Source organism: Nonomuraea sp. NPDC048881 (genome assembly GCF_040649795.1).
GTDB lineage: Bacteria > Actinomycetota > Actinomycetes > Streptosporangiales > Streptosporangiaceae > Nonomuraea.
Window position 1 is genome coordinate 1 of the sequence record NZ_JBEZGC010000025.1, and the last position, 57,671, is coordinate 57,671.

42 protein-coding genes (1 of these 42 running past the window's edge) are annotated in these 57,671 nt (G+C 73.6%); 22 read left to right on the forward strand and 20 right to left on the reverse strand.

Translation table 11 applies throughout. From position 1 onward, the window contains the following. Positions 1 to 228 precede the first annotated feature (228 nt). Together AB0C33_RS45710 and AB0C33_RS45715 are read right to left on the reverse strand one after the other, a co-directional pair. Entirely contained in the window at positions 229 to 693 is a 465-nt protein-coding gene (locus tag AB0C33_RS45710) for a DUF1801 domain-containing protein (RefSeq protein WP_358300273.1), read from the reverse strand. A gap of 62 nt (positions 694 to 755) precedes the next feature. Then, positions 756 to 1,211, reverse strand: a complete 456-nt coding sequence (locus AB0C33_RS45715) for a carboxymuconolactone decarboxylase family protein (RefSeq protein ID WP_358300276.1) — start codon at positions 1,209 to 1,211, stop codon at positions 756 to 758. Between the two features lie 178 nt (positions 1,212 to 1,389). Between AB0C33_RS45715 and AB0C33_RS45720 the strand changes: the two genes are divergently transcribed. Continuing rightward, positions 1,390 to 3,864: a tetratricopeptide repeat protein gene (locus AB0C33_RS45720; protein WP_358300279.1), complete on the forward strand. Its 2,475-nt coding sequence runs from the start codon at positions 1,390 to 1,392 to the stop codon at positions 3,862 to 3,864. Here the strand turns inward: AB0C33_RS45720 and AB0C33_RS45725 are convergent. Next, positions 3,848 to 6,559, reverse strand: a complete 2,712-nt coding sequence (locus AB0C33_RS45725; RefSeq protein WP_358300282.1) for a LuxR C-terminal-related transcriptional regulator — start codon at positions 6,557 to 6,559, stop codon at positions 3,848 to 3,850. The genes AB0C33_RS45720 and AB0C33_RS45725 overlap by 17 nt on opposite strands. A gap of 128 nt (positions 6,560 to 6,687) precedes the next feature. Here AB0C33_RS45725 and AB0C33_RS45730 point away from each other — a divergent pair, with 128 nt between their 5' ends. Continuing rightward, on the forward strand, positions 6,688 to 7,302 hold the full coding sequence (locus tag AB0C33_RS45730; protein WP_358300284.1) for a dihydrofolate reductase family protein: 615 nt from the start codon (positions 6,688 to 6,690) through the stop codon (positions 7,300 to 7,302). 15 nt (positions 7,303 to 7,317) lie between these two features. Here the strand turns inward: AB0C33_RS45730 and AB0C33_RS45735 are convergent, their stop codons facing one another. Next, a complete protein-coding gene (locus AB0C33_RS45735; RefSeq protein ID WP_358300286.1) occupies positions 7,318 to 8,703 on the reverse strand; it encodes an MFS transporter in 1,386 nt (461 codons plus the stop codon). Positions 8,704 to 9,040: 337 nt separating this feature from the next. Between AB0C33_RS45735 and AB0C33_RS45740 the strand changes: the two genes are divergently transcribed. Both AB0C33_RS45740 and AB0C33_RS45745 read left to right on the forward strand, forming a co-directional pair. Continuing rightward, complete coding sequence (locus AB0C33_RS45740; protein WP_352366224.1) at positions 9,041 to 9,454, forward strand: VOC family protein; 414 nt, start codon at positions 9,041 to 9,043, stop codon at positions 9,452 to 9,454. Positions 9,455 to 9,728: 274 nt separating this feature from the next. Continuing rightward, positions 9,729 to 10,553, forward strand: coding sequence for a nitroreductase/quinone reductase family protein (locus AB0C33_RS45745; RefSeq protein ID WP_358300289.1), 825 nt, complete (start codon positions 9,729 to 9,731; stop codon positions 10,551 to 10,553). A 6-nt stretch (positions 10,554 to 10,559) separates the two neighbouring features. Here the strand turns inward: AB0C33_RS45745 and AB0C33_RS45750 are convergent, their stop codons facing one another. Continuing rightward, the gene (locus tag AB0C33_RS45750) at positions 10,560 to 11,756 is read right to left on the reverse strand and encodes an MFS transporter (RefSeq protein ID WP_358300292.1); all 1,197 of its coding nucleotides are present in this window, start codon (positions 11,754 to 11,756) and stop codon (positions 10,560 to 10,562) included. An 83-nt stretch (positions 11,757 to 11,839) separates the two neighbouring features. Between AB0C33_RS45750 and AB0C33_RS45755 the strand changes: the two genes are divergently transcribed. Further along, complete coding sequence (locus AB0C33_RS45755; protein ID WP_358300295.1) at positions 11,840 to 12,298, forward strand: helix-turn-helix domain-containing protein; 459 nt, start codon at positions 11,840 to 11,842, stop codon at positions 12,296 to 12,298. Positions 12,299 to 12,336: 38 nt separating this feature from the next. Here AB0C33_RS45755 and AB0C33_RS45760 read toward each other — a convergent pair whose 3' ends face one another. Continuing rightward, positions 12,337 to 12,771 (reverse strand): nuclear transport factor 2 family protein, encoded by a 435-nt coding sequence (locus AB0C33_RS45760; protein ID WP_358300298.1) that lies wholly within the window; start codon positions 12,769 to 12,771, stop codon positions 12,337 to 12,339. A gap of 83 nt (positions 12,772 to 12,854) precedes the next feature. Between AB0C33_RS45760 and AB0C33_RS45765 the strand changes: the two genes are divergently transcribed. Beyond that, a complete protein-coding gene (locus AB0C33_RS45765) occupies positions 12,855 to 13,235 on the forward strand; it encodes a helix-turn-helix domain-containing protein (protein ID WP_358300303.1) in 381 nt (126 codons plus the stop codon). 69 nt (positions 13,236 to 13,304) lie between these two features. Here AB0C33_RS45765 and AB0C33_RS45770 read toward each other — a convergent pair whose 3' ends face one another. Beyond that, positions 13,305 to 14,102, reverse strand: a complete 798-nt coding sequence (locus tag AB0C33_RS45770; protein ID WP_358300306.1) for an endonuclease/exonuclease/phosphatase family protein — start codon at positions 14,100 to 14,102, stop codon at positions 13,305 to 13,307. Positions 14,103 to 14,178: 76 nt separating this feature from the next. Between AB0C33_RS45770 and AB0C33_RS45775 the strand changes: the two genes are divergently transcribed. The 3 genes from AB0C33_RS45775 (at position 14,179) to AB0C33_RS45785 (ending at position 16,633) form a co-directional block, all read left to right on the forward strand. Then, a complete protein-coding gene (locus AB0C33_RS45775) occupies positions 14,179 to 14,733 on the forward strand; it encodes a helix-turn-helix domain-containing protein (protein WP_358300309.1) in 555 nt (184 codons plus the stop codon). 1 nt (position 14,734) lies between these two features. Next, positions 14,735 to 15,091: a hypothetical protein gene (locus AB0C33_RS45780; RefSeq protein WP_358300312.1), complete on the forward strand. Its 357-nt coding sequence runs from the start codon at positions 14,735 to 14,737 to the stop codon at positions 15,089 to 15,091. 153 nt (positions 15,092 to 15,244) lie between these two features. Continuing rightward, a complete protein-coding gene (locus AB0C33_RS45785; RefSeq protein ID WP_358300323.1) occupies positions 15,245 to 16,633 on the forward strand; it encodes a serine/threonine-protein kinase in 1,389 nt (462 codons plus the stop codon). A 10-nt stretch (positions 16,634 to 16,643) separates the two neighbouring features. Here the strand turns inward: AB0C33_RS45785 and AB0C33_RS45790 are convergent, their stop codons facing one another. After that, on the reverse strand, positions 16,644 to 18,056 hold the full coding sequence (locus AB0C33_RS45790) for a PLP-dependent aminotransferase family protein (protein WP_358300326.1): 1,413 nt from the start codon (positions 18,054 to 18,056) through the stop codon (positions 16,644 to 16,646). A 28-nt stretch (positions 18,057 to 18,084) separates the two neighbouring features. Here AB0C33_RS45790 and AB0C33_RS45795 point away from each other — a divergent pair, with 28 nt between their 5' ends. The 3 genes from AB0C33_RS45795 (at position 18,085) to AB0C33_RS45805 (ending at position 29,006) form a co-directional block, all read left to right on the forward strand. Next, positions 18,085 to 19,287, forward strand: coding sequence for an aminotransferase class V-fold PLP-dependent enzyme (locus tag AB0C33_RS45795; RefSeq protein WP_358300329.1), 1,203 nt, complete (start codon positions 18,085 to 18,087; stop codon positions 19,285 to 19,287). 163 nt (positions 19,288 to 19,450) lie between these two features. Further along, positions 19,451 to 22,738 (forward strand): LamG-like jellyroll fold domain-containing protein, encoded by a 3,288-nt coding sequence (locus AB0C33_RS45800; protein WP_358300332.1) that lies wholly within the window; start codon positions 19,451 to 19,453, stop codon positions 22,736 to 22,738. A gap of 19 nt (positions 22,739 to 22,757) precedes the next feature. Further along, a complete protein-coding gene (locus AB0C33_RS45805) occupies positions 22,758 to 29,006 on the forward strand; it encodes an RHS repeat-associated core domain-containing protein (protein WP_358300335.1) in 6,249 nt (2,082 codons plus the stop codon). Positions 29,007 to 29,267: 261 nt separating this feature from the next. Here AB0C33_RS45805 and AB0C33_RS45810 read toward each other — a convergent pair whose 3' ends face one another. The 4 genes from AB0C33_RS45810 to AB0C33_RS45825 are packed head-to-tail and all read right to left on the reverse strand — an operon-like array spanning position 29,268 to position 31,947. Beyond that, positions 29,268 to 30,065 carry an ABC transporter permease gene (locus AB0C33_RS45810; protein WP_358300338.1) on the reverse strand — a complete coding sequence of 266 codons (798 nt, stop codon included), beginning with the start codon at positions 30,063 to 30,065 and terminating at the stop codon, positions 29,268 to 29,270. Further along, positions 30,062 to 31,030, reverse strand: coding sequence for an ATP-binding cassette domain-containing protein (locus tag AB0C33_RS45815; protein ID WP_358300341.1), 969 nt, complete (start codon positions 31,028 to 31,030; stop codon positions 30,062 to 30,064). Before AB0C33_RS45815 ends, AB0C33_RS45810 begins: the two co-directional genes overlap by 4 nt. Further along, entirely contained in the window at positions 31,027 to 31,401 is a 375-nt protein-coding gene (locus tag AB0C33_RS45820; RefSeq protein ID WP_358300344.1) for a hypothetical protein, read from the reverse strand. The genes AB0C33_RS45815 and AB0C33_RS45820 overlap by 4 nt, the downstream gene beginning before the upstream one ends. Positions 31,402 to 31,404: 3 nt before the next feature. Then, a complete protein-coding gene (locus AB0C33_RS45825) occupies positions 31,405 to 31,947 on the reverse strand; it encodes a helix-turn-helix domain-containing protein (RefSeq protein ID WP_358300347.1) in 543 nt (180 codons plus the stop codon). Between the two features lie 103 nt (positions 31,948 to 32,050). Here AB0C33_RS45825 and AB0C33_RS45830 point away from each other — a divergent pair, with 103 nt between their 5' ends. The 3 genes from AB0C33_RS45830 to AB0C33_RS45840 all read left to right on the forward strand — a co-directional run bounded on the left by AB0C33_RS45830 (position 32,051) and on the right by AB0C33_RS45840 (position 39,163). Then, positions 32,051 to 33,184 carry an ATP-binding protein gene (locus AB0C33_RS45830; protein WP_358300350.1) on the forward strand — a complete coding sequence of 378 codons (1,134 nt, stop codon included), beginning with the start codon at positions 32,051 to 32,053 and terminating at the stop codon, positions 33,182 to 33,184. A 113-nt stretch (positions 33,185 to 33,297) separates the two neighbouring features. Beyond that, positions 33,298 to 34,485: an ROK family protein gene (locus tag AB0C33_RS45835; RefSeq protein WP_358300353.1), complete on the forward strand. Its 1,188-nt coding sequence runs from the start codon at positions 33,298 to 33,300 to the stop codon at positions 34,483 to 34,485. 289 nt (positions 34,486 to 34,774) lie between these two features. Next, positions 34,775 to 39,163, forward strand: a complete 4,389-nt coding sequence (locus AB0C33_RS45840; protein ID WP_358300356.1) for a ThuA domain-containing protein — start codon at positions 34,775 to 34,777, stop codon at positions 39,161 to 39,163. An 89-nt stretch (positions 39,164 to 39,252) separates the two neighbouring features. On the opposite strand, the gene AB0C33_RS45845 is transcribed toward AB0C33_RS45840, so the two are convergent. After that, positions 39,253 to 40,812: a DUF5722 domain-containing protein gene (locus tag AB0C33_RS45845; protein WP_358300359.1), complete on the reverse strand. Its 1,560-nt coding sequence runs from the start codon at positions 40,810 to 40,812 to the stop codon at positions 39,253 to 39,255. Between the two features lie 89 nt (positions 40,813 to 40,901). Further along, the gene (locus AB0C33_RS45850) at positions 40,902 to 41,939 is read right to left on the reverse strand and encodes a LacI family DNA-binding transcriptional regulator (protein ID WP_358300361.1); all 1,038 of its coding nucleotides are present in this window, start codon (positions 41,937 to 41,939) and stop codon (positions 40,902 to 40,904) included. A 168-nt stretch (positions 41,940 to 42,107) separates the two neighbouring features. Here AB0C33_RS45850 and AB0C33_RS45855 point away from each other — a divergent pair, with 168 nt between their 5' ends. Genes AB0C33_RS45855 through AB0C33_RS45875 form a run of 5 tightly spaced genes read left to right on the forward strand, consistent with a single transcriptional unit; the run spans position 42,108 to position 51,658 of the window. Next, complete coding sequence (locus AB0C33_RS45855; RefSeq protein WP_358300364.1) at positions 42,108 to 45,341, forward strand: family 78 glycoside hydrolase catalytic domain; 3,234 nt, start codon at positions 42,108 to 42,110, stop codon at positions 45,339 to 45,341. 5 nt (positions 45,342 to 45,346) lie between these two features. Further along, positions 45,347 to 46,237 (forward strand): sugar ABC transporter permease, encoded by an 891-nt coding sequence (locus AB0C33_RS45860; protein WP_358300366.1) that lies wholly within the window; start codon positions 45,347 to 45,349, stop codon positions 46,235 to 46,237. Further along, on the forward strand, positions 46,234 to 47,058 hold the full coding sequence (locus AB0C33_RS45865) for a carbohydrate ABC transporter permease (protein ID WP_358300369.1): 825 nt from the start codon (positions 46,234 to 46,236) through the stop codon (positions 47,056 to 47,058). The genes AB0C33_RS45860 and AB0C33_RS45865 overlap by 4 nt, the downstream gene beginning before the upstream one ends. Before the next feature lie 50 nt (positions 47,059 to 47,108). Continuing rightward, entirely contained in the window at positions 47,109 to 48,551 is a 1,443-nt protein-coding gene (locus AB0C33_RS45870; RefSeq protein WP_358300372.1) for an extracellular solute-binding protein, read from the forward strand. Positions 48,552 to 48,562: 11 nt separating this feature from the next. Next, complete coding sequence (locus AB0C33_RS45875; protein ID WP_358300375.1) at positions 48,563 to 51,658, forward strand: DUF5722 domain-containing protein; 3,096 nt, start codon at positions 48,563 to 48,565, stop codon at positions 51,656 to 51,658. A 59-nt stretch (positions 51,659 to 51,717) separates the two neighbouring features. Here the strand turns inward: AB0C33_RS45875 and AB0C33_RS45880 are convergent, their stop codons facing one another. Further along, positions 51,718 to 52,320, reverse strand: coding sequence for a histidine phosphatase family protein (locus tag AB0C33_RS45880; RefSeq protein WP_358300378.1), 603 nt, complete (start codon positions 52,318 to 52,320; stop codon positions 51,718 to 51,720). A 52-nt stretch (positions 52,321 to 52,372) separates the two neighbouring features. Beyond that, a complete protein-coding gene (locus AB0C33_RS45885; protein WP_358300381.1) occupies positions 52,373 to 53,593 on the reverse strand; it encodes a PEP/pyruvate-binding domain-containing protein in 1,221 nt (406 codons plus the stop codon). Positions 53,594 to 53,651: 58 nt separating this feature from the next. On the opposite strand from AB0C33_RS45885, the gene AB0C33_RS45890 reads away from it, so the two are divergent. Further along, positions 53,652 to 54,041 (forward strand): DNA-binding protein, encoded by a 390-nt coding sequence (locus AB0C33_RS45890; RefSeq protein WP_358300384.1) that lies wholly within the window; start codon positions 53,652 to 53,654, stop codon positions 54,039 to 54,041. Next, positions 54,038 to 54,673, forward strand: a complete 636-nt coding sequence (locus AB0C33_RS45895; protein WP_358300387.1) for a transcriptional regulator — start codon at positions 54,038 to 54,040, stop codon at positions 54,671 to 54,673. The genes AB0C33_RS45890 and AB0C33_RS45895 overlap by 4 nt, the downstream gene beginning before the upstream one ends. A 100-nt stretch (positions 54,674 to 54,773) precedes the next feature. Here AB0C33_RS45895 and AB0C33_RS45900 read toward each other — a convergent pair whose 3' ends face one another. From AB0C33_RS45900 to AB0C33_RS45915, 4 genes are all read right to left on the reverse strand, one after another. Beyond that, positions 54,774 to 56,165, reverse strand: coding sequence for an MBL fold metallo-hydrolase (locus AB0C33_RS45900; RefSeq protein ID WP_358300390.1), 1,392 nt, complete (start codon positions 56,163 to 56,165; stop codon positions 54,774 to 54,776). 171 nt (positions 56,166 to 56,336) lie between these two features. After that, positions 56,337 to 56,606, reverse strand: a complete 270-nt coding sequence (locus AB0C33_RS45905; protein ID WP_352328991.1) for a metal-sensitive transcriptional regulator — start codon at positions 56,604 to 56,606, stop codon at positions 56,337 to 56,339. An 81-nt stretch (positions 56,607 to 56,687) separates the two neighbouring features. Continuing rightward, the gene (locus AB0C33_RS45910; protein WP_358300393.1) at positions 56,688 to 57,416 is read right to left on the reverse strand and encodes a hypothetical protein; all 729 of its coding nucleotides are present in this window, start codon (positions 57,414 to 57,416) and stop codon (positions 56,688 to 56,690) included. Beyond that, a protein-coding gene (locus AB0C33_RS45915) for a SigE family RNA polymerase sigma factor (RefSeq protein ID WP_358300396.1) crosses the window boundary here: on the reverse strand, positions 57,403 to 57,671 show its 3' portion. The gene runs 244 nt beyond the window's last position; only the last 269 of its 513 coding nucleotides appear in the window; its start codon lies beyond the right edge, outside the window; it ends in the stop codon at positions 57,403 to 57,405. Before AB0C33_RS45915 ends, AB0C33_RS45910 begins: the two co-directional genes overlap by 14 nt.

Sequence of the window (57,671 nt, forward strand, 5' to 3'; positions counted from 1 at the left end):
CTGTGCCTCAACGTCGAGGTGCTGTCCAGCGACGGCATGTCCATCGAGATGCGCGACACCGACGAGGACGTCTTCCGCGCGGCGGAGGAACTCGGCATCGATCTGTCCCGGCGGGAGCCGAGCAGCGTGGACGAGGTCTGACGGTCCCGTGCTCCACTGCGGCGCGCCGGTCCGGAGCAGGGTCCGGCGCGCCGCGGTGGAGCAGGACCGCAGGGGTCCGCCGGAGGCTCAGCCCGCGGCCTGCCGCACGAGGGCGGCGATGCGCGCCTCGGCGTCGGGGGTCAGCTCCTTCAGCGCGAAGGCGCTCGGCCACATGGCGCCGTCCTCAAGGCTCGCCCCGTCGTTGAAGTCGAGGGTGGCGAAGCGGGACTTGAACTTCGCGGCGGGCTTGAAGAAGCACACGACGCTGCCGTTCTTGGCGTAGGCCGGCATGCCGTACCAGGTCTTCGGCGTCAGGTCCGGGGCGGCGGCCCTGATGATGGCGTGCACCGCCTCGGCCAGCACCCGGTCGTCCTCGGCCATCTCGGCGATCTTCTCCAGCACGTCGCGCTCGCCGTCGGCGGCCGACGCCTTCCCGCCGCGCCGCGCGGCCTTCTTCAGCTCGCTGGCGTGCGCCTTCATCGCCGCGCGCTCGTCCTCGGTGAAGCCTTCGAAACCCTTGCCGGACGCGTCGGCGTTCTTCGTGGTGCTCATGGTGAAATCTCCTTGTGTGTGGGGTGAATGCTAGTACTGACCGTTTTGTGGGGTGGTGTCGCTCAGCCCCACGCGCCGGCGATCTGCCGGGTGCTGGCGTTGAGCCGGTTGAACAGGTTCGTCACGCCGATCATCAGCACGATTGCGGCGAGCTGCTTCTCGTCGTAGTAGGTGGCGGCCCGGTCCCAGACCTCGTCGCTGACCGCGTCGGGCCGGTCGGCCAGCCGCGTGGCGGCCTCGGCCAGCTCCAGCGCCGCCCGCTCCTCCTCGGTGAAGTACGGGGCCTCCCGCCAGGCGGCCACCGTGGCCAGCCGGTCCTCGCTCACCCCGGCCTTGCGGCCGCCCTTGACGCCCGCGTCCACGCAGGCGCTGCACCCGTTGATCTGGCTGATCCGCAGGTGCACCAGCTCCAGCGTCCCGGCGTCCACGCCGCCGGCGTGCACCGCCTTGAACAGCTCCTGGATCGACTGCATCGCGCCGGGCAGAACGGCGGCCGGGTTCTTCATCCGGGACTGCATGGTGGTTCTCCCTTTTCCCTGGTCGGCGCCCCGTCCCCCGGGGCGTGACTCCATCTCAGCGCAGCGGGCCCGGCGCGACGATGCCCGTGGGACACCGTGGGACAGCCGGAATGCCGTTGGCCTGCGGTGATTCGTCCCGGTAAGTTTCTTCCGCGACGGGACAGAGAGGCAGGAACGCGTGACTCGACAGCAGACGGCGGACCCCCAGGACGAGCTGGCCACCCGCCTGCGCCTGCTCCAGGAGCTCTCCGGGCACGGCGTACGGGCGCTCGCCCGCGAGACGGGCCTCAGCTCGTCGTCGTTGTCGCGCTACCTCAGCGGCCAGTCGGTGCCGCCGTGGGCCGCGGTGATCGAGCTGTGCCGCCTGGTCAAGCGCGACCCGCGCCCGCTGCGCCCGCTGTGGGACCGGGCGGCCAACCCCCTTCCGGCGCCGCCCAAGGCGAGCCGCCAGGTCCAGCCGCCCTCGGCGCCCGCCGGCGCTCCCCGTCCGCCGCGCAACGACCTGCCGCGCGACGTGCCCGACTTCACCGGGCGCGCGGCCCATCTCGACGCCGTGCTCGCCGCCGTCGCGCAGAGCCGGGTGGTCGCCGTGGACGGCATGGCGGGCGTCGGCAAGACGTGCCTGGCCGTGCACGCCGCGCACCGGCTCGCCGCCGACTACCCCGACGCCCAGCTCTACCTGGACCTGCACGGGTTCACCGACGGGCGGGAACCGCTCGACCCCGACCCCGCGCTGCGGTCGCTGCTCGCCGCGCTCGACGTGCCCTCGGAGAAGATCCCGCAGGAGGGCGGCATCGAGCCGCTGGCCGCCTGCTGGCGGGCCGAGCTGGCCGGACGGCGGGCCGTCGTGGTCCTCGACAACGCCGCCGGCGCCGACCAGGTCCGCATGCTGCTGCCCGGCGCGGGCGAGTCCGTCGCCCTGATCACCAGCCGCAACCGGCTGCTGGGCCTGGAGGAGGTGCCGCCCGTCTCGCTGGACGTGCTCACCCCGCAGGAGAGCGCCGAGCTGCTGGCCCGCGCCAGCGGCGACCCCAGCGGGCCCGACGGGCGGCTGGCCCAGGACCCGGAGGCGGCGGCCGAGGTGCTGCGGCTGTGCGGCCACCTGCCGCTGGCCCTGCGGCTGGCCGGGGCCCGGCTGCGCCACCGGCCAGGCTGGACCGTCGGCATCCTGGTCGAGCGCATGGCCGAGGGGCCGAGCGAGTTCGACACCGCCTTCGCCATGTCCGTACGCCAGCTCGACCGGGCACAGCGCCGCCTGTTCCGGCTGCTGGGCCTGCTGTCCGGGTCCTCCTTCGACGACTACGTGGCCGCCGCCCTGGCCGGGGTGCCGCTGCGCGACGCGCGGGCGATGCTGGAGGACCTGCTCGACGCCCACCTCGTCCAGCAGCCCTCGCCCGGCCGGTACACGCTGCACGACCTCGTCCACCAGCACGCGCGCCGGGCCGCCGAGGAGCAGGACACGCCGGCCGAGCGGGAGCAGGCGCTGGGCCGGGTGCTCGACTACTACGTGCACGCGGCGGCCGCCGCCGACGCCGCGATGCCGTACGAGTCGGGCAGCCGGGCCGCGTCCGCGGGCAGCCCGCCGGCCGCCCTGCCGGCCTTCGGCAGCAAGCACGCGGCGCTGGGCTGGTTCGGCGCGGAGTACACCAACCTCATGGGCGCCTTCGAGGTGGCGGTCGCCACCGGCGCCGACGCGCACGCGTGCGAGCTGCCCCGCTTCATGCGCGCGTTCTTCGCCCGGCGCTGCGGCACCACTCACCTCAACGTGCTCTTCGAACGCTCGCTGGCGGCGGCCGAACGCCTGGGCGACCCGTGGCAGCTCGCCGAGGCGCACAGCGACCTGGGCTTCGCCCGTTACAACGCGGGCCGCATGGCCGAGGCCGGGGCCGCGTACGAGGCGGCGGCCCCCCTGGTGTCCCAGGCCGGCGACGCCCGCTCCGCGGCGGACCTGATGATGCGCCGCGGCTACCTGAGCTGGGACGAGGGTCACGTCGAGGAGCCGCTCGACCTCTTCCGGCAGGCGGCCCGGCTCTACGCCGACGCCGGCTGCCCGACGGGCGCGGCCCACGCCGCCGCCGACGAGGCGTGGGCGATGCTGCAACTGGGACGCCGGGAGGAGGCGGCCCGGCTGGCCCGCGACGTGCTGGCGCGGACGCACGGCGAGCCCGGCTGGCCGGCCACGCTGACCGCCCGGATCACCCTCGGCATGGCGATCGTCCACGAGGAGCCCGGCGAGGCCGCGCAGCACCTGAGCCAGGCCCTGGAGCTGGCCCGCGAGGACGGCCACAAGCACAACGAGGCATGGTGCCTCAACTGCCTGGGCGTCGCGCTGCGCCAGATGGGCCGCCACGAGGAGGCGCTGGAGAGCCACCGGGAGGCGTTCGCCCTCCTGGACGAGCTGTTCGAGGAGCACTGGAAGGTGCACTTCCTCTACGGCTACGCCGAGACCTGCCGCCTGGCCGGCCTGCCGGAGGAGGCGCTGCGCCTGCACCGCCAGGCCCTCGACCTGGCGCCCAAGGTGGGCGCGCGGCACAAGGAGGCCCTGGCCCACGAGGGCATCGCGGCCGTGCTCGACGAGAGCGACCCGGCCGCCGCGGCCGAGCACCGCGCGGCGAGCCAGACGATCCGCCGCGAACTCAACCCGGACGCCTGACCTCGTCCCTCTCGCCGGCGGGACGGGCGGCGGTCGCGCGGGCCAGCTCGGTGCGGTTGGCGACCTGGAGCTTGGCGTAGACGTGCGCCAGGTGGGTCTTGACCGTGCCCCGGCTGACGAACAGCCGGGCGGCGATCTCCGGGTTGGACAGCCCCTCGGCGGCCAGCCCGGCCACCGACCGCTCGGCCGGGGTCAGGCTCTCCCATCCGGAGTCGGGCCGGCGGCGCGGCCCCCGCGCGCGGGTGGCGTGGGCGACCGCCGTGTCCAGGTCCATCGCGCGTCCCCGCTCGACGGCCGCGCGCAGTTCGCGGCCCTCCTCGCCGTCGGCGGCCGGGAGGGGGCGGGGCGCGGCCCCGAGGTCCGCGCGTGCCCGTTCGGCGGCCCCGGCCAGCACCCCGGCCGTCCTGACGGCGCCGCGACGCAGGTCGAGCAGCGCCAGCGACTCCAGGCCGGCCACCAGGCCGAGCACGAGGTCGTGGTCGGCGTGGATGCGCAGGGCCTCGTGGTGCAGCCGCAGCGCGCGTTCCGGGTCGCTGTCGTGGGACAGCAGCGCCAGCTCGTCCAGCACCCCGGCGCGCACGCGCGGCATGGCCGCGGTGACCGGCGACCGCGACAGGGCGTCCAGCAGCCGCGTCGCCGCCGCCTCCTCGTTCGACCGGCGCAGCGCCGCCGCCAGCACGAGCTGGGTGTCGGGCGCCAGCCACGCCGCGTCCGGCTCCTCCTGCCAGCGGCCCTCCCGCCAGCACCACTCCACCGCCTCGCCCGGCCGGTCGTGCCCGAGCGCGAGCATCGCCTGGCAACGCTCCCACCCGGTGATGAACGGCAGCCGCCCGAGCCCGTCGATCAGCCGGTCCACGGGCTCCAGGGCGGCGGCGGCCTCGTCCAGGCGGCCCTGCAGGATGCGGATCTCCGCCAGGACGACCCGGGCCGAGCCGGTCCAGTGCAGGTCACGCAGCGGTTCCGCGGTCTCGACGGCCCGTCCGGCCAGCTCCGCGGCCCGCTCCAGCGCGCCCGACCGGGCGGCGGCCAGCGCCCACCAGCCCAGCGCGAAGGAGGCCACGCCGCGGTCGCCGCGCGCCACCAGCCGCTCCACCGCCCGCTCGAAGCACTCGGTCGCCCGCCGGTAGTCGTCGCCGAGCACGTGCACCAGGCCGGCGATCGCCTCGGCGCTGTCGGCGACGAACCCGTCCCCGGCCCGGACGGCCTCGTCCCGCACCGCGCGGGCCTCGGCCAGCGCCTCGGGGAGGCCCGTCGCCAGCAGGCCGAGCGCGATCAGCGGCCCGGCCGGGCGGGCGGCCTCCGGGGCGCCGGCCGCCTCGGCCAGGTCCCGGGCCGTCCGCGCCACCTCGAACGCCTCGATCCCCGGCTCGGCGGTGTTGAGCACGAGCGCCAGCGCCGTCAGGACCCGGGCCTGGAGCGGGCTGCGCTCGTCCGCGCCGAGCGCCGCGGCCCGGCGCAGCAGCGCGGCCCCCTCGGCGCCGCGTCCCTCCAGGTGCCACAGCCACGCGCAGTCCGCGGCCAGTCGCCGCCCCCGCGCCGGGTCCGGACGCGACAGCCCCCACTCGATCGCGGCCCGCACGTTGGGGTAGGCGGCGCCCAACCGCGCCCGCCAGGCGTCCTTGTCGGTCTCCAGCAGCGGCGCCAGCTCCGCCGGCAACGACGCATGGACGTCGAGATGCAGGTCGCGCGCGGCGGTCTCCTCCCGCGCCGCCGCCAGGCGGTCCAGCGCGTACGCCCGCACCACCCCGAGCATCCGGTACCGGGCCACCGGGCCGGTCGTGTCGGCCACCACCAGCGACTTGTCGATCAGCCCCCGCAACGCCCTGAGCAGACGTCCGGCGCTCGGCCCGCCGAGCTCGGCCAGGCGGGTGACGGCGTCGGCGGTGAAGCCCGGCTCGAACACCCCGGCACGCCGGAACAGCACCCGCTCGTCGTCGTCCAGCAGGTCATGGCTCCAGCTCATCGACGCCTGCAGGGTGCGCTGGCGGAAGGGGGTGGTCCGCGCGCCGCCGTCCAGGAGGGCGTAGGGGGCGCTCAGGGAGTCGGCGATCTGGGCCAGCGACAGCGCGCCCGCCCAGCCGGCCGCCAGCTCCAGCGCGAGGGGCAGCCGGTCGAGCCGGTCGCAGATCCGTCTGGCCTGCGATCCGGCCGCCCCGGCCGCGTCCGGGGCGCCGGCGCGGACGCGTTCGAGGAACAGCTCCAGCGCGTCGGCCAGTCTCATCGGCGGCACCGGCCACACCCGCTCGCCGGGCACGCCGAGCCTGGACCGGCTGGTGGCGACGACCGCCACCCGCGGGCACTCGGCCAGGACGGCGGCGACGACCCCGGCGGCGTCGTCCAGCACGTGCTCGCAGTTGTCGACCACGACGAGGAGCTGGCGCTCGCGCAGCGCGGCGGCCAGCACCGGCAGCGGGTCCCGGTCGGCGGGCAGCGGGACGTCCAGCGCGGCGGCCAGCCGGCGGCCGACCTGGCCGCCGTCGGTCTCCTGCTCCAGGCCGACCCAGAACACGCCGTCCGGCCACGCTCCGGACGCCGCCCGGCACAGGCGCATCGCCAGCCGGGTCTTGCCGCACCCGCCGGGCCCGGTCAGGGTCAGGACCCGCCCGGCCGCCACCGCCTCGCCGGCCGCCGCCAGCTCCTCGGCCCGGCCCACGAACGACGACAACTCTGCCGGAACATGACGGACATCAGACATCGCCCGAAGTATGCCAGCAAACAGGCCAGGGGACCGGCGGCATCTCTGCCAGGTGGCCGATGTTCCCGGCCCGCCAGGACGGCAGGATCGTGCCCATCGCAACGAACACCTCACCAGGAGAGCCGGACATGACGCAGCACGACACCATCCAGGGCCGCAGGGTCGTCGGCAACATCTCGCTGTCCCTCGACGGCCGCGTCAGCGGCCCGGGCGGCGAGTACGACATGAGCTGGATCGTCCCGCACGCCCTCAGCGACGGCGCCCGCGACCACATGATCCGGGTGACCGGCGCGGCCACCACCGTCCTGCTCGGCCGCAGGAACTACGAGGGCTTCGGCTCCTTCTGGCCGGCGGTCGCCAAGGACGAGGACGCCGACTCCCGCGACCGGGCCTTCGCCCAGTGGCTCGACGAGACCGAGAAGATCGTCTTCTCCTCGACCCTGACGGACCCGACGTGGCAGAACTCCCGCCTGGCCGAGACCGGCCCCGCCGCGGAGGTCGAGCGGCTGCGGGGACAGGCCGGCGGGGACGTCGTCGTCCTGGCCAGCGGCAGCGTCATCAGGGCCCTGCTGGAGGCGGACGCGCTGGACCGGCTCAGCATCACGCTCTGCCCCGAGGTGGCCGGCGGCGGCGCCCGGCTGTTCGAGGACGGTCTGCCCGCCGCGCACTGGTCGCTGACCGACCTGACGACCACCGAATCGGGCGCGATCTGCCTGCTCTACGACCGCCTGCGCCAGGGCTGAGCCCACGCCCACCGGTCAGGCGGGGAGCGGGGCAGCGGTGGCGCGGTGGCGGGCGAAGGTGAGGGCGACGACCGTCCCGAGCAGCATGCCCGCGGCCGCGACGAGCACCGCCGTGCGCATCCCCGAGGCGAGCGCGGGCGCGGTGGCCTCGCCCACCCCGCCGGCCGCGACCAGCACCGCGAGCCCGAGCGCCGCGCCGACCTGGAGCGCGGTGGAGGCCATGCCGGAGGCGATCCCCTGCTCGCCCGCCGCCACGCCGGTGGCCGAGGCGATCCACATCCCGGTCCAGGTGAGGCCCTGGCTGACGCCGGACACGACGATGCCGGGCAGCACACCCCAGTACGAGCCGTCGGCGCTGATCTCCATCGCCAGCAGCGCGGTGCCCGCCGCCCCGCCGACGGTGCCGAGGAGCAGCGTCACCCGCATCCCGATCCGCCCGGCCAGCCGCCCGCCGAGCTGGGTGCCCAGTGCGATCAGCAGGGACGGCACCAGGAACGCCAGCCCGGTCGCCACGGCGCCGTACCCGAGCACGGTCTGGAAGTAGACGGTCAGGAAGTACGGCAGCGCGTTGAACGTGGCGCCGAAGACCAGGATGACCGCGACGGCCGAGCTGAGGCTGCGGTTGCCGAACAGCCGCAGCGGCATGAGCGGGTCGGCGCCCGCCTTCTCGACCGCGACGAAGGCGGCCAGCAGCACGGCGGCCAGCACGAACCCGCCGGTGATCAGCGGCGAGCTCCACCCCGACTCGGGGCCCTGGATGAGCGCGTAGGCGAGCAGGCTGACGCCGCCGGTGGCCAGCACCGCGCCCGGGACGTCGAACCGGCGGCCCCGCGCGCGGGCCCCGTCGGCGGGCAGCAGCAGCCAGGCTCCGGCGATCGCGACGACGGCGAGCGGCACGTTGACGTAGAAGACCGCCTCCCAGCCCCAGGCGCCGGTGAGCAGGCCGCCGAGCAGCGACCCGAGCGCCAGCCCGCTGGCTCCGGCGCCGCTCCACACGGCCAGCGCCCCGTTGCGCGCCGTGCCCTCGGCGAAACCGGTGTTGACCAGCGCCAACGTGGCCGGGAACAGCAGCGCGCCGCCCAGTCCCTGCGCGGCCCGCGCGGCCACCAGAGCCCCGGGGCTCTGCGCCAGGCCGCCGGCCAGGGAGGCGAGCGCGAACAGCGCCAGCGCGCCCACGAACATCCGGCGGTGGCCGAGCAGGTCGGCCGCCCGGCCGCCGAGCAGCAGGAACCCGCCGTACGCGACGGCGTAGGCGCTGGCCACCCACTGCAGGGTCTGCGGGGAGAAGTCCAGGTCGGCGCCGATCCGGGGGAGGGCGACGAAGACGATGTTGAAGTCGAGGGAGGTGATGAGCTGGGAGAGGGCCAGCAGGGCGAGGACCAGGCCGGGTCGGCGTCTCATGTCCACCTTCATACGATTGTCCGGAAATTACGTACAGTTCGGGATCCTCGTACAGTTGGGGGACGCTCGTCAAATCACCGTCCGGCGAGGAGGCGGCAACGAGAAAGGGCCCCCGCGAGATCGCGGGGGCCCGTCGTTCGTGTGCGGGGGATTACCGCTGGTCCTGCGTGCCCTTCGAGGGGAGCGCGCGGGCGAGGGCCGCGCCCAGGTCATGGCTGTCGCCGTACGTTTCCCAAGGCCGGTCCAACCGGTCAGGATTCGAGAAGCGCCCGGCCGCGCGTCCTCCGTAGCGTTGCTCTCATCGTCGGAAACGTCTGAAGCACCAAGGAGACACGGCATGAAAGCGCACGTCAGCTCTATCCTCCTCGCCGTCCGTGACATGGAGGCGGCCAAGCGGTTCTACACCGAGGGCCTGGGCTGGAAGATCCAGAACGACTACGGCATCTCGGTGTTCTTCGAGTCCGACGGCGCCTCGCCCGTCGGCTTCTACGGCCGCGAGGGCCTGGCCGGCCAGATCGGGCTGAGCCCGGAGGGCAGCGGGTTCAGCGGGGTCGTGCTCACCTATGTCGTCCGCAGCGAGGCGCGGGTGGACGAGATCATGGAGGAGGCCGAGAAGGCCGGCGCCACCATCCTCAAGCCCGCCGGCGCCCTGCCGTGGGGCGGGTACGGCGGCACCTTCGCCGACCCCGACGGCTACGTCTGGAGCCTGGGCTACAGCGAGCAGGGCGAGGACCAGCCCTACGCCGAGTAGCCGCGGCGGGCGCCTCCAGGGGAGGTGGTGAGGTCCGGCGCCGACGCGCGATCGTGCCGACGCCGGACCACCGCGGACCCGGCCTGGAAGTTTGTCGGCTTTGCGAAAAATATCTTGATGAAGTAACGTCACCCCCGTGACTGCCGGGTCGGCCTTGGGCCACGCACCAGAGAGCAGCCCGGCCCTGGCGTGATCGCCCGGCGGGCGCGCGGCCCGCCGCTTCCTCTTCTCCTCCTCAGCACGTCAGAGCAGAGACCATCACCCATGGAGAAGAGTGGATTTCAACAAGCAGGTCATCGACGAGTTCCGCGCCAACAACGGCCAGGTCGGCGGCTATTTCGAGGGAGCGAGACTGCTCCTGCTCACCACGACCGGCGCCCGTTCGGGCAAGCCCCACACCACCCCGCTCGGCTACCTGCCGGACGGCGGCGAGCGCATGCTGGTCATCGCCTCCGCCGGCGGCGCGCCGAGGAACCCCGCCTGGTACCACAACCTGCGCGCCGACCCCCGTGCCACCGTCGAGAGCGGCGTCTTCGTCTTCGACGTCGAGGCGGAGGTCCTGGAAGGGGCCGAACGGGACGCCGCCTTCGCCCGCGCCGTGGAGAGCGACCCCGGCTGGGCCGATTACCAGGCCAAGACGACCCGGATCATCCCCGTCGTCGCGCTGAAGGTGGTGCCGGGGCCGCCCCGGTCGACCGCGCCCTCCGGCGGGGCGTACCTCAAGCTGGTGCACGACGGCTTCCGCCGCGAGCTCGCGCTGATCCGCAAGGAGCTGGCCGACACCGGACGCCCCGGCCTGGGCGTGCAGCTGCGCGTCAACTGCCTGACCATGTGCCAGGGGCTGCACCACCATCACACCGGCGAGGACACGATGATGTTCCCGGCGCTGGCCGAGCGGCATCCCGCGCTCGCCCCGGTGATCGAGCGGCTGGCCGTGGAGCACGAGCGCGTGAGCGTGCTGGTGGCGGAGCTGAAGGAGGCCCTGTCCGGTGACGACCCGGTGCGGGTGCGCGCGGAGATCGAGCGGCTGACCGACGAGCTCGAAGCGCATCTGGCGTACGAGGAGGAGCAGCTCGTGCCGATCCTCGACCTTCCCTGACCCCGTTCAGGCCGAGGCGGACGCGCGTGCCGCCGGCGCGGCGCCGAGCCGCCGGGTCGAGACGGCGACGACGAGCCCGAGCGCGGCGTAGGCCGCGCCGAGCAGGCAGGCGGCCGGCCATCCCGCGAGGCTGTAGGCCCAGGTGGTGGTGATCGCGCCGAGCGCGGAGCCGAGGGAGTAGCAGGCCATGTACGCGCCGATGACCCCGCTGCTCCGGTCGGGACGCGCGGTGGTGAGCAGGTGCTGGCTGCTGACGTGCACGGCCTGCACGGCGAAGTCGAGCACGACCACGCCGGCGATCAGCAGCCACAACGACCACCCCGCCTGGGCGGTCAGCACCCAGGAGGCGGCCAGCAGCGCCAGCGACCAGCCGGTGACCGAGGACGCCAGGCCCCGGTCGGCCCAGCGGCCGGCCCGGGCCGCGCCCAGCGCGCCGGTGAGCCCGGCGAGCCCGAACAGCCCGATCTCGGTGGTGCCGAGGTGCCACGGCGCGGCGCCGAGCGGCAGCGCCAGCCCGCTCCACAACGTGCCGAAGGAGGCGAACAGGAAGAACGCGATCAGCCCCCGGCTGATCAGGAGCCGGTCCCCGGCCACCAGCCGGCCCAGAGACGACAGCGACCGGCCGTACGAGACCCGGGGACGCCGGACGTCGGCGTCGAGGACCAGGCGGGCGGCGAACGCGAGCAGCACGCACGACGCGGCGATGACCAGGTAGACCGCCCGCCAGTCGGCCAGCTCGCCCAGCAGGCCCGCGACCATCCGGACCCCGAGGATCCCGGCCACCACGCCCGAGGTGACCGTGCCGATGTTGCGGCCGCGCTCGCCGGGCGGTGAGACGGCGGCGACGTAGGCCACCGTGACCTGGACGACCACGGCGAACAGCCCGGCGAGGGCCAGGCCCGCGATCGCCAGGCCGCCGCCGGGCGCCACGGCGGCCACCCCGGCGCCCACCGCCGTCAGCAGCAGGTGGGCCGTGATGAGCCGGCGCCGGTCGAACAGGTCGCCGAGCGGGACGAGCAGCACCAGCCCCGCCAGATAGCCGATCTGGCCGGCGGCGACCAGCCAGCCCAGTGATCCGTCCGCCAGCCCGAGGTCCCGGCCGGCGGCCTGGAGGACGGGCTGGATGCCGTAGACGGGCGACACGGCCACCGCGCACACCAGCGCGAGCACGATCCGTTGCCTTCCGGTCAGTCCTGGCGACATGTCACTCCCCGATTAGTTTCAATATGCAACCGATCGGAGGGTAGGGCATAATGGTTTCGAATCGCAACTGATCGGAGGGTTCGGTGGACGTCACACTCGCTGCGGGAAACGCCTGGACCGACCCGGCCTGTCCGGTCGCGCGCGCCGTCGACCTGGTCGGCGACCGGTGGAGCCTGCTGATCGTCCGTGACGCCATGGACGGCGCCACCACCTTCACCGAGTTCCACCAGCGGCTGGGGATCGCCCGCAACATCCTCACCGACCGACTGCGCAAGCTGGTCGAGCACGGCATCCTCGACAGGAGCGCCGCCGACGGCAGGCGGCACGCCTACCGGCTCACCGAGGCCGGGCGGGACCTCTTCACCGCCGTCGTCGCCCTGCGCCAATGGGGCGAGCGCCACGCCTTCGCGCCGGACGAGCCGCACTCCGTCCTGGTCGACGGCCAGGGGCGGGAGCTGCCCCGGCTGCACCCGCTCGGCCAGGACGGCACGCCGCTCTCCGCCGAGACCTCCCGCGTGCGGAAGACCGCCGCGTCCGGCTAGACCCGTTCACCGCACATGTGGATCTTCGCAGCCTGCCGTCAGGACGTGATCACGGCGGGGTTTCCCTCGCTCCAGACGCTGGTGATCCTGCGGTGGGTGAACCGCCAGCCGTCCGGGGTGCGGCGCAGCCGGTCGTCGTAGCGACCCCCGGCAAGGAACTTCTCGCCATCGGGCAGACCGAGGCGGACATGCTGGGCCTGGTAGTAGCAAGTGTGCTCGGCCTCGTCACCGCGCACTGTGGCGACATGGTTGCCGTTCAGGTGATGGGTGGCGTCGAATCGCGCCACGCTGGTGCTGATCCTGGCCATGATTGCCTCAGGCCCGCGGAGCCGTTCGCCCGAACCGCTGTACTCCCAGCAGGCGTCGTCGGTGAACAGCGCGCCCAGGGTCTCCCAGTCCCTGGTGTCCAGGGCCGTCGCGTACGCGATGACGGTGTCCACGATCGCGGTGCGGTCTGCGAGCTCCTGAAGCATGGGGCCACCTTCCGGCTTGGTGCACGATTTGATACGGAGTACATGATTGGTGACTGTCGAGCCCAGCGGAAGAAGGCACTTTCATGTCCCAGAGTCACATCGATGTGTCAGCCCTGGCCCGCGAGGCGTGCCCGGTCTCGGAGGTCCTCGATCACGTCTCCGGGAAGTGGAGCATCGGCATCCTGGTAGCCGCTGCGCAGGGTCCCGTCCGGTTCACGGAGCTGGAACGCTCGATCAACGGAATCAGCAGGCGCATGCTCACGCTCAAGCTGCGCAAGCTGGAGCGGGACGGCTTGCTCGTACGCACCGTCCATCCGGTCGTCCCGCCCAAGGTCGAGTACACGCTGACGGAGATGGCCCGGGAACTCCACAAGTCGCTGCTGGAACTCACCGACTGGGCCAAGCGACACGGCGCCGCCGTCGCCGCCGCCCAGGCCGCCTACGATCACGAACGCAAGGGTTGACGGCGGCCGCCGCCCAGAAGACTCCGTGCCCTTGAAGGCCGGACGATCGTCCAGGTGCGGAAACCAGGGCTAGAGGTCGAGGATCAGGGCCCGGTGGTCGGACACCTCGGGGGCGGCCGCCACCTCGAACTCCTTGACGGCGGCAGGGTCGGAGACGAGCAGGTAGCTCGCGTGCCGCACGGGCTTGCGATAGCGGGAGGTCCTGGTGTCGGCGTCGCCGACCAGGTCGCGCAGGCCCAGCCCGGCCAGGATCCGGAACGTCTCGCTGCCGGGCAGGAGGTTGAGGTCGCCGCACACCACGGTCAGATCGCCGTCCTCGCGCGCGCCGGCGACCAGGGCGGCGAGCCGTCCGGCCTGGGCGCGGCGGGCCGGGGTGTCGGCCTTGCCGCCGGCGTCCCGCAGGCCGTGCAGGTTCACGACGGTGACGAACCGCCGTGCCGGGCGGTCGAAGACGCGTACGGCCAGGGCGGCGCGCGGCCGGTCGCCGGCCGGCCACCCGTCGTGGTGCTCGACGTAGCCGCCGTGCACGAACGCGGACCGCACGCCGACGACGGGCAGCGTCTCGGCGACGAACGTGGCGACCCCGAAGTCCTGCCGGTGCGAGCCGCCTTCCTCGTCCTGGACGGGCCCGGAGTCGCTGACGGCGAACAGCGGCTGGTGGCGGGGGAGGCGTGCGCCGACGTCGGCCAGCAGGTCGGCCCGCTGCGGCAGGGACCGCTCGGCGTCGTCGAACCTGGTCCAGCCGCGCAGGCCGGGCGTGCGCGTCACCTCCTGCAGGCACAGCACGTCGGCGCCGCACCCCTTCACCCAGGGCGCCAGCTCACCGAACATGGCCCCACCCCACGCATTCACCGAAACCACTCGCACCCGCCCAAACCTATCGGGAAGGGTTTAGGAATGAACGTTCTTGACTGAACGTTCCTTTATTGTCTACGATCGAGGCATGGGACGACCAAGAGGATTCGACGAGGCCACCGTGGTACGGGCGGCGGCGGAGCTGTTCTCGACCCGGTCCTACGACGGCATCTCCATGGACGAGCTGGTGACCCACCTCGGCGTCCACCGCAACAGCCTGTACAAGACCTTCGGCAGCAAGCGCGGTCTCTACCAGGCCGCGCTGAGCTGGTCCCTGGAGCACGACGTCAACCCGCTGATCGACCGGATCGCCGCCGCCGGCGACCTGGCCGAGGCGTTGCGCGTGGCCGCCGCCGAGCCGGACGCCGAGGTCGGCCTCAACCTGCTGCTGCTGGCCGCGGTCGAACGCGCGCCGGTCGACCGCGAGGTCGCCGACCGGCTCGCCGCCGTGCTGGCCGCGTTCGACCAGGCCGCCACGGCGGCGTCCGGGAGCGAGGGCGCCGAGGACGGCCTGGCCTTCGCGCTCACCGCGGCCCTCCTCGGCCTGCGGCTGCGGGCCAGGGCGGGGACCGCGAACACCGACATCGACCGGGCCGGCGCCGCTCTGGCCCACCGGCTCAACCACCACCACCAAGGAGCATGACATGGCGAGGATCAGCATTGACGGACAGACGCTGGTCGTGGAGATCGAGGGCCTGGACAAACTGTGGGCGTTGAAGAGCCGGCTGGTCATCCCGCTGGCCAACGTGCGCGGCGCCACCGCCGACCCCGGGATCGTCGGTGACCCCAAGGGGGTGCGCGCGCCCGGCGCCCACCTGCCCGGCGTCATCACGGCGGGAACGTTCCACCTCAACGGTGAGAAGGTCTTCTGGGACGTGCACGACGCCGCCAAGGCCGTGGTCATCGAGCTGGCCGACGAACGCTACGCCCGGCTCGTGATCGAGGTCGCCGACCCGCGCGCCGCCGTGGCGCTCGTCGAGGAGGCCATCGCCGTCCGCTGACGGCCGCCCGCACCACACACGGTGTGGGACGAATACAGGACAGGCGCCGTACGCCTCGACGGGCCGACAATGATCCCGTGCGACGCCGGGGCGGGCCCGATCGGCCGCCCCCGGGTCCACGCGGACGACCCCCGTACCGGCCCTGGAGTCCCGATGGCGACGAAGTTCCCTCCCCTCTCCCCGGACGACCCCACGTCGGTGGCCGGATACCCGCTCCGCGCCCGGCTGGGGGAGGGCGGGATGGGCCGGGTCTACCTGTCGGTCTCGCCGGGCGGCCGCCTCCTGGCCCTGAAGGTCGTCAAGCCCGAGTACGCCGCCGATCCGGAGTTCCGCCGCCGGTTCCGCCAGGAGGTGCAGGCGGCGCAGCGGGTGCAGGGCGCCTTCACCGCCCCCGTGGTGGACGCCGATCCCGACGCGGCCGTGCCCTGGCTGGCCACGGCCTACATCTGCGGGCCTTCCCTGCACCAGGCCGTGGCCGAGCACGGTCCGCTGCCGCCGGCCACCGTCCGGCGGCTGATCGCGGGGGTCGCCGAGGCGCTGATCGGCATCCACGCGGCCGGGCTGGTCCACCGGGACCTCAAGCCCTCGAACGTGCTGCTGGCCGAGGACCGGCCCAAGGTGATCGACTTCGGCATCGCCCGCGCCGTGGACGCCACCTGCCTCACCCACACGGGCATGCGCGTCGGCACCCCGGCGTTCATGACCCCCGAACAGGTCAAGGGCCTGCCGGTGACCTCGGCCACGGACGTGTTCGCGCTGGGCCAGCTCGCCGTCTTCGCCCTGACCGGACGGCCCGCGTTCGGCGAGGGCCCGGCGGACGTGCTCTTCCACCGCATCGCCAACGAGGAGCCCGACCTGCGCGGATGCCCGCCCGCCCTGGCCGGGCCGCTGGCCCGCTGCCTCAGCAGGGACCCGGCCGACCGGCCCGCCCCGGCGGAGGTCGCCGCGCTCGCCGGAGGAGCCGGGGACGCGGCGGCCGGTCCCTGGCTGCCCGCGGCGGTGGCGTCCACGCTGCACACCTACGCGCCGCCGCGCGGCTCGCCGACGCGTCCGGCCCGCCCGCGGAAGGCCAGGACGGCCCTCGCCCTCTGGACGGGCGCCGCCGCCGTGCCCTCCCCGCCCCTGCCGGAGTACGAGAAGGAGTACGAGAACGTGCGCTTCACCCTCCCCGGCGGCCCGCCCTGCACCGACTTCTCGCACTTCCAGAACGGCGTCGACCTGACCCCCACCGGCCCGAAGGTCACCGTCGGCAGCAACGGCGACCTCGTCTACGACTGCTTCGACGACCAGGTCGCCAAGCTCACCGTCTGGGACGTCACCGGCCAGGAGGCCCTGCTCGACGGCCCCGCCGACCCGGCCGCCTGCGTGGACGCGGTGAACCTGAACCCGCTCGGCTCCTCGCTCACCTTCGCCCGCATGCGGACGGGCATGGGCCTGTGCGTCGTCACGGAGGACCACCAGGTCGTCCACCTCAGGCTGCTCCGCAAGTCCGCCGCCACGCACGCGCTGACCTGGACGGCGACCGCCTGGGCACAGGGCTGACCCAGAAGCGCTACCGGGACGCCGCCGGCGCGCGGTCCACCTCCGCGAGCCGCCGCACGGCCTCGGCCAGCTCGGCGTGCCCGGCGGTCGCGGCGAAGCCGAGACGCAGGAAGGCCGCCGGGAGCTCGGTGGCGAAGTAGCGGTTGCCGGCGCTGACGGCGACGCCGTCGCGGCGGGCCGCGTCGGCGACCACGGCGTCGTCGGCGCCCTCGGGCAGGCGCACCCACAGGTGCAGGCCGCCGGCGGGCACGCGGTCGAGGGTCCAGCCGGGCAGCTCGGCCAGGACGGCGGCGGCCAGCGTCGCGCACCGCTCCCGCAGCGCCGCGCCCAGCGACCGGACGTGCCGCTCCCAGGCGGGGGAGGTGAGCAGGTCGAGCGCCGCCTCCTGCAGCGGGCGGCCGACGAAGAAGTCGTCGACCAGCCGCACGGCGCGCAGGCGTTCCATGACCGGGCCCCGGGCGGTCAGGGCGCCGATGCGCAGGCTGGGCGCGGCCGGCTTGGTGAGGGAGGTCAGGTGCACGACCGTGCCGTCGCGGTCGTCGGCCAGCAGCGGCGGCGGCACCGGCGCGCCGTGGCCGAGGTGGCGCGCGAAGTCGTCCTCGATCACGAAGGCGCCGGCCGCGCGGGCCGTGTCGAGGACCTGGCGCCGGCGGCCCGGGGCCAGCACCGCCCCGGTCGGGTTGTGGTAGGTCGGCTGGCAGTAGAGCAGGCGGGCGCGGGTCAGGGCGAAGGCGTCGGCCAGCAGGTCGGGCTTGAGGCCGTCGGCGTCCGTCGGCACCGGCACCGGGCGCAGGCCGGCCGCGCGGGCCGCGGCGATCGCCCCGGGATAGGTGGGCGACTCCATCAGGACGGGGTCGCCCGGCCCGGCGATCGCCCGGAACGCCATGGAAAGGGCGCTCTGCCCGCCGGCCGTGACCAGGACGTCCTCGGCGCTCACGCCGCCGCCCGCCATCGTGGCGAACACGCCGCGCAGGGAGGCCAGGCCGGCGGCCGGGGCGCGGTCCCAGGCGTCGGGACGGCGGGCCGCGCGGGCCAGCGCGGCGGTCAGGGCGCGGGTGGGCTGGAGCGAGCGGTGCAGGTAGCCGCCGTCCAGCAGGATCGTGCCCTCGGGCAGCGCGCCGACGGCGCCGGTGAGGCTGCGGGTGTCCACGGCCCGGTCGGCGAGGGTGACGCTCTGCCACGCGGTGTCGGGGACGCCGGCGCGCCGCCGCGCCGGGGCCGCGACGTAGGTGCCGCTGCCGGGACGGGTGACCACCACGCCCTCGGCGGCCAGCGCGGCGATCGCCTGGGACACGGTGGCGGGGCCGACCTTGTAGCGCCGGATCAGCTCCCTGCTGCTCGGCAGCCGGTCGCCGGGCGAGAGCCGGTCGATCATCGTGCGCATCCTGGTCGCCAGCTCGGCCGAACTGCTACTGTCGGACATGAGAATCGATGATAGCGCTTCCAGCGCTGTGGCAGAATCGCTTCTGGACGTCGCGGCCTTGCGCGCCGACACCCCGGGCGCGGAGGAGGTCGTGCACTTCAACAACGCCGGGTGCGGTCTGCTGCCCGCTCCGGTGCTCGCCGTGATGGTCGACCACCTGCGGCTGGAGGCCCACCTCGGCGGCTACGAGGCCGCCGCCGCCCGCGCGGCGCAGGTCGCCGACTTCTACGCCGAGACCGCCGCCCTGATCAACTGCGCTCCCCGCAACATCGCCTTCGCCGGCAGCGCCACCCACGCCTTCTCCACCGCGCTGTCGGCGATCCCGTTCGCGGCCGGGGACGTCGTCCTGACCACCCGCAACGACTTCATCTCCAACCAGATCGCCTTCCTCTCACTGGCCAGGCGGTTCGGGGTACGGGTCGTGCACGCGCCCGACCTGCCCGAGGGCGGCGTGGACGTGCCCGCCATGGCCGCGCTGATGCGCCGGCACCGCCCGCGCCTGGTGGCCGCCACCCACATCCCCACCAACTCCGGCCTGGTCCAGCCGGTCGCCGAGATCGGCCGGCACTGCCGCGAGCTGGACCTGCTCTACCTGGTGGACGCCTGCCAGTCCGTCGGCCAGTACCCGGTCGACGTCGAGGAGATCGGCTGCGACCTGCTCACCGCCACGTGCCGCAAGTTCCTGCGCGGCCCGCGCGGCTCCGGCTTCCTCTACGTCGCCGACCGCGTCCTGGACGCCGGGTACGAGCCGCTGTTCATCGACATGCACGGCGCGCGCTGGACCGAGCCGGGCCGCTACGAGCCGGTCGCGACGGCGGCCAGGTTCGAGGACTGGGAGTTCCCCTACTCCGTCGTGCTCGGCTGCGCGGCCGCCGCCCGCTACGCCCGCCGGGTGGGCGTGGAGGCCGTCGCCCGGCGCACCCCGGCCCTGGCCGCCGGCCTGCGCGACGGGCTGGCCGCGCTGCCCGGGGTGCGCGTGCTCGACCGGGGACGGCGGCTGGGCGCCCTGGTCACCTTCGCCGTCGAGGGCCGGCGGGCGGAGCCGTTCAAGGCGGCGCTGGACGCGCGCGGCGTCAACTCGGCGCTCAGCTTCCGGCACTTCGCCCAGTTCGACTTCGGGGACAAGGACGTCGACTGGTGCCTGCGCCTGTCGCCGCACTACTACAACACCGAGCAGGAGGTGGACCTGGTCGTCGCGGCGGTCGCCGAACTCGCCGCCGCGCCCCGGTGACGGGGTCCGCGAACGGCTGACGGCGGTTCCTTCCAGACGTGTCCCAACTTATGGCGAATTTCGCCAGAAGATCTAGACGTACGGCATTACGCGGGTGACAATCCGTTCGTCAATCGAAGATCGCCTGGTCCCGCGCGGACCTCTGGTCGACATGCGAGGACCGATGCGGGTTGGGCGTGGGCTGGTCGCGGCTGTCTTGGCGTTCACGATCCCGGCGGTGCCGCCCGCCGGCGCGGAGCCGCCGGAGGCAGGCGCGCCTCCGGCGGCGAGCGCGCCCTCCGCGTCCCCCGCGGTCTCCGCGCCTCTCGCGCCGGAGACGGCCGCGACCGCCACGGCCAGGCGCACCGGCCGGCCGGTCGAGATCGAGTCGATGCGCAGCGAGACCCGCCAGGTCTTCGCCCGCCCGGACGGCACCTTCACCCTCGAACAGCACGCCCGTCCCGTCCGCGTCCGCCAGGCCGCCGGCTGGGTGCCCGTGGACACCACGCTGCGCCTGCGTCCCGACGGCGCGGTGGAGCCGGTGGCGACGGCGGCCGGGCTGACCTTCTCCGGCGGGGGCGGCGGCCCGCTCGCCCGCCTGTACCGCGGCGGCAAGGCCCTGGAGCTGACCTGGCCGGGCACGCTGCCCAGGCCCTCGCTCGACGGCGACACCGCCACCTACCCCGAGGTGCTGCCCGGCGTGGACCTGCGGGTCACCGCCGACGTGGACGGGTTCTCCCACGTCCTGGTGGTCAAGACGCGGGCCGCCGCGCAAGCCCTGCCCGACCTGGACTTCCCGCTGTCGGTCAGCGGCCTGTCGCTGACCGCCGACAAGGCGGGCAACCTGGAGGCGGTCGACCGCACCGGCGGCACGATCTTCATCGCGCCCACCCCCACGATGTGGGACTCGACCGGCGCCGGCGAGGCCGCGGTCAAGGAGGGCCGCGCGCCCGAGGCCCGCCAGGCCACCATGGGCGTCTCGCTCGACGGCAGGAAGCTGCGGCTGCGGCCGGACCGCGCGATGATGAGCGACCCGAAGACCCGGTACCCGGTGTTCCTGGACCCGTACTTCTCGGCCGCCCGCGGCGCCTGGACCGCCGTGTGGAGCAACTGGCCCAGCTCCAACTACCTCAACTCCAGCGACGTCGCCCGCGTCGGGCACGTCAACTCGCAGACCAACCGCTCGTTCTTCCAGATGAACACCGGCTCCACGATCCACGGCAAGCAGATCATCAAGGGCACGCTGCGCACGTACGAGACCTGGTCGTACTCGTGCAGCGCCCGCGCGGTCGAGGCGTGGTCCACCAACACGATCAGCAAGAGCACCACCTGGAGCAACCAGCCCAAGTGGGTCAAGAAGCTGTCCACGGTGAACGTGGCCAAGGGCTGGGGCTCGGCCTGCCTGCCCGGCGGCGTCGAGTTCGACGTCACCTCCCAGGTCGCCGACGCCGCCGCCAACAAGTGGGCCAACATCACCGTCGGCCTCCGCGCCACCAGCGAGACCGACCAGTACGCCTGGAAGAAGTTCCGCAACAACCCGAGCCTGGTCATCGAGTACAACTCGCTGCCCGCCGACCCGGTGGCGGCCGACGCCTGGTCCGACCCGGGCGGCCCGTGCGTCTCCGGCGACGACCGGCCGGTCATCAGCACGCCGACGCCGAAGCTCTGGGCCCGGCTCAAGGACGCCGACAACTCCGTCAGGGGCCGCTTCGAGTGGTACCGGGCCGACGGGACCAAGGCCGGGGAGTACCTGACCCCCGTGGGCTCGACCGGCACGGCCTTCTCCGCCCTCGTCCCGCAGAGCCTGTACGCCGACGGCGCGCTGGTCCGCTGGCGGGTCCGCGCCGAGGACGGCAAGGCCAACAGCGCCTGGAGCCCCTGGTGCGAGGCCACCGTGGACGCCACCGCCCCGGGCCGGGAGCCCGAGGTGTCCTCCGACCGGTTCGCCGAGAACGGCTGGAGCGACGGCGTCGGCCTGGCGGGCCGGTTCACCTTCGCCCCCAACGGCGTCACCGACGTCGCCGCCTACGTCTACGGCCTGGACACCACCCCCAAGACCGAGGTCCCGCCCGCCCAGGACGGCACGGCCGCGATCACCCTCACCCCGCGCCACGACGGCCCCAACGTCCTGTCGGTGCGCAGCAAGGACCGCGCCGGGCAGCTCGGCCCGATCCGCACGTACGTCTTCAACGTCAACGCCGGACGGGGACCGGCCGGCCACTGGCCCATGGACGAGGGCCAGGGCGGCACCGCCGCCGACGCCGCCGGCGCCCACCCGGCCACCCTGTACGGCGCCACCTGGACCTCGGGCCGCACCGGCGGCGCGCTGCGACTGGCGGGCGCCTATGCCCAGACCGGCGGCCCGGTCGCCGACATCGGCCGCAACTTCGCCGTCGCCGCCTGGGTCCGGCTGACCGGCACCGCCGCCTCCGCCACCGCCGTCACCCAGGAGGGCGGCCGGACCGGCGCGTTCTCCCTGCAGTACAGCAAGGCCGACAACCGCTGGGCGCTGGCCGTCACCAGCGCCGACGCCGACGCCGCCACGGCCGTGCGCGCGCTGTCGGCCGCCGCGCCCCGGCTGAACGAGTGGACCCACCTGACCGGCGTCTACGACTCGGCGTCCGGCCAGATCTCCCTCTACGTCAACGGCCGGCTGGAGTCCTCGGCCGCCGTCCCCGCGCCGTGGAACGCCACCGGCCCGCTGACCATCGGCCGCGGCAAGGCGACCGGCGCGGCGGCCGACTTCTGGCCCGGCGACGTGGACGACGTGCGGCTCTACGGCCGCGCCATGTTCGCCGACGAGGTCGCCGACCTGGTCAACAGCGCCGCCACACTGGTCGGCCACTGGAAGCTGGACGAGGACGGCGGCCTGTCGGCGGCCGACTCCTCCGGCCGGGCCACGCCCGCCGCGCTGGCCGGCGCCGCCACCTGGACCGACGGCTGGCTGGACGGCGCCCTCGCGCTCGACGGCGCGACCGGCTACGCCCAGACCGCCGCGCCCGCCGTCGCCACCGGCTCCGGGTTCACCGTCGCCGTCTGGACCCAGCTCGACTACCTGCCCGCCAAGGACACCGCGGCCGTCGCCCAGCCGGGCGCCAGGGCGGCCGGGTTCCAGCTCGGCTTCGACAAGGAACAGGGGCGGTGGGCCCTCGGCATGGCCGCCGCCGACACCGACACCGCCGCCCTCGTCCGCACCCGTTCGGACGCCGTCCCCGCCCCCCTGGAATGGACGCACGTCGCCGGCGTGTACGACGCCCTGGCCGGCGAGCTGCGCGTCTACGTCAACGGCCGCCTGTCGGCCACCACCGTCACCCCCCACGTGAGCACCTGGTCCGCCACCGGCCCCCTGCAACTGGGCCGGACCAGGACAGCGGGCGTCTTCACCGGCTACTGGCCGGGGACCGTCGACGACGTCCGCACGTACGACGGCGTGCTCAGCGCCGAGCAGATAGCCCAGCTAGCAGCCCAGTAGCCCCTCCCTGGGAGAATCCGTGGACAGTGAGTTAGACCTGCCAGAGCCCAACTGGAATCGTTTTCAGCAGCCCGCCGCCGAGCCCGACGCCCCCGACCCCCGCTGGAACCGCTTCGAGGGCGTCAAGCCCGAGACCGCCTGGCCGCGCAGGCTGGCGACCGTGCTCACGGTCGTGCTCCTGGCGCCCATGGCGTACGCGATGCCCGCCTCCGCCGCGCCCCGCAAGGCGCCCGCGGTGCAGAAGGAGACGCCGGTCAAGGGCGGGAAGGTGCCCGTCCTGCCGCCGCTCGCCGATCCCGCCGCCGAACAGGCGTGGAAGGCCCCGCCCAAGGTCGCCTGGCCCGCCGCCGGCACCGCCGAGCTGGGCGGCGCCACCGAGGGGGCCACCGCGCTCTCCGCCGGGTTCCCGGTGCGGCTCGCGCCCGCCGCCAAGGGCGTGGCCGCGGCCGAGGCCGTCCCGGTCAAGGTCGAGCTGCTCAGGACCGACCTGCTCGGCGTCGCGATGCGCGTCTTGCCCGGCCAGGGCGTCACGGCGGCCAAGGCGTCCGGCAAGACCCGGCTGGAGATCGACTACTCCGGCTTCCGGTACGCCTTCGGCGGCGACTACGGCGCCCGGCTGCGCATGGTCAAGCTCGACGAGTGCGCGCTCGACGCCAAGGCCGCCGCCACCTGCGCCGCGCCGCGCCCGGTCAGGAGCGACAACGACGCCAAGGCGGGCAAGCTGACCGCCGAGGTCGAGACCACCGGCCTGTACGCCGTGACCGCCGCCGCCTCCGGCCCGTCGGGCGACCACGCCGCCACCTCGCTGGCCGCCTCGGCGAGCTGGAGCGTCGGCAACCAGTCCGGCGACTTCTCCTGGAGCTACGACCTGCGCACCCCGCCCGCCCTGGGCGGCGACGAGCCCGACCTGTCGCTCGACTACTCCTCCCAGAGCGTGGACGGCCGCACCGTCTCCACCAACAACCAGCCGTCCTGGGTGGGCGAGGGCTTCGAACTCAACCCCAGCGGCTACGTCGAACGCCGCTACAAGGCGTGCATGATCGACGGCAAGAAGACCGGCGACCTGTGCTGGGACCAGGACAACGCCACCCTGTCGCTCGGCAACTCCGCCGTCGAGCTGGTCAAGGACGCCACCACCAAGCAGTGGCGGCCCAAGCGCGACGACGGCACCCGCATCGAGTACCTCACCGGGGCTGCCAACGGCGACAACAACGGCGAGTACTGGCGGGTCACCACCGCCGACGGCACCCAGTACAGCTTCGGCCTGAACCGCCTGCCCGGCTGGGTCACCGGCAAGCCGGAGACCAAGTCGGTGCAGACCGTGCCGGTGTTCGGCAACAACAGCGGCGAGCCGTGCTACTCCAGCACCCCCGCCAACGCCTGGTGCCAGCAGGCCTACCGATGGAACCTCGACTACGCGGTCGACACCCACGGCAACGCCACCACGTACTGGTACGAGACCGAGAAGAACTACTACGGCCGCAGCATGAAGCCCGAGCTGGGCACCGTGTACGTGCGCGGCGCGTACCTCACCCGCGTCGACTACGGCTACCTGAGCAACGAGCTGTTCACCAAGGCCCCGGCCGCCAGGGTGGTCTTCGACGTGGCCGAGCGCTGCCTGCCCTCCGGCGCCGTCACCTGTGCCGCCGACCAGCTCAAGAAGGAGACCGCCGCGTCCTGGCCGGACGTGCCGTTCGACCAGATCTGCGACGCCGGGGTCAAGTGCACCGACCGGCTGTCGCCGACGTTCTTCTCGCGCAAGCGACTGGCCAAGGTCACCACGCAGGTGCTCGGCGCCTCCGGCCAGTACAGCCCGGTCGACTCCTGGACGCTGACCCACCAGTTCCCCGCCACGGGCGACGGCCTCAGCCCGTCGTTGTGGCTGGCCTCGGTGCAGCAGAGCGGCCACGTGGGCGGCACCCTCACCATGCCGAAGATCACCTTCAGCGGCGTGCAGCTGCCCAACCGGGTGGACGCCAACGAAGGACGCGCGCCGCTGGTCAAGTGGCGGGTCCAGGCGGTGAACAACGAGACCGGCGGCGAGCTGCGGGTCAACTACGCCGCGGCCGACTGCAAGCCCGGCGACGTGCCCGCCGCGGCCGACAAGAACAACCGGCTGTGCTTCCCGCAGCGCTGGGCGCCGCCCGACGAGGGCGAGGTCACCGACTGGTTCCACAAGTACGTCGTCACCCAGACCGTCGAGGTGGACCGCGTCGCCGGCTCGCCGAACGTGGTCACCGACTACGAGTACCTCGACGGCGCGGCCTGGCACTACGCCGACAACATCCTCGTCAAGCCCGAGCAGCGCACCTGGTCGGACTGGCGCGGGTTCGGGCGCGTCCGGGTGCGTGAGGGCGACGGGCAGGACACCCGGCGCACGCTCACCGAGTTCAGGTACTTCCGCGGCATGCACGGCGACAGGCAGGCCGACGGCTCCAAGCGCGTCGCGCAGGTCGTCGACACCGAGGGCGGCAAGCTGGACGACCTCGACCAGCTGTCCGGCTTCGAACGCGAGGAGATCCTCTACGACGGCGACAGCGCGACGGTGCTCACCGCGACCGCCGAGGAGCCGTGGTCGCTCAAGACCGCCGAGTCCACGCAGGGCGGCGTCACCAAGACCGCCTACGTGGTCGAGCCCAAGTCGATGGTGACCCGCACGGCGCTGGCGGGCGGGGCGTGGCGGCGTACCGGCGAGGAGCGCTCGTACGACGCCAAGGGCCTGCTCACCCAGGTGGAGGAGAAGGGCGACCTGGCCACCGCCGACGACGACCAGTGCACCCGCTACACCTACGCCCGCAACGACACCGCCTGGATGCTCGACTACGCCAGCAGGATCCAGAAGGTCGCCGCGGGCTGCGGCACCGCCGTCTCGGCCCTGGCCGCCGGAGAGGTGATCTCCGACGAACGGGTCCAGTACGACAACAAGGCCTACGGCCAGGCGCCCACCAGGGGCGACGTGACCACCGTCCAGCAGCTCGGCGCGGCCGACGGGTCGACCGTCACCGACAGCACCCACACCTACGACGTCTACGGCCGCGAGACCAGCGAGACCGGCCCGGTCGGGACGAAGTCCACCATCACCTACAGCCCGGCCACCGGGGCCCAGGCCACGGAGATCGTCGAGACCAACCAGCTCGGCCACGTCGAGCGCACCCTCGTCGAGCCGGCCTGGGGCGAGCCGGTCGCCGAGGTCGACGCCAACGGCCGGCGCACCGACATGGAGCACGACGCGCTCGGCCGCCTGGTCAAGGTCTGGCAGCCGGACCGCAGCAAGGCCGCCGGCCAGTCGCCCAGCACCGAGTACGCCTACACCATGCGCACCGACGGCCCCAGCGTCGTCACCACCAAGACGCTGCGCGCCGACGGCGGCTACACCGTCAGCCACGAGCTGTACGACGGCCTGATGCGCGAGCGCCAGACGCAGGAACCCGCCCCCCGCGACGACCAGACGCAGGACCCGGCGCTGCGCGACGGGCGCACGATCACCGACACCTTCTACAACTCGCTCGGCGAGGTGAGCAAGTCCAACACCGGCTACTTCGCCACCGGCACCCCCGCCACCGAGCTGCTCGCGGTCGCCGACACCGACGTGCCCACGCAGGTCGTGTCGGTCTTCGACGGCGCCGGCGAGGTCAACGCCCAGATCCTCAAGGCCAAGGGCGTGGAGAGGTACCGCGTCTCGGCCACCCAGCAGGGCGACCGCGTCAACATCACGCCGCCGGCGGGCGGCACCGCGACGACCCGCATCGGCGACGCCGACGACCGGCTCATCGAGCTGCGCCAGTACAAGGGCGCCACCCCGACGGGCCCGTACGAGTCCACCAAGTACACCTACGACCCCGCCGGCCGCCTGTCCACGGTGACCGACGCCGCGGGCAACGTGTGGCGCCACCACTACGACGTGCGCGGCCGGGAGATCAAGACGGAGGACCCCGACAAGGGCGTCACCACGATGACGTACAACGACGCCGACGAGCTGGTGAGCACCACCGACGCCCGCGGCAAGACCCTCTGGTACGTCTACGACGAGCTCGGCCGCAAGAAGGAGCTGCGCGACGGCTCGGCCACCGGCGCGCTGCTGGCCGAGTGGAAGTACGACGCGCTGGCCAAGGGCCACATGAACGCCAGCATCCGGTACGCGGGCGGGCAGGCGTACAAGGCGGAGATCAATGCCATCGACTCCGACTACCGCACGCTGCGCGAGACGGTGACCGTCCCCGAGCGGGAGGGCAAGCTGGCCGGCTCGTACGTGCTCAACACCCGCTACACCCTCGACGACCAGGTGCAGTCGGTCAGCTTCCCGGCCGGGGGCGGGCTGGAGGCCGAGTCGGTGGTCTACTCCTACGACGAGCTCAGCCAGCCGATCAAGGTCAGCGGGCTGTCGTCGTACGTGACCGCGACCCGCTACTCCAAGCTCGGCGAGACCCTGCAGTACGAGCTGGGCTCCGGCGGCAAGAAGACCTGGCTCACCTACACCCATGACGAGTCCACCCGCAGGCTGACCAGGATGCGGCTGGACCGGGAGGGCGCCGCCGCCACCGACCTCGACCTCAACTACGCCTACGACGCCGCCGGCAACATCACCAAGATCGCCGAACGGGCGGGCGGCCAGGACACGCAGTGCTTCACCTACGACCACCTGCGCCGGATGACCTCGGCGTGGACGGCCAACGACGACTGCGCGAGCGGCACGCCGGCCTCCGACAGGATCGGCGGTGTGGCGCCGTACGCGGTCAGCTACGCCTACGACTCCACCGGCAACCGGGTGAAGGAGACCAAGCACGCCTGGGGCGGCGCGCCCGAGACCGTGCGCACCTCGGTCTACCCGGCGGCCGGCGCCAAGCAGCCGCACGCGGTGCAGAGCATCGGGGCCGACCTGTTCGCCTACGACGAGGCCGGCAACACCACCAGGCGCAAGGTCGGCACGTCCGACCAGACCCTCGTCTGGGACGCCGAGGGCAACCTGGAGTCGGTCACGGAGGCCGGGAAGACGACGTCGTTCCTCTACGACGCCGACGGCGACCGGCTGCTGCGCAAGACCGCCACGGACGCCACCCTGTACGTGGACGACATGGAACTGCGCTTCGACTTCGCCAAGGACGCCGTCGAGCAGACCCGCTACTACACCATCAACGGCGAGCCGATCGCGGTCCGCACGCCCGACAACCAGGTCTACTTCCTGGCCGCCGACCACCAGGGCACCGCGCAGGCCGCGGTGAACGGCGGCACCGGCGAGCTGGCCGTCCGGCGGATGACGCCGTTCGGCGAGGACCGCGGGTCGCCGCCGCCATGGTGGCCGGGTCAGCGGTCGTTCGTCGGCGGCACCAAGGACCCGACGACCGGGCTCGTCCACCTGGGCGCCCGCGAGTACGACCCGAAGAACGGCCGCTTCCTGTCGGTCGACCCCATCATCGACGAGGAGGACCCGCAGCAGCTCAACGCCTACGCCTACGCCAACAACAGCCCCGTCAGCATGAGCGACCCCGACGGCCAGCTGTTCTGGATCGCCGTCGGCATCGCGGCACGCATCGCGGCGCGGATCATCGCCAGGAAGCTGGCGCAGGCGGCGGCCCGGCGGGCGGCGCTCGCGGCGGCCCGGGCGGCGGCGCGGCGCGCGGCCATCGCGGCGGCCAAGCGGCGGGCGGCGGCGCTGGCCAGGAAGAAGGCGCTGGAGGCGGCCAAGAAGAAGGCCGCGGCGGCGGCCAAGCGCAGGGCGCTGGCCGCGGCCAGGAAGAAGGCGGCGGAGAAGGCCAGGAAGGCGGCCGCGGCGGCGGCCAAGAGACGGGCCGCCGCGGCGGCCAAGAGGGAGGCACGCAGGAAGGCCGCCGAGGCGGCGGCCAAGCGGCGGGCCACGCAGGCGGCGCGGGCGCGCAACCGCTACCGGGCGGCCCAGGCCCGGCGCGCCCAGGCGGCGCGGCGTCCGGCCCAGCGTCCGACCAGTCATCGGGCGGTGCAACGGCAGTCGCCGCCGAAGGCCGCCAGGCAGCCGGCGCAGCCGAGACCCAGCCAGGTCTACCGGAACGACGGCACGACGCAGCCGACCCAGTCCTACACCGTCTACCGCGACGGCAAGATGTACCCGGACGGGCCGCCGCCGCCCAGCCTGACCAGGCCCCAGGGCTCCGGGCAGGCGGAGAAGCAGATCTTCAAACCGGAGAAGATCGAGCCGGAGAACACCCGGACGGGCACGATCGCCGAGACCGGCGCCCGGGTCACCCGATGGATCGACCAGAGCGGCCTGGACGACTTCCTCGGCGGCTTCTTCTGATCCCCGGCCCCGGGCACGCGGACCGAACCCGGTCCCCGCGCCCGGGGCTCACCCGCCGGACGCGAGGGTCCGCCGGACGCGCTGGTCATCCGGCCGCCGCGTCCGGCGGCACGTCGTGGGCCGTGGCGAAGGCCGGCAGGGACGCCGCCGTCCGGGCCGGGTCCTCCAGCATCGGGGGGAGTGCCCGGCCCCGGGCAGCAGCTCGACGGTCGCGCCGGGGATCGCACCGGTAAGGCAGTCACCGGCCGGGCCGGGGCCAGGTCAGGCCACGTCGCGGCGGAGCGGCCGCAGGACGGCGGCCGCGCTCGCCAGCGCCGCGTACGCCAGCAGGACCAGCGCCCCGGCGGCCGGTGACAGCAGCCGGACCGGCTCGCTCGACAGCTGGGCGGCCAGCGCGTCGGCCACGGCGGTGAAGTCGGTCAGCGCCGAGGTCGCGCCGCCGGGCAGCCACGGGTACAACTCCCGCACGCCGGGGATCATGATCAGCGCCAGCTCGCCGCCGTACAGGTAGCCGATCACCACGCACAGCGCCGCGACCTGGTTGCGGATCAGCGCGCCCATGCCCACGCCCAGCACCACGTAGACCGCCATCGCCACCCCCAGCCGGGCCAGGAGCGCCACGATCGTCCCGGCGGGCAGGCCCAGCTCGACGCCGCGGGCCGCGGCCACGCCGAACAGCGCCGCCCCGGCCGTCCCGGCCAGCACCAGCCCGTACGCCAGGCCCGCCACGGCGTAGGCGACGAGCTTGGCCGCCAGCACCCGCCACCGGTCCGGCGCGAACAGGAAGGTGAAGTTCACCGTGCGGTGCCGGTACTCCGACGTGACGGCGAGCGTCCCGACGGCGGCCGGCACGAAGGCGGTGAACCCGAGGAACCCCAGGACGGCCCGCACCCCCGCCTCGGTGTCCAGCCCCGGCATCGGCGGCTCGAAGTTCTCCGGCCCGACCAGGGCCAGCAGCCCGATCAGACCGCCCCCGAGCAGGACGGCCGCCAGCGGCATGCCCCACCACATCCTGGTGGCCAGCAGGCGCCGGAACTCCGCCCGCACGAACCCGGTCATGCCGCCGCCTCCCCGCCCGCGGCCGCCCCGTCCGGCGCGCCCGCCGCCTTCCCGCCCGCGCCCGCCCGCTCTCGCCCGCCCGCCGTCTGGCCGGTGAGGCCGAGGAAGAGCCGTTCCAGGGTGGGGCGTTCGGTGGTCAGGCCGTGCACCGGCAGCCCGTGGGCCGCGGCCAGGGCGGCGACCCGCGCCGGATCGAGGCCGCGGACCCGCAGGTCGTGCGGGCCGGCCACGTCCACCTGCGCGGCCTCGGCGGCCAGCGCCGCGCGCAGGGCGGCGGCGTCGGGGGTGCGCACCAGCACGTCCGGCTCAGTGCCGCACAGCTCGCGCAGGGGGCCGGCGGCCAGCAGCCGCCCCCGCCCGATGACCACCACGTCGTCGGCGACCTGCTCCACCTCGGCCAGCACGTGGCTGGAGACCAGCACCGCCCGGCCCTGCGCGGCCATCTCGCGCAGGATCGAGCGCAGCCACGCCGCTCCCTCGGGGTCCAGGCCGTTGCCCGGCTCGTCCAGCAGCAGCACCCGGGGGTCGCCGAGCAGGGCGGTGGCCAGGTTGAGCCGCTGCCGCATCCCGGTGGACAGGGCGCCGGTCGCCCGCCCGGCGGCTCCGGCCAGGCCCACCAGGCCCAGCAGGTCGCCGACCCGGCGATCGGGATGGCCGCCCATCGCGGCGTAGACGCGCAGATGGTCGCGGACCGAATGACGGGGATGGAAGGAGGCGGCGTCGAAGGTCGCGCCCACCACGGTGGTCGGTCGCGGCAGGTCACGGTAGCGTCGGCCGCCGATCGTCACGCGGCCGCGGGTGGGGGTGACGTGGCCGACCATCATGCGCATCGTCGTGGTCTTCCCGGCGCCGTTGAGGCCGAGGAACGCGGTGACCGCCCCGGGCCGCACCGTGAAGCTGAGGTCGTCGACGGCGGTCAGCGCGCCGTACCGCTTGGTCAGGCCGGTGACCTCGACGCCGGTCACGCGACCGCCGCCCGTACCGCGGCCCGGACCGCGGCGGCGGCCCGGCCGGCGTCGGGGACGGAGAGGACCACCTCGTCGAACTCGCCGCCGGACGCGGCGCGGTCGAGCAGCAGGTGCACCGCCGGCGTGTCGCCGGTCACCGACACGAGCTGCCGCCGCCCGCCGAACAGGCCCCACACGCCGATCTTGACGTGGCCCGCCACGCTCAGCCCCTTGCGCGCGCCGCGCGGGACGCGCAACGGTTCGCCCGCGACCCGCACCTCCCGCACGGACGCGACCGGGCACGCGTACCGGCCGTGACCGGTGAGGAACCGCTCCCAGCGGCCGAGTTCGATCGTGACCAGACCCTCGTCGACGTACATCGTTGCCATGGTTCAGCCTTCCTTCAGGGGGAGCAGGACCGTCGCCAGCAAGCGCGGCGTACGCCCCTCTCCCGGCTCGTTCGCCAGCAGAGGGCGCACCAGCTCGGCGAACCCCGTGGCGAAGGCGACGAACTCCTCGTCGTCCAGGTGCAGGACCACCTGCTGGTATCCGGCGCCGTCGGCGGCCAGATCGACGCGCTCGCGGTCGAGGTAGCGCGCGAACTCCGACAGCAGGCTGCCGGCGAACGCGGTGAACCACCGCGCGTGGTCCTCCGCCGACGCCGTGGCCAGGGCCTCGGGGGACGGCGTCAGGCCGCCCCCGGGCACCGCGTAGACCCGTTCGGTCGCGCCGCCGACCTTGTGCTCCTCGACGACCTCCAGCATCCCGGCCTTGGCCAGCGTCGCGATCTGCCGGTAGAGCGTCGCCTGCGGCACGTCGGGCAGCAGGCCCGCCAGGTCGGAGGGCGTACGGCGGCCCCCGGCGACGGCGCGCAGGATGCGGATGCGCACGGGATGCAGCGCCAGCTCGGCCCAGTGCTCTGTGGAGGTCGTCACGCTCCATACGTTATCACTATCGAGAATGAGAATGACAACAACGCGGCATTTTCGCATGTCAGTGGCCTTATGGGGGTATGTGGCGCCTGAGGGGGACCCGGTGATGGGAGCGACGGTCGGATACCAGGCGGCGTTCGAGGCGCTGCCGTGTCCCTGCATGCTGCTCACCGGGGGCCAGGTCGTGCTGGCCGTCAACGACGCCTACCTGCGGATGACCGGCCAGGACCGCGCGGAGGTCGTCGGCCGCGCCCTGCTCGGCGCGGCCCCGGTGCTGGGCGGCCTGAGCCGGTCGGGCGCGGCGAAGGTGCGCGCCTCGCTGGAGCGGGTGGCCGCCACCGCCGCCGGCGACGTCGTGCCGCTGCTGCGCGACGACTGGGATCCGCCCGGCCGGCGCCACTGGCGCCTGGCGAACGCCCCGGTGCTCGACCCGTCGGGCGAGGTGACGGAGATCGTCGTCGTCTTCGGGGACGTCACCGGGTCGCTCGAACCCCGGCCCGCCGCCCGGGTCTCCGGTCCCCTGAAGCCCGACGCGCTGCTGCACCAGGCCTACCGTCAGGAGCAGCAGAAGGTCTCCATGCTGCACGAGACGATCGAGCACCAGCAGCGGTTCGTCTTCGACGCCGCCCACGACCTGCGCAACCCGATCACCGGCCTGCTGACCGAGCTGGAGGAGGCCCTGTCCGACCCCGGCGCCGACCTCCGCCGGACCCTGCGCAGCCTGCACCGGGACGCCGAGCGGCTCAACGACATCGTCGGCGACCTGCTCGCGCTGGCCCGCCTCTACACCGCCCCGCCGCCCGGCGCCGATCTCGTCGACCTGGCCCGCCTGGTGGTGGAGGAGCTGGACGCGCATCCGCCGAGCGCGTCCGTCCTGACCCGGCTGGAGCCGGACGTGGTGGTCCGGGCCTCGCGGGTGCGGCTGGCCCGGCTGCTGTCCAACCTGGTGGCCAACGCCGAGCGCCACACCACCGGCAGGATCGAGTTCGTGGTCGCCGCCGCGCCGCCGTACGCCGTCCTGGAGGTCATCGACGACGGGCCCGGCATCCCGCCCGAGGAGCGGGAGCGCATCTTCCACCGGCTGTACCGGCAGGAGCAGGCGCGTTCGCTGGACGCGGGCGGCTCCGGCTTCGGCCTGCCGATCGCCCGCGAGATCGCGCACGCCTACGGAGGCGATCTGTTCGTGGCCGACCACCCGGGTGGCGCCCGCTTCGTCCTGAGGCTCCCGCTGGCGACGTGATCGTCCGCGGGATCGACGGCCTTATGTCGATGCTCAGCCATAAGTCGTGCGCCATTCGGCGAAGATAGACTTGGGCTCCTCTGAAGTGGCTGCCGTCATCGGCGGAGAGGCTGGTGTTGACTCTGGACACGCTCAACGGCGCGACGGCGGGGGCCGGCGCGCTGCTCTCCCTGCTGCGGGACGGGCCGCCGCGCACCCGGACCGAGCTGGTCCAGCTCACCGGCCTGGCCCGGTCCACCGTGTCCCTGCGCCTCGACGCGCTGCTCCGCCACCGCTGGGTGCTGCCCGCCGACGAGGCCATCTCCTCGGGCGGGCGGCCCGCGGCCATGTTCGCCTTCAACCGCACCGCCCGGCTCGTCCTGGCCGCCGACCTGGGCGTCACGCACGAGCGGGTGGCGATCACCGACCTCGGCGGCACGGTGCTGGCCGAGCGCACCGCCGACGCGCCGATCGGCGAGGGCCCCGAGGCGACGCTCGGGCGGCTCGCGGGCACGTTCACCGACCTGCTCGACGAGAGCGGGCGCGACCTGGCCGACGTGTGCGGGGCGGGCATCGGCCTGCCGGGCCCGGTCGAGTACCCGACCGGGCGCCCGGTCAACCCGCCCCTCATGCCGGGCTGGGACCGTTTCCCGGTGCCCGAGTGGCTGGGGGAGCGGCTGGGCGTGCCGGTCTTCGTGGACAACGACGTCAACATCATGGCGCTCGGCGAGCAGCGCGCCGGGCGGCAGGCGACCGGCCAGCTCGTCTTCGTCAAGATCGGCACCGGCATCGGCTGCGGCGTGATCTCCGACGGCCGCCTCCACCGGGGCGCGCAGGGCGCGGCCGGCGACATCGGCCACATCCGGGTCGCCACCGCCGACGACGGCGTGCTGTGCCACTGCGGCAACGTGGGCTGCCTGGAGGCCCTGGCCGGCGGGGCCGCGCTGGCCGCCCGCATCTCGGCGACCGGCGTGCCCGCCGCGGGCGGCCGGGACGTCGTCGCGCTGCTGCGCGCCGGCAACCGCGACGCCGCCCAGCTCGTCCGCCAGGCCGGGCGCGAGATCGGCGACGTGCTGGCCACGATCGTCAACTTCTTCAACCCGGCCGCGATCGTGATCGGCGGCGACCTGGCCGACGCCGGCGAACACCTGCTCGCGGGGGTGCGCGAGGCCATCTACAAGCGCTCGCTGCCGCTGGCCACCCAGCACCTGCGCATCCAGGTCAGCGAGCTGGGCGACCGGGCGGGCGTCATCGGGGCGGCCGTCATGGTGCTGGAGCACGTCCTGGCTCCGGAGGCGGTCGACAGCGCCCTGGCCGGCTGACCTCGTCCGCGAAGCGCCCCGCCTGCCCGCGCAGGCGGGGCGCTTCGTCGTTCCGGCCACGGGCCGAAACCGTTTCGTCTAGTACTTAACAGACTTTCGTTGACAATCATCAAAAGTCAGATCTACTGTCGCGATCTACGAAGGTTCTTCGATCGTCCGCCAATGGAACCCTCCTTCCCGGTCCACCCCCCACGGAAAGGGAACCTCCGCGATGCCTCCCAGGACGCCCCCCAGCAGACCCACCCGTGCCGCCCGATGGACGGCGCGGGTCAGCGCCGTCCTCCTGGCCATGTCGAGCGCGGTCGTGCTCACCCTGGCCGCCCCGCCCGCCCGCGCCCACGCCGCCATCGACCCCGCCGACTACCAGCGCGTCGAGCTGGCCAAGGGCGTCGCCGAGATGGGCGAGCCGATGACCATGGCCGTGCTGCCCGACCTGTCGGTGCTGCACACCGCCCGCGACGGGACGCTGCGCCGCACCGACGCCCAGGGACTGACCACCGTGATCGGGACGCTGCCCGTCTACACCCACGACGAGGAGGGCCTCCAGGGCGTCGCCGTGGACCCCGGCTTCGCCGCCAACCGGACCATCTACCTCTACTACGCCCCCCGCCTCAGCACGCCGTCCGGCGACGCGCCCGCGACCGGCGCCGACTGGTCGGCCTGGCAGGGCGTCAACCGCCTGGCCCGGTTCACCCTCAAGCCCGACTGGACGCTCGACCTGGCCTCCCAGCGGACCGTGCTCGACGTGGCCGCCGACCGCGGCATGTGCTGCCACGTCGGCGGCGACATGGACTTCGACGCCCAGGGCAACCTCTACCTGTCCACCGGCGACGACTCCAACCCCTTCGACTCGGCCGGCTACGCCCCCATCGACGAGCGCCCCGACCGCAACCCCGTCTACGACGCCCAGCGCAGCGCCGGGAACACCAACGACCTGCGCGGCAAGATCCTGCGCATCAAGGTGAACCCCGCGGACGGCACCTACACGATCCCCGCGGGCAATCTCTTCCCGCCGGGCACCGCGCGGACCAGGCCCGAGATCTACGCCATGGGCTTCCGCAACCCGTTCAGGATGACCGTGGACAAGGCCACCGGCGTGGTCTACGTCGGCGACTACGGCCCCGACGCCGGCAGCACCGACCCCAACCGCGGGCCCGCCGGGCAGGTCGAGTTCGACCGCGTCACCGGCCCCGGCAACTACGGCTGGCCGTACTGCACCGGCACCAACACCCTGACCGAGACCTACAACGACTACACCTTCCCCTCGGGCCCGTCGGGCCAGAAGTACGACTGCGCCGCGGGCGGCCCGGCCAACGACTCGCCGCGCAACACCGGCCTGGCCAAGCTCCCGCCCGCCAAGCCCGCCTGGATCAGGTACGGCGGCGACGCCGGCTCCCCGCCCGAGTTCGGCAGCGGCTCTGAGTCGCCGATGGGCGGCCCGATCTACCGCTACGACGCCGCCCTGAACTCCGCCGTCAAGTTCCCGCAGGACCTCGACGGGCACTTCTTCGCCGGCGAGTTCGGCCGCAAGTGGATCAAGGCGATCGACGTGGCCGCCGACGGCACGCGCGGCGAGATCGCCGCCTTCCCCTGGACCGGCACGCAGGTCATGGACCTGGCCTTCGGGCCCGACGGCGCGCTCTACGTCCTCGACTACGGCTCGGGCTACTTCGGCGGCGACGCCAACTCCGCCCTCTACCGCGTCGAGTACATCAAGGACCGCAACCGCTCGCCGGTCGCGGTCGCCAAGGCCGACAGGACGTCCGGCAAGCTCCCGCTCACCGTGGCCTTCTCCAGCGCCGGCTCCGCCGACCCCGAGGGCGGCGCGCTCACCTACGCCTGGAACTTCGGCGACGGCACCACCTCCACCGCCCCGAACCCCACCAAGACCTACACCAGCGAGGGCGAGTTCACCGCCACGCTCACCGTGCGGGACCCCCAGGGCAACGCCGGCACCGCCGGCGTGGTCATCACGGCCGGCAACACCGCCCCCGCCGTGACCATCGGCACGCCCGCCCCCGGGACGCTGTTCACCTGGGGCGACACCGTGCCCTTCACGATCGGGGTGACCGACCCCGAGGACACGCAGATCGACTGCGCCAAGGTGAGGATGACGTACGTGCTCGGCCACGACAGCCACGGCCACCAGATCACCTCGAAGAACGGCTGCGCGGGCGAGCTGGCGATCCCGGCCGACGGCGAGCACGACGACGCGGCCAACATCTTCGCCGTCTTCGACGCCGAGTACACCGACAAGGGCGGCCTGACCACCCACACCCAGCACGTCCTGCAGCCCCGCCACCGCCAGGCCGAGCACTACGCGACGATGTCCGGCGTCTCGCAGATCTCCAAGGCGGCCGCGCACGGCGGCAGGACGGTCGGCGACGTGCACAACGGCGACTGGATCGCCTTCACCCCCTACCGGCTCGACGACGCCAGGACGTTCCGGGCGCGGGTCTCCTCCGGCGGCGCCGGCGGCTCCATCGAGGTGCGCGCGGGCTCGCCCACCGGGCCGCTGCTCGGCAAGGCCGCCGTCCCGGTGACGGGCGGCTGGGAGACCTTCACCGACGTGCAGGCCCCGCTGACCGGCGCGACCGCCGCGTCCACCACGCTCTACCTGGTCTTCACCGGGGGCGCCGGGGCGCTGTTCGACCTCGACGACTTCACCCTGGCCAAGGAGGCGATGGCGGTCGGCCCGATCCGCGCCGCCGACGGCAGGTGCGTGGACGTCGCGGGCGCCGGCACCACCGACGGCACCAAGGTGCAGCTCTACTCCTGCAACGGTACGAACGCCCAGAACTGGGCCATCGACGGCCAGACCGTCAAGGCGCTCGGCAAGTGCCTCGACGTGGCCGGGGCCGGCACCGCCGACGGCACCAAGGTGCAGATCTGGACCTGCAACGGCACGGGCGCGCAGAAGTGGACCGCCGAGGGCGGCGCGCTCAAGGCGCTCGGCAAGTGCCTCGACGCCACCGACCCGGCTCAGCTCGTCATCAGGACGTGCAACGGCGGCACGGCCCAGAGGTTCACCACGGCGACCCCCGCCGCCGGCGGCCCCGCCGTCCTGGTCTTCTCCCGTACGGCGGGGTTCCGGCACGACTCGATCGCGGCGGGCGTCCAGGCGATCAGGGACCTCGGGTTCGGCGTGACCGCCACCGAGGACCCGGCCGCGTTCACCGCGGCGAACCTGGCCGCGTACAAGGCGGTCGTCTTCCTCAACACCACCGGTGACGTGCTCGACGCCGCGCAGCAGGCCGCGTTCGAGGCGTACGTCAAAGCGGGCGGCGGCTACGCCGGCGTCCACGCGGCCGCCGACACCGAGTACGACTGGCCCTGGTACGGCGGTCTCGTCGGTGCCTGGTTCGCCGCCCACCCGGCGGTGCAGAAGGCGACGGTCAAGGTCGAGGACCGCGCCCACCCGGCGACCGCCCACCTCGACGCCACCTGGCCGCGGACGGACGAATGGTACGACTACCGGACCAACGCCAGGACCGGCGCCCACGTGCTGGCCACCCTGGACGAGTCCACGTACTCGGGCGGCACGATGGGCGCCGACCACCCGATCGCCTGGTGCAAGCCGTACGACGGGGGGCGTTCCTTCTACACCGGCGGCGGGCACACCGCGGAGTCCTTCGCCGAGCCCGCCTTCCGGCAGCACCTGCGCGGCGGCCTGGCCTACGCCACCGGCCAGGCCAAGGCCGACTGCCGTCCCGAGACCGGCTACACCACCCTCTACGACGGCTCGACCACCGGCTGGGAGCAGGCCGGGCCGGGCGGCTTCGCCAACGCCGGCGGCACGCTGACCTCGCAGGGCGGCATGGGCCTGCTCTGGTACAAGGCCAAGGAGTACACCACCTCCTACTCGCTCAAGCTGGACTGGAAGCTGGCCGGTGACGACAACTCCGGCGTCTTCGTCGGCTTCCCGCCCTCGACGGACCCGTCCTCGGCGGTGAACAACGGCTACGAGATCCAGATCGACGCCACCGACGCGCCGGACCGGACCACCGGCTCGGTCTACGGCTTCAAGGCCGCCGACATCGCCGCCCGCGACGCCGCGCTGAACCCGCCGGGAGAGTGGAACACCTACGAGATCCGGGTCGAGGGCGAACGCCTCCAGGTCTTCCTCAACGGCGCCAAGATCAACGACTTCACCAACACCGACCCGGCCCGCTCGCTGAAGAACGGGCACATCGGCATCCAGAACCACAGCGACGCCGACCAGGCGTCCTTCCGCAACATCCGGATCAAGGAGCTCGGCCCGCCTGCCGGGGACTCCGTCGTCCAGGCCGAGACCTGGGCGCAGGCGTCGGGCGTGGCCACCTACCCGCACGCGCCCGCGCACGGCGGCACCGTGCTCGGCTACGTCAACCCGGGCGACTGGGCGGCCTACGACGTGGACCTCACCGGGGTCACCGCGTTCCGGGCGCGGGTGGCCTCGCCGGGGCCGTCGGGCGGCTTCGAGATCCGCACCGGCTCGCCGGCCGGGCCGGTGCTCGGCGCCGTCACCGTGCCGGACACCGGCGGCTGGGAGTCCTACGCCGACGTCTCCACGGCGCTGACCGGCGTGCCCTCCGGCACGGCCCGGCTGTACCTGGTGTTCACCGGCGCGAACTTCGACGTCGACGACTTCACCCTGGTCCGCGCCGCGCCCAGGACGCCGGCGAAGCGGGCCCGCTAGCCGCCGGCCCGGCGGCCCCCACGCGGACGGCCGCCGGAAGCCGCCGGGCCGGTGGTCGCCACGCGGACGGCCGCCGGCCCGGGACGGGGTCAGGGCAGCGCGTAACCGAGGACCTGCTCGTGGATCAGGCCCTCGCAGCCCGCCTGGTCCGTGACCAGGTGGTCGCCGCTCGCGGCCCGGCACCGGTGCAGCGCCACCGATCCGGGCACCTGGCTGGTGTAGACGTGCCCGACCGGGCCCATCGGGAACTGCCCCTCGCAGCCGGGGTCGCGGGTGAGCATGGTGTGCGCGCCGACCTTGCACTCGTACAGGGGCACGGTGCCGGCCGCCTGGTTGCGCAGCAGCTTCCACACGCGTTCCTGGGCGAAGCCGGGCGGCAGCAGCCGGGAGCTGGCCACGTGCCCCTTGCCCGACTGGTAGCCGCGGCGCAGCTGGGTGTGGGGCAGCAGCTCGAAGCCGCACGACAACTGCGGGGGCGACAGGTCGTTCCGGTTGGCCAGCGCCCACGTGGCCCAGGCCGGCTTGGCCGAGCCGTCGGTGCGGCGCAGCCCCACGCCGAGGCCGGCCGCCGTCTCGTCCGGATGGTCGCTCATGCGGTGCCAGACGTAGCTCTCGATGCCCGGCGTGCCGAGGACGTTGCGGAAGGAGTTGCACAACTGCGACGCCTGCGCGGCCTCCGACGAGGGCGACAACGAGTTCACGCCGCTCTCGGTGAGCTGCACCTGCCAGGCCGACGGCGTGTTCGGGAACTGCTGGCGCAGCCAGCCGACCAGCACGCCGATGTTGCCGTAGGTGACCTTCGGGAAGTCGTCGGCGGAGAACTGCGGCGCCAGCAGGTTCGGCGGGTAGGGGTGGTAGGCGACCCGCCAGGCCCGGTCGCCGGCCCGCGCCGCCAGGCCCTTGAGCACGGTCATGCCCGACAACATCGCCTCGGAGGCGGCCGGCTGGTCGTAGGCGGTGCCGAAGTGGTGGTCGAGCGAGGTGAGCACCTTCGCGGTGGGCTGCTGGGCCATGACGGCGTCGTAGGCGGCGTTGTAGTTCGCGGCGATCGCGTCCAGCCAGGCGGTCGTGCCGCAGGCCGCGCCCTGGCCGCAGCCGATGTCGAACCAGGTGTTGCTGTTGACCTCGTTCATGACGACGAAGTCGGCGATGCGGCCGTTGCCGTGCTGCCCGTCGTAGCGCTGGGCCAGCATGCCGGCGAAGCGGCCGTAGGCGGCCGGGTCGTCGGGGACGCAGAACTTCTCGAACCCGGGGGCGGCTGGCGTGCAGGGACGGGCCCCGCGGGCCCAGGCCGGGGTGCCGTAGACGACGGCGGTGACGACGAGACCGCGGGCGGTCCAGTCCCTGATGGCGGCGTCGACGGCCGAGCCGACGGTGAAGCAGCGCCCGCCGAACTCCTGCGCGCCCGCCGCGCACGGCGGCGTCTTCACGCTGGGCTCCCAGTCGGCCCAGATGAGGTTCATGGCGACGCCGCCGGCGTTGTTGCCGGCGATCTCGTTCTTGTCGGGCCAGAAGTCCGGTTGCAGGCCCTTGATGCGGTAGTCGGACCTGACCGGATACGGCAGAGCGGCGGCGGTGCCGGTGGCGGCGGCCGGAGCGGCCGGAAGCAGAAGTAAGAGGACGGCGGCGATGCGGGCAACCCAACCCATGGGACCTCCTGGATTTAAACGTCTCAACAATGAGGCCCAGAAGGCGGCCAGGCAAGACCCGATTCGCTGCGGCGGACCGACTTGAAACGTCACTGAGGAACGGTCGACGCCCTGACCATGAGCTCCGGCTGGAAGACGATCTCCTGGTGCCAGTGGTTGGCGTCGCCCCGGGCGTCGGTGAGCAGCAGCTCCGCGGCCGCCTGGCCGAGCTGGTGCTTGGGCTGGCGGACCGAGGTCAGCGACGGCGACAGCAGCTCGGCGAACTCGACGTCGTCGTAGCCCAGCACCGCCATGTCGTGCGGGACGCGCACCCCGCGCCGCTCCAGCCCGCGCAGCGCGCCCAGCGCCACCGTGTCGTTGACGCAGAACAGCGCCGTCGGCCCCTTGCGCGCGGGCAGCCGCTCCAGCGCCGCCTCGCCCTCGCGCGGCGTCAGCGCGGGCAGGGTGACCTCGGTGATCACCTCGTCGGGGTCGAGCCCGGCGGCCCGCACCGCCCTGGCCAGCCCCTCGCGCCGATCGGCGCACTGGCGCACGATCGGCGGGCCGTTGAGGAAGGCGATGCGCCGGTGGCCGAGCGCGAGCAGGTGGGCGCCGGCCAGCTCGCCGCCCCGGACGTTGTCCACCGCCACCGCGCAGAGCTGGGCGTCGGCGCCCGGCCGGTCGAGCAGCACCATGCCGATGCCGCGCCGGCGCAGCTCCACCAGATGGGAGATGTCGGGCCCGGCGGGCGTGATGAGGATGCCGGGCACCCGGTGCTGCTCCAGGATCTGCAGGTAGTGGGCCTCCTTCTCGGCCGAGTCGCCGGAGCTGCACAGCACCAGGAGCAGCTGCTCCTGCGACAGCCGGGTCTCGATGCCCGGCAGCACCTCGCTGAAGAACGGGTTGCCGATGTCGCGCACCATCACGCCCACCGAGCGGCCGGAGCCGCCGCGCAGCTGCCGGGCCGGCGCGCTGGGCACGAAGCCGAGCGTCTTGATGGAGGCGCGCACCCGGCGCAACGTGCGCTCGGCCACCAGCTCGGGCCGGTTGAGCACGTTGGAGACCGTTCCCACGGACACGCCGGCATGGGCCGCGACGTCGACCATGCTGAGCCGGCGGCGCTCGGCCGGCTTGTGGATGTCGGTCACCGGTGGACAGCCCTTCTGGTCACCTGGCAGAGAGGGCCAGTCTACTGGTTGAAATGTTTCAGCCAAACGAACCCGCGCTGCACATCTGGAACCGGGGCATTGACGGATGTACCTCACGGTGCCTACGGTGCGCATTGCTTGAAATGTTTCAACTAGCCGGGAGTACCCTTGTCGCATCTCGCCGTGACCGACCTGCGCGTCGAAGGACTGGCCGAACCACTCGGCCTCGACGTGGACACGCCGGAGTTCTCCTGGTGGATCACCGGGGCCGGGCGTGGACGGGCGCAGAGCGCGTACCGGCTGGTCGTGGCCCGGGAGGGCGATCCGGCCGACGAGGAGGCCGAATCAGTCTGGGACAGCGGCGTGGTGAACTCGGCCGCTACCTTCGACGTTCCGTACGGCGGCGCCGCGCTGCGGCCCAGGACGCGCTACCAGTGGCGGGTCAAGGTGGCCGACGAGCACGGCGAATGGTCCGGCTGGAGCCCCGCCCACTGGTTCGAGACCGGGCTCGGCGAGGCCGGCGGCTGGATGGCGGGCTGGATCGGCACCCCCATGGTGCCCGGCTCCGAGCGGCTGCCGTCGCTGGAGAACGTGCCGCGCATCTGGGTCGCCGGCCCGCTCGGCCCGTCCGGGTCACCGACCGGGGCGTTCCGGACGCGGTTCGCGGTGCCGGGCGGGGCCAGGCCGCTGTCGGCGTGGCTGGTGATCGGCGACGGCGGCGGGATTGAGACGGCCGAGACGGTCGGGTCGGTCGAGGCGTTCCGGGCGGCCGGGTCGGCCGAGGCGGTCGGGTCGGTCGAGGCGTACGTCAACGGGGTGCGGGTCGCGGGGGAGCGGCGGGCGGGCGCGTTCGTGGCCGACGCCGGCGACCTGGTGGCCTCGGGCGAGAACGTGCTCGCGATCAGGGCCGCCGGGCCGGGGCTGTGCGTGCGGCTGGAGGTCGTGGTCGAGGGGCGGCCCGCGCTGCCGCAGCTCGTCCCGGTGGCGGGCGAGAGCACGGTGACCGTCACCTCCGGCGGCCGGTGGCGGGCCGAGGACCGGCCGGGCGAGGGCTTCGAGCAGCCCGGCTTCGACGACTCCGGCTGGCGGCTGGCCGAGGAGGTCGGGCTGCACGGCGACCCGCCGCTGGGCCGCGAACCGGTCGGCGACCGGCCGAGCCCGTACCTGCGGCGCGAGTTCGGCGTGCCGTCGCCGGTGCGCCGGGCCAGGCTGTACGCCACCGCGCTCGGCGTCTACGAGATCCACCTCAACGGCGCCCGGGTCGGCGCCGACCACCTGGCCCCCGGCTGGACCGACTACCGCCACCGCGTCACGTACCAGACCTACGACGTGACGGCGCTGGTGTCGGAGGGACGCAACACGATCGGCGCGGTCCTCGCCGACGGCTGGTACGCCGGCAACATCAGCTGGTTCGGCTCCTTCCAGTACGGCCGCCGCCTGGCCTTCCGCGCCGAGCTGGAGATCCTGCACGAGGACGGCACCCGCACCCGGCTGAGCACCGACTCCGACTGGCGCGCCGGCTCCGGCGCGATCCGCTACGCCGACCTGCAGAACGGCGAGCGGCAGGACCTGGCGGCAGAACCGCTCGGCTGGACGGCCGCCGGGTTCGACGACTCCGGCTGGGCGCCCGCGGTGCCGGTGAGCCCGCCGGCCGGCCGGGTGACCGCCTCCGTCGCGCCGCCGATCCGGGTGCACGAGGAGGTGGCGCCGGTGCGGGTGTGGGAGCAGCGGCCCGGCGTGTGGATCGCCGACTTCGGCCAGAACCTGGTCGGCTGGGTCCGGCTCACCGGCCGCGCCGGCCGCGACCGCCCGGTGGTGCTGCGGCACGCCGAGGTGCTCGACCACGAGGGCGGGCTGCACCTGGCCAACCTGCGCTCGGCCCGCGCCACGGACGAGTTCCTGCCCCGCGGCGAGCAGGCCGAGACGTTCGAGCCGAGGTTCACCTTCCACGGCTTCCGGTACGCCGAGGTGTCCGGCCTGCGCGCGGCCCCCGAGTCGATCACGGCCAGGGTGGCCCACGCCGCGATGGAGCCGGCCGGCGAGTTCACCTGCTCCGACGAGCGGCTCGACCGGTTGCAGCGCAACATCGTGTGGGGGCAGCGCGGCAACTTCCTGGCCGTCCCCACCGACTGCCCGCAGCGGGACGAGCGGCTCGGCTGGACCGGCGACATCTGGGCCTTCGCCCCGACCGCCCTGTTCAACTACGACGCCGCCGCCTTCCTGCGGAGCTGGCTGACCGACGTGGTCGACGCCCAGGGCGACGACGGCGCGGTCACGCACGTGGTGCCCGACGTGCTGTCGGGCCGCGGCCTGTCGCCCAACCCCAAGGAGGCCGGCTCGCCCGGCTGGGGCGACGCGCTGATCATGCTGCCATGGGCGCTGCACCGGCTGCGCGGCGACGCCCGCCTGGTCGCCGCCTGCTTCGAGCCGATGCTGCGCTGGCTGGCCTACCTGGACCGGCGCTCCGAGAACGGCGTCTTCCCCGACGAGGGGTTCGGCGACTGGCTGTCGATCGGCGCCGACACCCCCAAAAGGCTCGTCGGCACGGCGATCTTCGCGCTGTCGGCCCGGCAGCTGGCCGGGCTCGCCGCCGCGCTCGGCCGCGACGCCGACCGGCGCTCCTGCCTGGAGCTGTACGAACGGGTGCGCCGGGCCTTCCGCGCGGCCTTCGTCGAGGGCCCCGGCGTGGTGGCGAGCGGCACGCAGACCGCGTACGTGCTGGCCGTCACCGCCGGGCTGCTGGAGGAGCACGAGCTGCCCAGGGCCGCGGCCCGGCTGGCCGGTGACGTCGAGGCGCGCGGCGGCCACCTGTCGACCGGGTTCCTCGGGACGCCGTACCTGCTGGACGCGCTCACCTCGACCGGGCGGCTGGACGTGGCCTACCGGCTGCTGACGCAGGACACCTTCCCCTCCTGGCTCTACCCGGTCGTGCACGGCGACGCGACGACCATGTGGGAGCGCTGGGACTCCTGGAGCCACCACCGCGGGCTGCAGGACCCCGGCATGAACTCCTTCAACCACTACGCCTACGGCGCCGTCGGCGACTGGATGTACCGGACGGTCGGCGGCCTGGCCCCCGGTTCGCCCGGCTACGCCGACATCGTCGTGCGCCCCCGCCCCGGCGGCGGGATCGGCTGGGCGCGGACCGCCCACCGCACCCGGCACGGCCAGGTGGAGATCTCCTGGCGGCTGACGGACGGCGGCCTCGCCCTGGACGTCGTCGTGCCGCCCAACACCCGGGCCGAGGTGCACGTGCCCGCGCCGCCGGAACGGGTGACCGAAGGCGGCCGGCCGGCGGCCGAGGCGGAGGGCGTGACCTTCGACCGCCTCGACGACGGGGCCGCGGTCTACCGGGTCGGCTCGGGCTCGTACGCGTTCCGCACCACCGCTGAGAGGCATTGACGATCGTGACCAGCACCAAAGCGCGCCGCCGGATCCCGTGGGGCGTCTACCTCGTCCTCCTGCCCACCTTCGCCCTGCTCGCGGCGTTCGCCTACTACCCGGCGCTCAACGGCATGCTGCACTCGCTGTACGAGTGGCGGCCGGGCTTCGGCTCGCCGTTCGTCGGGCTGGACAACTACCTCACGATGCTCGGCGACGACCTGTGGTGGGCCTCCTTCCGCAACGCCGGGATCATCTTCGTCTGGGCCGTCACGCTCATGTGGGTGTTCCCGCTGCTGGCCGCCGAACTGGTGATGTCGCTGTCCAGCGAGCGGCTGCGGTTCGTCTTCCGCACCCTGCTCATCCTGCCGCTGGCCTTCCCGGCCGTGGTCAACGTGCTGCTGTGGCAGTTCATGTACGACCCGCGCGACGGCGTCGTCAACAGCCTGCTGCGCGCGCTCGGCCTGGACGGGCTGGCGGGCAACTGGATCGGCGACCCCGCCACGGCGCTGGCCGCGCTGATGACGATCGGCTTCCCGTGGGTGGCCGGCCTGCCGTTCCTGGTCTTCCTGTCGGCGCTGCAGAACGTGCCGGCCGAGATCTACCAGGCCGCCGAGGTGGACGGCGCCGGCCGGCTGCGCCGCTTCTGGAGCATCGACCTGCCGATGATGTTCCGCGACGTCAAGCTGCTGCTGGTGCTGGCGGTGATCTCGGTGCTCCAGTACGGCATGCAGGCCCACATCATGACCAAGGGCGGCCCCGACAACGCCACGCAGGTGCCGGTGCTGCGCATGCTCGACGCCGCCTTCGTGGACACCAGCTGGGGGTACGCGGCCGCGCTCGGCACCGTGCTGTTCGCCCTGACGCTCGGCGTGAGCCTGGTCGCGCTGGCGCTCGGCAGGAGGTCGGGATCGTGAGCCGGACCCGCAGGACCGACCTGGTGGCCGGCGGCGTGCTGGCGGTGCTGGCCTTCGCCGGGCTGTTCCCGTACCTGTTCATGCTGGCCGCCTCGGTCAAGGACAACGAGCAGTTCTTCGGCAGCTACTGGTCGCCGGCCTGGCCGGTGCACCTGGACAACTACGCGGCGGCCTGGGAGCAGGTCAGCCCGTACCTGTTCACCTCGTTCGTGGTGGCGGCGCTGGCCATCGCCGGCACGATGCTGCTGGCCCCGGCGGCGGCGTTCGTGTTCGCCCGCTACCGCTTCCCGGGGCGCAACGCGCTGTTCGGGCTGGTCGCGGCGCTGCTCATGGTGCCCTCGATCACCAGCCTGATCCCGCTGTTCGTGCTGATGCGCGACCTCGGCATCCTGGACAGCCGGCTGGTGCTGATCATCCCGCACGTCACCGCGAACACGGTCTTCGGGATCGTCGTCATGCGCACGTACATGGCGCAGATCTCCGAGGAGATCTTCGAGGCGGCGCGGGTGGACGGGGCGGGCGGCGTCCGGCTGTTCCTGGCCTTCATGCTGCCGCTGGCGCGGCCGGTCGTCGGCACGGTCGCGCTGATGACGGTGCTGGGCGTGTGGAACGACTACTTCTGGCCGCTGCTCACCGTGCAGACCGACGCCTACCGGACGATCCCGGCGGGGCTGGCCTTCTTCGCCAACCAGAACGCGCAGCAGTGGGGCCCGCTGTTCGCCGGCTACGTGCTGGCCAGCCTGCCGCTGGTGGTGCTGTTCACGTTCCTGTCCAAGTGGTTCCTGGCGGGCATCCAGGGCGGCATCGTGTCCGGCAAGTGAGCCGGCGCCCGTGATTGAAACGTATCAATAAGGAAAGGACCCGTACCCCGATGAGAACACCCCCCAAGAGCGGGCTCGCGGCGCTGGCCGCGCTGCTCGCGCTGACAGGCTGCGGCCTGCTCGGCACCGGCGGCACGTCCGCCCAGGACGGCGGCGGCAAGGTGACGATCACGCTGGCCGGCCCCAACCAGTGGAACGCCGGCGGCAGCAGCTTCGGACCGGCCTGGGAGGCGCTGGTCGACGCCTTCGAGAAGCGCGAGCCCGGCATCGAGGTCAGGACGCAGGTGCTGCCCCTCGACGGCTTCATGCAGACGATCACCACCCAGCTCGCCGCCGGCACCGCGCCCGAACTGGTCTTCAACCAGCCGCCGCACAAGGCCCACGAGGTGCACGCGCTCGACGCCGAGCTGCAGAAGCCCAACCCGTACGTGCCGGGCAACCAGCGCTGGATCGACGTGTTCAGGAAGGAGTACTACGGCCCCGCCGTCTCCAAGGCGCTGAGCAAGGAGAGCGGCAAGCTGGAGTACGTCCCCTTCAACCTGGTCGCCATCGGCCTGTTCTACAACAAGGACGCCTTCGCCAAGGCGGGCGTCGACCAGCCCCCCGCCACCTGGGAGGACTTCAGGAGCGCCTGCGGGAAGCTCAAGGCGGCCGGCTTCGACCCCGTCGCCCTCGACAAGGGCGGCCTGGCCGCCGGCTGGACGTGGGAGGCGGTCAGCACCCAGCTCATCGACAAGTACCACGACGACTGGAACCTCTTCGACGCCACCGGCAAGCCGGGCAAGGCGCCGACCGTGACCGAGAAGTCGATGAGCCGGGTCATCAAGGAGGGCACGCTCACCACCAGGACGCCCGAGGTCGCCGAGTCCCTGAAGATCTACAAGGAGTTCTTCGACTGCGGCACGCCCAACTGGACGGGCGTCGCCGACGGCGGCGCGACCGTGGGCTACCGCGACTTCGTCTCGGGCAAGGCCGCCATGTCGTGGGGCACCGACTTCGCCGTCGAGGCGCTGAAGGCGGACGCCAAGTTCGCGCTCGGCACGATGCCGTTCCCGACCATCACCAAGGCCAGCACGCCGCTGTCGTCGGAGGCCCCGGCCCGCTACGGCGCCTCGATCGGCGGCACCAGCTACATGATCCCCTCCACCGTCAAGGGCGAGAAGTACGCGGCGGCGGTCAAGTTCCTGCAGTACATGAGCTCGCCGGCGATCAAGCCCTGGCTGGACGCGACCGGCGGCCTGCCCGCCGTCGAGGGCGTCGAGCCGTCGGCCGAGACCGCCGGGCTGCTGGAGGGCGAGTGGGGCAAGCCGTTCCGGGTGGTGGCCCTGCCGGGCGGCCCGGAGGGCACCTCCTTCCGCGACGTCTTCGACGGCTATCTGCTCGGCCGGCGCTCCCTGGAGGAGGAGCTGGCCGACCTGGACAAGTGGTGGAAGCGCGGCATCGAGGCGGGCATCAAGAAGAACGCCTGGGGCGACGAGGACTGGGCCAAGTAGGAGGAGATGACATGCGGTTGTTGATCGCCCTGGCGCTGGCCGTCCCGATGCTGGCCCTCCCGGCGCAGGCCCTGCCCGCGCGCGCGGCGGCGGCCGGCGGGGTGAGCGGCGTCGAGGTCGGCGGGGACACGATCACCGTCACCGGCGTCGCCCCCGGCCCGGCCGAGCTGTACGCGCTGGACGCCTGGCAGGACTCGCCCGCGGGGGAGCGGCCGGTCGCGTCCGTCGAGGCGGGCCCGTTCCGCGTCGAGGTGCCCCGGATGGACGGTGACCAGGACCGGCTCTACGACAAGTTCCTCGCGGTGGGCGCGGACGGCCCGCTGGGAGAGGTGCACTACGCCGACAAGCTGAGCTTCCCGTCGGCCAACCAAGCCCCTTATCCCGAAATGTCGGGCAAAAAGGGGTTACAGGTGCAAATGACGGACGACGCCGAGGAGATCGGCGTCCAGCACGCCGGCATCAACCTGGCCCTCGACTCGGTCATGACGGCCGGGCCGGGCGCCCCGGGCAACACCATCGAGTTCGTCTCGCAGGGCAAGACGTACTACTTCGACCGCGGCGCCGTCGCCGGGCTCGATGCCCAGGTCAAGCCGCTGTCGGACAACGGCGTCCTGGTCAACATGATCGTGCTGGTCTACAACAGCGGCGCGCCCGACTCCGCCGCGCGCACGCTCATCCACCCCGACGCCGAGCTGGGCAAGGGCACGGTGTACGCGTTCAACACCAAGACGGCCGAGGGCGAGGCGCACTTCACCGCCGCGATGGAGTTCTTCGCCCAGCGCTACAGCCAGGCCGACGGCCGCTACGGCCGGGCGTGGGGCTGGATCGTCGGCAACGAGATCGACGCCCAGCAGTTCTGGTACAACATGGGCCGCCAGGACCGTGACGTCTTCCTCGACCAGTACGCCCGCGCCATGCGGCTGACCTGGCAGGCCGTGCGCAGGGCCGACGCCGCCGCCCGCGTCTACACCTCGCTGACGCACTTCTGGACGGGCGCGGCCAACGACGACCCGAAGTACACCTACAAGGGCCGCGACGTGGTGGACGGGCTCAACGCCCTCACCAAGCGCCAGGGCGACTTCGACTGGAACATCGCCTACCACCCCTACCCGGAGAACCTGTTCAACCCGGCGTTCTGGAACGACAAGACCGCCACGGACGGTTTCGACACCCTGCGGATCACGTTCAAGAACATCGAGCTGCTGCCGCGCTACCTCGCCCAGGACGACCTGACCTACCACGGGCAACGGCGACGGGTGATCCTCTCCGAACAGGGCCTGAACTCCCAGGACTACTCCGCCAAGGAGCTGGAGCTGCAGGCCGCGGCCTACGCGTACGCCTACTACAAGATCGCCTTCGCCGACGGCATCGACTCCTTCATCCTGCACCGGCACGTCGACCACAAGCAGGAGGGCGGCCTGCGGCTCGGCCTGTGGACGTGGGACGAGGAGCACAGCGCGCCCTCCAACGCCGGGGAGCGCAAGCCCCTGCACGAGGTGTTCGCCGCCATCGACACCGGCCGGTCGCTGGAGGTGACCGAGTTCGCCAAGAAGATCATCGGCATCTCCGACTGGAAGGACGTCATCCCCGGCTTCGACCCGGCCGAGCTGGCCGTCAGGAAGCCGCCCGCCGCGGTGGGCACGCAGCTCGACGCCAGGCCGGTGGCCGAGCGGGTGATCTCCGGCTTCGAGACCGGCGCCGACGGCTGGCGGCCCTCGGACAACGCCGCCGCCGTGGAGCGGGTGGCCGTGGACGGCGGGCACGCGCTGCGCGTGCCCTTCGACCGCGACCTGCCCGGCTGGTCGCGGTACGCCAAGTCCTACAAGGGCGCCGACGTGCTGTTCGGCAAGCCGCTCGACGCCTCGCGCACGCCGTCGCTGTCGGTGTCGGTCCGGGTGCCGCCCGAGGCCGACGACGGCTTCAAGCCGGGCAACGTCTTCACCGCCAAGGTCCGCGTCTACGGGCGCGGCGGCGCGGTCGCGGAGGGCGCCGGCACGGTCGACCCCGAGCTCGGCTGGAACCGGCTCACGCTGGACCTGTCCCGCTGGGCCCCGCGCGCCGCGATCTCCCGGGTCAAGGTCTGGGTACGCGGCTCGGCCGGCTCGGACTGGGCGGGCTCGTACGACCTCGACCGGCTGAGCCTGGCCGCGGCGGCGCTGCCCGGCCTCGCCCGGCGCAACGTCGAGGTGAGCGCGTCCACCGCCGAGCGCGGCCGGCTCGGCTCCAAGGTCACCTTCACCGTCACCAACCGGGACGTGCTGCCGATGGCCGGCCGGGTCACGCTGTCCGCCTGCGACGGCGTGGCCGTCGATCCGCCCGTGCTGCCGGTGACCGGCCTGCGCACGGGCGCGAGCCGCACGACGGAGACCACGCTGACCGCGTACGCGCCCGCGAACCAGGAGTATCCGGTCGTGTGCGCGTCCTACCTGGGGCACACGGACCGGGTGACGTTCCGGCTGCCGCCGCGGGCCGCGTACGTGCCGCCCGCCCCCGACGCCTTCGCCAACCAGGAGCTGGCCGACGGCTTCGACCAGGCCGGAGACTACCAGGCCCACCGGGGCCAGCCGGAGGACAAGGAGCTGCCGCAGGTGACGTACGCGGGCGGCGCGCTGTCGGCCGGGCACCCGTCGGCGTCCTGGTTCGGGCTGATGTCGTCAGGCATCTCGCCGCGCAACCCGGCGTTCGCCACGGCGATCACGATCAGGAGGTTCCAGGGCGACTCCACCGACATGGACACCGTCTACACGGGCCTGGTCAAGGACGGCAGCACGGACGTGGCGGCGTTCTACGTCAACAGCCACAGGTTCGCCGGGTTCGAGGTGCGCGGCCCGCAGGTGCCGGGCGGGATCGCGGTCTTCGGCGTCAAGCAGGGCGTCACCGTCCCCGACGGCGGCCGCTTCGCGCTGTCGCTGGTGGGCGAGCGGGCCGCCATGTACGCCGACACCGGCTCCGGCTGGGAGCTGGTGACCGCGGCCACGCTGGAACACCTGCCGGCGTTGTCGGACCCCGAGGTCAGGGCCGGTTACCGCTACGGCTTCGGCGTGCGCGGCGACCCCGGCCCCAGCCCCCTGGTGCTCGACGCGGTGGAAGGACGCAGCATCTCCTGACGCGGCATCCCCTGACGTCACCTCCCGACGCCACCTCCTGACGCCCCCCGCCCCGCCGCTCACGGCCACATGTCCTGCGGGAACCCGGTCCAGCGCAGGCCGGACGAGAGGTGGCTCAGGTCGTTGAACATCACCATCGTGGGCGGCAGGCCGGTGCGGTACTCGATGATCGTCAGGCCGGTGTCGGCGCTGTTCAGGCCGAGCCACCGCGGCGGCGGCGCGTCCAGCGCGTGCCGCACCAGCCAGGCGATCTGACCGGCGTGCGTCACCAGCACCTCGTGCACGTCGGACGCGGGCTCGTCGGGGACCTTCGCGAACCGGGCGACCAGGGCGTCGGCGAGCGCGCGGCCCGCCGACGCCTCCGCCTGGTCGAAGCCGTCGAAGTAGCCGGCCCAGGACGCGGGCGTCTCGGCGGGAGCGGGCACGTACGGCACATGGTCGACGAGCTCGTCGGCCGCGGCCACCGGCACGCCGGGCAGACGCAGGGCGAGCTCGCGCGCGCTCTCGGCGGCACGCGGCAGCGGCGAGTGCCACACCGTGCCGACCGGCATCGCGGCCAGCCGTTCGCCGAGCAGGGCCGCCTGCTGCCGCCCGGCGTCGGTGAGCTGCCCGAACGCGTCGGCCGCGCCGTGGCGGGCCAGATAGAGGCGTCGTAGCGACATAGGTGGTCGGGGAGCGGCGTGTCGCAGGCCGCTCCCCTCTCCTTTCCCAGGGTCAGGTGGCGGTGACGGTACCGGCGGTGCCGTCAACGGTGACGAGCGCGCCGTCCCGGAGCCTGCTGGTCACGTCCGGGACGCCGAGGACGGCGGGGATGGCGTGCTCGCGGGCCACGATCGCGGCGTGCGAGAGCACGCCGCCGGTCTCGGTGACGACGCCGGCGACGATGCGCAGCAGCGGCGTCCACGCCGGGTCGGTGAAGGGGCAGACGAGCACGTCGCCCGGGAGCACGCGGGCGAAGTCGCGCGGCCCGCGCACGATCCGCGCGGTGCCGGTCACGGCTCCGCGGCTGCCCGGCGTCCCGACGAGCGCCCCGGCTGGCACGTCCGCCGCCGGGGCGGGCGGGCCGCCGGGCGGGGGAGCGGCGGTGATCGGGCGGGCCTGCAGGATCCAGACGCGGCCGCCCGCGACGGCCCACTCGACGTCCTGCGGCCCGCCGCGCAGGGCCGCGATCCGCGCGCCCAGCCCGGCCAGCCGCACGGCGGTCGCGTCGTCGATCGCCGCCCGCCCCCGGACGTCGTCGGGCACGTTCCGCACGACGAGCCGCGCGCCCTCCCGGTCGAGGCGGGTGCGTTTGTCGGCCACGGCGCGCACGACCGATCCGTCCGCGGCGACCCGGTAGGAGTCGGGGGTGACCGTGCCGCCCACGACGCTGGGCCCGAGCCCCCACGACGCCTCGATCCCGGTGGGCTCGTCCGGCCCGCCGGGGGTGAACATGACCCCGGACGCCTCGGCGTCCAGGTGGCGCTGGACGACCACGGCCATCGCCGGGCCCTCGCCGGACCGGCGGCCGGCGGCGGCGCGCGGCGAGAACAGCGACGCCCAGCAGGCGCGCACGGCCTCGGCCACCCCGCCCGCGCCGCGCACGGCGAGGAAGCTCTCGTACCGGCCGGCGGCCGAGCTCAGGCCGGTGTCCTCGTCGGCCGCCGACGACCGCACGGCCACGGGCGGGTCGCCGAGCGCGCCGAGCCCCCGAGCCAGCGCCGCGGCCAGCCCGGCGTCGAGCGTGCGTGCCTCGATCGCCCGCCGAGCCGCGGCCAGGTCGTCCGGTCCGGCGGTGTGCCGCCCGAGGTCGAGACCGCGGACCGCGGTGAGATGGGCGGCGAACGGCACCACGAAGCCGTCCGGGACCGGCAGCCCGGCCCGCAGCAGCGCGCCGAGCGCGCCGCCCTTGCCCCCGCAGGTGTCGGCCGCGGCCTCCACAAGGGGTACGATCATCCGCCCGCCCTTCAACAAAATGTTGACGATGTCCCGCCGATTGTGAATCATGGCCCGCATGCAACGCAACCACGACCCCGTCCCGAACGCGGACCAGCTCCACGCCCAGCGCGAGACGGAGGCCCGCCGGCGGCTCATGGCCCTCGGCGCCGACCTGCTCGACCCGCGCCCGTGGCAACCCCCGCCCGTCCCGCCGTCGGCGGTCGACCTGACGCGGTTCGCCGTCTGGCGCAACGCCGGCCTGGAGCCGGAGGACATCCTGGGCGCGCTGGCCCTGCTGCCCGCCGCGCGCGCCGAGGTCGAGGCGATCGAGTCCGCCCTGCTGTTCACCGCCCGCAGCGCCGGGCTGACCTGGGCGCAGATGGCGGAGGCGATGGGGTTCAACTCGCCGCAGGCGTGCCAGCAGCACTACACCCGCCTGACCACCCGTCAGGAGGCCGGCTCATGACCTGGCAGTCCGCGCCCGGCCTGCTGGCGCTGCACGCCGTACGCGTCACCGGCTTCGCCGACACCCCGGTGCTCGCCCGCCGGTACGCGCTCGGCGTGGCCGAGACGGAGGAGGAGCTGCTCGACGCCGAGGCGCGCGGCTGGGTGAGCCGCTCCGAGTTCGCCGGCACCGGCGGCTGGTCGCTCACCGAGACGGGCCGGGCCGAGGACGAGCGGCGCCTGGCCGCCGAGCTCGACCAGGCCGGCGGCGCCGAGGAGGTCCGCGACGTCCACCGCGAGTTCCTCCCGCTGAACGCCCTGCTGCTCAAGGCGTGCACCGACTGGCAGTTGCGCCCGGACGGCCGCGACCGGCTCGCCGCCAACGACCACTCCGACCCCGCCTGGGACGCCCGGATCCTGCACGAGCTCACCGTCGTCGGCCGCGCCCTCCAGCCGCTCGCCGACCGGCTGACCGGCGTCCTGGCCCGGTTCGGCGGGTACGACACGCGTTTCACCGCGGCCCTGGCCCGCGCCCGCAACGGGGAGGGCGCGTGGGTCGACCGCACCGACGTCGACTCCTGTCACCGCGTCTGGTTCGAGCTGCACGAGGACCTGATCTCCACCCTCGGCCTCGACCGCCACGCCGGCTCCTGACCACAGGCGCGCGTCCGGGCGCGGGATGGTGTGGTGCGCGCGGCAGGCCGAGCGGCACGTTGCGGGAGCCCGGGACGTGCGCGGCGGCGAGCTCGCCGGGTCAGTCGTCGGTGATGGTCAGGCCCGCCTCGGCGGCCGCCGCGTAGGCGTCGTCGATGTGCACCATGCGGCGTCCGGCGCGGGCGAGCAGGCTGGTGGCGGCGGCCGCCCGGTAGCCGGAGCCGCAGTGCGTCCACACCGTGCCGGCCGGGACGTCGGCCAGGCGGTGCGGCAGGTCGGGCAGCGGGATGTGGGTGGCGCCCGCGACGTGGCCGGCCCGCCATTCGTTGGTCATGCGCACGTCCAGCACGACGTCCGGAGCGGGCAGGTGGCCGGGCGCGCGCCCGGCGCGGACGGCGGCCAGGTCGGCGAACGTGGCCACCGCCAGCTCGCCCAGCCGGTCGTCGTGGCCGCCGGCCCACTGGCCGGGGTCGCCGGTCGCGGCGGCGGCCGGGCGGTCGACGCCGACGCGGGCCAGTTCGCGCTGGGCGGCGGCGACCTGCGCGGCGTCCTCGCCCAGCAGGGTGATCGGCGTGCCCCACGGGGCCATCCAGGCGAGCCAGGTGGACATCGGGCCGTCCAGGCCGAAGCTGAGCGTGCCGGTCAGGTGGCGGCTGGCGAACGCCTTGCGGGAGCGCAGGTCCACCACCCATTCCCCGGCCGCGATCCGCTTCCCGAGCTCCTCGGGGTCGGCGGTCCGTACGGGGGTGAGGTCGATCGGGCCGCCGCCCTCGGAGTTGCGCGGGCCCATGTGGGCGTAGTAGGCGGGGTAGGCGTCGAGACCGGCGAGGGTCTGGGCGACGAAGTCGTCGGCCTCCAGGCGCAGCGCCGGGTTGGCCTGCCGCTCGCGGCCGATCGTGGAGGCCGGGGCGTCGGCCTGCGTCGCCGAGCAGAAGCTGCCGAAGCCGTGGGTGGGCCACACGTGGGCGCCGTCGGGCAGCAGGTCGGCCAGGCGGTGCGCCGAGGTGTGCTGGCGGTGGGCCAGGTCGTGGGCGTGCTCGGCGCCGAGCAGGTCGGTGCGGCCGGTGGTGCCGAAGAGCAGGGAGCCGCCGGTGAAGACGCCTTCGGGGCCGTCCGGGCCGGTCAGGATGTACGACAGGTGATGGAAGGTGTGGCCGGGCGTGGCCACCGCCTGGACGCTCATGGCGCCGGACAGCGTGACCTGGTCGCCGTCGGAGACCGGCCGGCGGTCGAACCGCACGGTCTCGTCGGCGGCGACCAGGTAGGCGGCGCCGGTCACCCGGGCCAGGGCCAGGCCGCCCGAGACGTAGTCGTTGTGCAGGTGGGTCTCGGCCACGTGGGTGATGCGCACGCCGAGACGTCCGGCCAGGGCGAGGATCCGGTCGATGTCCCGCTGCGGGTCGACGACCAGGGCGACCTGGCCGTCGTGGGCGAGGTAGCTGCGGTCGCCCAGGGAAGAGGTCTCCACCACCTCGATGTGGATCGTGCTCATCTTCTTCGCCGCCTTCGTGTCGTCGCAGTCGCGGTCCGGCCGGTTTCCGGGTCAGGGACCGTCCTACCCATTGATACCCTGGGGGGTATCCGGCAGGTAAAAAGACGGGCAGGCTCGGGCGTACGAGTTCATTCGTCGCCTTCGGCTGCCCGCGGGGAGATCAGTGCTGCATCAGGACAGGGCCAGGAACAGCTTCTCCAGCCGCTCCGGCGTGATGGCCGGCTCCTCGCCGCGCTCGCGCGCCGCCTGGCACTGCTGCAGGCCGGTGGAGATGATCTTGAATCCGGCCCGGTCCAGGGCCTTGGACACCGCCGCGAGCTGGGTCAGCACCCGCTCGCAGTCGTCGCCGTTCTCGATCATGGCGATCACCCCGCCGAGCTGGCCGTGGGCCCGCTTGAGCCGGGTGAGCGCCTCGGCCAGGACGGCCGCGTTCATGTCCATTCGCTCCACCTCCACCGCCAATATACCCCCCGAGGTATGGTGCCGCGCACGTCCGCGGGGGCGCGGTGGAGGCGGAGGCGGTCACGGGTTGGGGGTGAGCCCTTCGGCGATCCTCTTCAGCTCGGCGGACACGGCCGCGGCGTCGCGGAACTCCTCGGCGTACGTCGGGCTGAACATGATCTCGGCCCACTGCTTGTCGCCCATGCGGAGGAAGAGGGTGGGGGTGCCCTTCATGCCGTCCTCGCCGACGTTCTGGACGACCAGGTAGCCGCCGCGGTCGCCGACGGTCACCTCCTCGCCGTCCCCCTCGTCGCGGTAGGCCGCGATCCGGTCGCCGAGCTCCTGGACGGCCCCCTCCTCGTACATGTAGATCTGCACCCGGTAGGAGCCCGGGTCGTCGCCCTCGTAGAAGTAGGCGGTCGTGTACTTGTCGCCGAAGTCCACCGACCAGCCGGACCACTTCAGCCGCTCGGGCAGGTATCCCACCTTGACGTGCCCGAACTTCATCCCGTCGCCCAGGTCGCCGAGGCTCGGCGGTTCCGACGGCTGGGGCGGGGTGTCGTCGATGGCGGGCGGCTCCGGCGTCACGGAGATCGCCACCTGGCTGCCCGTCGCGGTCGTCGTGCTCGCGCCCAGGTACGCCACGGGCGCGGCCACGACCGCCACGGACGCCGACAACGCCGCGATCCGGCCCCTCACCCGCCTGCGCCGGGACCCGCGCACCACCCGTTCCACCAGGTCGGGCGCGGCGTGCAGCCGGGCGGTCTCCTCCGTCATGAGCCGGAGGAGCTCCTCCTCAAGCGTGGGCATTCCTGATCACTCCTTCCACTGTCTCCCGTCCGAGGGCCGAACGGAGTTTGGCCGTCGCCTTCGACGCCTGGCTCTTGACCGTGCCGACCGAGCAACCGAGCACTTCGGCGGCCTGCGCCTCGCTGAGGTCCTCCCAGTACCGCAGGACGATCACCGCGCGCTGCCGGGGCGGCAGGGCGCGCAGCGCGTCCATGAGCACCTGGCGCAGGTCGGTGTCCGTCGCCCGGTCCGGAGTGTCCGGCGGGCTGTGCATCG

What these genes read in the sequence shown, in the direction of transcription:
- AB0C33_RS45710 (WP_358300273.1), bottom strand. Translation starts at nt 693, where the DNA reads ATGAGCACCACGAAGAACGCCGACGCGTCCGGCAAGGGTTTCGAAGGC.
- AB0C33_RS45715 (WP_358300276.1), bottom strand. Translation starts at nt 1,211, where the DNA reads ATGCAGTCCCGGATGAAGAACCCGGCCGCCGTTCTGCCCGGCGCGATG.
- AB0C33_RS45725 (WP_358300282.1), bottom strand. Translation starts at nt 6,559, where the DNA reads ATGTCTGATGTCCGTCATGTTCCGGCAGAGTTGTCGTCGTTCGTGGGC.
- AB0C33_RS45730 (WP_358300284.1), top strand. Translation starts at nt 6,688, where the DNA reads ATGACGCAGCACGACACCATCCAGGGCCGCAGGGTCGTCGGCAACATC.
- AB0C33_RS45735 (WP_358300286.1), bottom strand. Translation starts at nt 8,703, where the DNA reads ATGAGACGCCGACCCGGCCTGGTCCTCGCCCTGCTGGCCCTCTCCCAG.
- AB0C33_RS45740 (WP_352366224.1), top strand. Translation starts at nt 9,041, where the DNA reads ATGAAAGCGCACGTCAGCTCTATCCTCCTCGCCGTCCGTGACATGGAG.
- AB0C33_RS45750 (WP_358300292.1), bottom strand. Translation starts at nt 11,756, where the DNA reads ATGTCGCCAGGACTGACCGGAAGGCAACGGATCGTGCTCGCGCTGGTG.
- AB0C33_RS45760 (WP_358300298.1), bottom strand. Translation starts at nt 12,771, where the DNA reads ATGCTTCAGGAGCTCGCAGACCGCACCGCGATCGTGGACACCGTCATC.
- AB0C33_RS45765 (WP_358300303.1), top strand. Translation starts at nt 12,855, where the DNA reads ATGTCCCAGAGTCACATCGATGTGTCAGCCCTGGCCCGCGAGGCGTGC.
- AB0C33_RS45775 (WP_358300309.1), top strand. Translation starts at nt 14,179, where the DNA reads ATGGGACGACCAAGAGGATTCGACGAGGCCACCGTGGTACGGGCGGCG.
- AB0C33_RS45780 (WP_358300312.1), top strand. Translation starts at nt 14,735, where the DNA reads ATGGCGAGGATCAGCATTGACGGACAGACGCTGGTCGTGGAGATCGAG.
- AB0C33_RS45785 (WP_358300323.1), top strand. Translation starts at nt 15,245, where the DNA reads ATGGCGACGAAGTTCCCTCCCCTCTCCCCGGACGACCCCACGTCGGTG.
- AB0C33_RS45790 (WP_358300326.1), bottom strand. Translation starts at nt 18,056, where the DNA reads ATGTCCGACAGTAGCAGTTCGGCCGAGCTGGCGACCAGGATGCGCACG.
- AB0C33_RS45800 (WP_358300332.1), top strand. Translation starts at nt 19,451, where the DNA reads ATGCGGGTTGGGCGTGGGCTGGTCGCGGCTGTCTTGGCGTTCACGATC.
- AB0C33_RS45810 (WP_358300338.1), bottom strand. Translation starts at nt 30,065, where the DNA reads ATGACCGGGTTCGTGCGGGCGGAGTTCCGGCGCCTGCTGGCCACCAGG.
- AB0C33_RS45820 (WP_358300344.1), bottom strand. Translation starts at nt 31,401, where the DNA reads ATGGCAACGATGTACGTCGACGAGGGTCTGGTCACGATCGAACTCGGC.
- AB0C33_RS45830 (WP_358300350.1), top strand. Translation starts at nt 32,051, where the DNA reads ATGGGAGCGACGGTCGGATACCAGGCGGCGTTCGAGGCGCTGCCGTGT.
- AB0C33_RS45840 (WP_358300356.1), top strand. Translation starts at nt 34,775, where the DNA reads ATGTCGAGCGCGGTCGTGCTCACCCTGGCCGCCCCGCCCGCCCGCGCC.
- AB0C33_RS45845 (WP_358300359.1), bottom strand. Translation starts at nt 40,812, where the DNA reads ATGGGTTGGGTTGCCCGCATCGCCGCCGTCCTCTTACTTCTGCTTCCG.
- AB0C33_RS45870 (WP_358300372.1), top strand. Translation starts at nt 47,109, where the DNA reads ATGAGAACACCCCCCAAGAGCGGGCTCGCGGCGCTGGCCGCGCTGCTC.
- AB0C33_RS45875 (WP_358300375.1), top strand. Translation starts at nt 48,563, where the DNA reads ATGCGGTTGTTGATCGCCCTGGCGCTGGCCGTCCCGATGCTGGCCCTC.
- AB0C33_RS45880 (WP_358300378.1), bottom strand. Translation starts at nt 52,320, where the DNA reads ATGTCGCTACGACGCCTCTATCTGGCCCGCCACGGCGCGGCCGACGCG.
- AB0C33_RS45885 (WP_358300381.1), bottom strand. Translation starts at nt 53,593, where the DNA reads ATGATCGTACCCCTTGTGGAGGCCGCGGCCGACACCTGCGGGGGCAAG.
- AB0C33_RS45890 (WP_358300384.1), top strand. Translation starts at nt 53,652, where the DNA reads ATGCAACGCAACCACGACCCCGTCCCGAACGCGGACCAGCTCCACGCC.
- AB0C33_RS45895 (WP_358300387.1), top strand. Translation starts at nt 54,038, where the DNA reads ATGACCTGGCAGTCCGCGCCCGGCCTGCTGGCGCTGCACGCCGTACGC.
- AB0C33_RS45900 (WP_358300390.1), bottom strand. Translation starts at nt 56,165, where the DNA reads ATGAGCACGATCCACATCGAGGTGGTGGAGACCTCTTCCCTGGGCGAC.
- AB0C33_RS45905 (WP_352328991.1), bottom strand. Translation starts at nt 56,606, where the DNA reads ATGGACATGAACGCGGCCGTCCTGGCCGAGGCGCTCACCCGGCTCAAG.
- AB0C33_RS45910 (WP_358300393.1), bottom strand. Translation starts at nt 57,416, where the DNA reads ATGCCCACGCTTGAGGAGGAGCTCCTCCGGCTCATGACGGAGGAGACC.